Origin of the sequence: Halomonas sp. QHL1 (assembly GCF_001882345.1) — a bacterium.
Lineage (GTDB): Bacteria > Pseudomonadota > Gammaproteobacteria > Pseudomonadales > Halomonadaceae > Vreelandella.
Genome location: NZ_MINL01000001.1, coordinates 1,177,694 through 1,235,364 on the forward strand (window position 1 = coordinate 1,177,694; position 57,671 = coordinate 1,235,364).

47 protein-coding genes (2 of these 47 running past the window's edge) are annotated in these 57,671 nt (G+C 56.4%); 26 read left to right on the plus strand and 21 right to left on the minus strand.

Annotated features, from left to right (window positions below; genetic code table 11):
• Both pgl and zwf read right to left on the minus strand, forming a co-directional pair.
• Positions 1-582, minus strand: partial view of a 6-phosphogluconolactonase gene (gene pgl, locus QHL1GM_RS05390; protein ID WP_071693556.1) — the 5' portion only. Its footprint begins 84 nt before the window's first position; only the first 582 of its 666 coding nucleotides appear in the window; the start codon lies at positions 580-582; the stop codon falls past the left edge of the window.
• A 1-nt stretch (position 583) separates the two neighbouring features.
• Positions 584-2,089: a glucose-6-phosphate dehydrogenase gene (gene zwf, locus QHL1GM_RS05395; protein WP_071693557.1), complete on the minus strand. Its 1,506-nt coding sequence runs from the start codon at positions 2,087-2,089 to the stop codon at positions 584-586.
• A 288-nt stretch (positions 2,090-2,377) separates the two neighbouring features.
• Here zwf and QHL1GM_RS05400 point away from each other — a divergent pair, with 288 nt between their 5' ends.
• The 4 genes from QHL1GM_RS05400 to trkA are packed head-to-tail and all read left to right on the plus strand — an operon-like array spanning position 2,378 to position 7,149.
• A complete protein-coding gene (locus QHL1GM_RS05400; RefSeq protein ID WP_071693558.1) occupies positions 2,378-3,868 on the plus strand; it encodes a TrkH family potassium uptake protein in 1,491 nt (496 codons plus the stop codon).
• 53 nt (positions 3,869-3,921) lie between these two features.
• The gene (locus QHL1GM_RS05405; protein ID WP_071693559.1) at positions 3,922-5,067 is read left to right on the plus strand and encodes an ATP-binding protein; all 1,146 of its coding nucleotides are present in this window, start codon (positions 3,922-3,924) and stop codon (positions 5,065-5,067) included.
• Positions 5,057-5,779, plus strand: coding sequence for a response regulator (locus tag QHL1GM_RS05410; RefSeq protein WP_071693560.1), 723 nt, complete (start codon positions 5,057-5,059; stop codon positions 5,777-5,779). Before QHL1GM_RS05405 ends, QHL1GM_RS05410 begins: the two co-directional genes overlap by 11 nt.
• A complete protein-coding gene (gene trkA, locus QHL1GM_RS05415; RefSeq protein ID WP_071693561.1) occupies positions 5,776-7,149 on the plus strand; it encodes a Trk system potassium transporter TrkA in 1,374 nt (457 codons plus the stop codon). The genes QHL1GM_RS05410 and trkA overlap by 4 nt, the downstream gene beginning before the upstream one ends.
• Before the next feature lie 17 nt (positions 7,150-7,166).
• On the opposite strand, the gene QHL1GM_RS05420 is transcribed toward trkA, so the two are convergent.
• The 4 genes from QHL1GM_RS05420 to QHL1GM_RS05435 all read right to left on the minus strand — a co-directional run bounded on the left by QHL1GM_RS05420 (position 7,167) and on the right by QHL1GM_RS05435 (position 10,795).
• The gene (locus tag QHL1GM_RS05420) at positions 7,167-7,913 is read right to left on the minus strand and encodes an anti-sigma factor (RefSeq protein ID WP_071693562.1); all 747 of its coding nucleotides are present in this window, start codon (positions 7,911-7,913) and stop codon (positions 7,167-7,169) included.
• On the minus strand, positions 7,910-8,464 hold the full coding sequence (locus tag QHL1GM_RS05425) for a sigma-70 family RNA polymerase sigma factor (RefSeq protein WP_254795345.1): 555 nt from the start codon (positions 8,462-8,464) through the stop codon (positions 7,910-7,912). Before QHL1GM_RS05425 ends, QHL1GM_RS05420 begins: the two co-directional genes overlap by 4 nt.
• A gap of 108 nt (positions 8,465-8,572) precedes the next feature.
• The gene (locus QHL1GM_RS05430; RefSeq protein ID WP_071693564.1) at positions 8,573-9,094 is read right to left on the minus strand and encodes a DUF3455 domain-containing protein; all 522 of its coding nucleotides are present in this window, start codon (positions 9,092-9,094) and stop codon (positions 8,573-8,575) included.
• Positions 9,095-9,286: 192 nt separating this feature from the next.
• Entirely contained in the window at positions 9,287-10,795 is a 1,509-nt protein-coding gene (locus QHL1GM_RS05435; RefSeq protein ID WP_071693565.1) for a carbohydrate porin, read from the minus strand.
• A 426-nt stretch (positions 10,796-11,221) separates the two neighbouring features.
• Between QHL1GM_RS05435 and QHL1GM_RS05440 the strand changes: the two genes are divergently transcribed.
• The 6 genes from QHL1GM_RS05440 to QHL1GM_RS05465 all read left to right on the plus strand — a co-directional run bounded on the left by QHL1GM_RS05440 (position 11,222) and on the right by QHL1GM_RS05465 (position 18,420).
• Positions 11,222-12,493 (plus strand): ABC transporter substrate-binding protein, encoded by a 1,272-nt coding sequence (locus QHL1GM_RS05440; RefSeq protein ID WP_071693566.1) that lies wholly within the window; start codon positions 11,222-11,224, stop codon positions 12,491-12,493.
• A 15-nt stretch (positions 12,494-12,508) separates the two neighbouring features.
• On the plus strand, positions 12,509-13,492 hold the full coding sequence (locus QHL1GM_RS05445) for a carbohydrate ABC transporter permease (RefSeq protein ID WP_071693567.1): 984 nt from the start codon (positions 12,509-12,511) through the stop codon (positions 13,490-13,492).
• A complete protein-coding gene (locus tag QHL1GM_RS05450) occupies positions 13,492-14,334 on the plus strand; it encodes a carbohydrate ABC transporter permease (RefSeq protein WP_035580176.1) in 843 nt (280 codons plus the stop codon). Before QHL1GM_RS05445 ends, QHL1GM_RS05450 begins: the two co-directional genes overlap by 1 nt.
• 31 nt (positions 14,335-14,365) lie before the next feature.
• A complete protein-coding gene (locus QHL1GM_RS05455) occupies positions 14,366-16,027 on the plus strand; it encodes an alpha-glucosidase family protein (RefSeq protein WP_071695922.1) in 1,662 nt (553 codons plus the stop codon).
• A 72-nt stretch (positions 16,028-16,099) separates the two neighbouring features.
• Positions 16,100-17,206: an ABC transporter ATP-binding protein gene (locus QHL1GM_RS05460; RefSeq protein WP_071693568.1), complete on the plus strand. Its 1,107-nt coding sequence runs from the start codon at positions 16,100-16,102 to the stop codon at positions 17,204-17,206.
• Positions 17,207-17,370: 164 nt separating this feature from the next.
• The gene (locus QHL1GM_RS05465) at positions 17,371-18,420 is read left to right on the plus strand and encodes a LacI family DNA-binding transcriptional regulator (protein WP_254795262.1); all 1,050 of its coding nucleotides are present in this window, start codon (positions 17,371-17,373) and stop codon (positions 18,418-18,420) included.
• Between the two features lie 21 nt (positions 18,421-18,441).
• Here the strand turns inward: QHL1GM_RS05465 and gap are convergent, their stop codons facing one another.
• Positions 18,442-19,446 carry a type I glyceraldehyde-3-phosphate dehydrogenase gene (gap, locus tag QHL1GM_RS05470; RefSeq protein WP_071693569.1) on the minus strand — a complete coding sequence of 335 codons (1,005 nt, stop codon included), beginning with the start codon at positions 19,444-19,446 and terminating at the stop codon, positions 18,442-18,444.
• 213 nt (positions 19,447-19,659) lie between these two features.
• Here gap and pyk point away from each other — a divergent pair, with 213 nt between their 5' ends.
• Together pyk and QHL1GM_RS05480 are read left to right on the plus strand one after the other, a co-directional pair.
• Positions 19,660-21,180, plus strand: a complete 1,521-nt coding sequence (gene pyk / locus QHL1GM_RS05475) for a pyruvate kinase (protein ID WP_071693570.1) — start codon at positions 19,660-19,662, stop codon at positions 21,178-21,180.
• A gap of 87 nt (positions 21,181-21,267) precedes the next feature.
• Positions 21,268-21,744 carry a methylglyoxal synthase gene (locus QHL1GM_RS05480; RefSeq protein WP_071693571.1) on the plus strand — a complete coding sequence of 159 codons (477 nt, stop codon included), beginning with the start codon at positions 21,268-21,270 and terminating at the stop codon, positions 21,742-21,744.
• Here QHL1GM_RS05480 and cra read toward each other — a convergent pair.
• Positions 21,741-22,718 (minus strand): catabolite repressor/activator, encoded by a 978-nt coding sequence (gene cra / locus QHL1GM_RS05485; RefSeq protein WP_071693572.1) that lies wholly within the window; start codon positions 22,716-22,718, stop codon positions 21,741-21,743. The two genes, QHL1GM_RS05480 and cra, sit on opposite strands and share 4 nt — an antisense overlap.
• A 277-nt stretch (positions 22,719-22,995) precedes the next feature.
• Between cra and ptsP the strand changes: the two genes are divergently transcribed.
• From ptsP to pgi, 4 genes are all read left to right on the plus strand, one after another.
• Complete coding sequence (ptsP, locus tag QHL1GM_RS05490; RefSeq protein WP_071693573.1) at positions 22,996-25,866, plus strand: phosphoenolpyruvate--protein phosphotransferase; 2,871 nt, start codon at positions 22,996-22,998, stop codon at positions 25,864-25,866.
• Positions 25,866-26,849 (plus strand): 1-phosphofructokinase, encoded by a 984-nt coding sequence (pfkB, locus tag QHL1GM_RS05495; RefSeq protein ID WP_071693574.1) that lies wholly within the window; start codon positions 25,866-25,868, stop codon positions 26,847-26,849. The genes ptsP and pfkB overlap by 1 nt, the downstream gene beginning before the upstream one ends.
• Positions 26,846-28,579 carry a PTS fructose-like transporter subunit IIB gene (locus tag QHL1GM_RS05500; protein WP_071693575.1) on the plus strand — a complete coding sequence of 578 codons (1,734 nt, stop codon included), beginning with the start codon at positions 26,846-26,848 and terminating at the stop codon, positions 28,577-28,579. The genes pfkB and QHL1GM_RS05500 overlap by 4 nt, the downstream gene beginning before the upstream one ends.
• 323 nt (positions 28,580-28,902) lie before the next feature.
• Entirely contained in the window at positions 28,903-30,570 is a 1,668-nt protein-coding gene (gene pgi / locus QHL1GM_RS05505; RefSeq protein ID WP_071693576.1) for a glucose-6-phosphate isomerase, read from the plus strand.
• Between the two features lie 230 nt (positions 30,571-30,800).
• Here the strand turns inward: pgi and QHL1GM_RS05510 are convergent, their stop codons facing one another.
• Complete coding sequence (locus tag QHL1GM_RS05510) at positions 30,801-31,340, minus strand: DinB family protein (protein ID WP_071693577.1); 540 nt, start codon at positions 31,338-31,340, stop codon at positions 30,801-30,803.
• Positions 31,341-31,520: 180 nt separating this feature from the next.
• On the opposite strand from QHL1GM_RS05510, the gene QHL1GM_RS05515 reads away from it, so the two are divergent.
• Both QHL1GM_RS05515 and QHL1GM_RS05520 read left to right on the plus strand, forming a co-directional pair.
• On the plus strand, positions 31,521-32,606 hold the full coding sequence (locus QHL1GM_RS05515) for a PA0069 family radical SAM protein (RefSeq protein ID WP_071693578.1): 1,086 nt from the start codon (positions 31,521-31,523) through the stop codon (positions 32,604-32,606).
• Positions 32,607-32,647: 41 nt separating this feature from the next.
• Entirely contained in the window at positions 32,648-32,947 is a 300-nt protein-coding gene (locus tag QHL1GM_RS05520) for a helix-turn-helix domain-containing protein (RefSeq protein WP_071693579.1), read from the plus strand.
• On the opposite strand, the gene QHL1GM_RS05525 is transcribed toward QHL1GM_RS05520, so the two are convergent.
• From QHL1GM_RS05525 to coxB, 4 genes are read right to left on the minus strand one after another with little or no spacing between them, the layout of a single operon-like run.
• Positions 32,944-35,088: a cation-translocating P-type ATPase gene (locus QHL1GM_RS05525; protein WP_071693580.1), complete on the minus strand. Its 2,145-nt coding sequence runs from the start codon at positions 35,086-35,088 to the stop codon at positions 32,944-32,946. The two genes, QHL1GM_RS05520 and QHL1GM_RS05525, sit on opposite strands and share 4 nt — an antisense overlap.
• A gap of 47 nt (positions 35,089-35,135) precedes the next feature.
• Positions 35,136-35,492, minus strand: coding sequence for a hypothetical protein (locus tag QHL1GM_RS05530; protein ID WP_083570976.1), 357 nt, complete (start codon positions 35,490-35,492; stop codon positions 35,136-35,138).
• A 4-nt stretch (positions 35,493-35,496) separates the two neighbouring features.
• Positions 35,497-38,037, minus strand: coding sequence for a cytochrome c oxidase subunit I (gene ctaD, locus QHL1GM_RS05535; RefSeq protein ID WP_071693581.1), 2,541 nt, complete (start codon positions 38,035-38,037; stop codon positions 35,497-35,499).
• Entirely contained in the window at positions 38,034-39,077 is a 1,044-nt protein-coding gene (coxB, locus tag QHL1GM_RS05540) for a cytochrome c oxidase subunit II (protein ID WP_071693582.1), read from the minus strand. Before coxB ends, ctaD begins: the two co-directional genes overlap by 4 nt.
• Positions 39,078-39,113: 36 nt before the next feature.
• Here coxB and QHL1GM_RS05545 point away from each other — a divergent pair, with 36 nt between their 5' ends.
• On the plus strand, positions 39,114-39,575 hold the full coding sequence (locus QHL1GM_RS05545; protein ID WP_071693583.1) for a DUF2231 domain-containing protein: 462 nt from the start codon (positions 39,114-39,116) through the stop codon (positions 39,573-39,575).
• A 10-nt stretch (positions 39,576-39,585) separates the two neighbouring features.
• Here QHL1GM_RS05545 and QHL1GM_RS05550 read toward each other — a convergent pair whose 3' ends face one another.
• The 8 genes from QHL1GM_RS05550 to QHL1GM_RS05585 form a co-directional block, all read right to left on the minus strand.
• Positions 39,586-40,011, minus strand: coding sequence for a CopD family protein (locus QHL1GM_RS05550; RefSeq protein WP_071693584.1), 426 nt, complete (start codon positions 40,009-40,011; stop codon positions 39,586-39,588).
• Positions 40,012-40,089: 78 nt separating this feature from the next.
• A complete protein-coding gene (locus QHL1GM_RS05555; protein ID WP_071693585.1) occupies positions 40,090-40,950 on the minus strand; it encodes a DUF2797 domain-containing protein in 861 nt (286 codons plus the stop codon).
• Entirely contained in the window at positions 40,934-41,218 is a 285-nt protein-coding gene (locus tag QHL1GM_RS05560; protein WP_071693586.1) for a YeaC family protein, read from the minus strand. The genes QHL1GM_RS05555 and QHL1GM_RS05560 overlap by 17 nt, the downstream gene beginning before the upstream one ends.
• A gap of 10 nt (positions 41,219-41,228) precedes the next feature.
• The gene (locus QHL1GM_RS05565) at positions 41,229-42,080 is read right to left on the minus strand and encodes a rhomboid family intramembrane serine protease (RefSeq protein ID WP_071693587.1); all 852 of its coding nucleotides are present in this window, start codon (positions 42,078-42,080) and stop codon (positions 41,229-41,231) included.
• Positions 42,081-42,318: 238 nt separating this feature from the next.
• The gene (locus QHL1GM_RS05570; protein WP_071693588.1) at positions 42,319-43,305 is read right to left on the minus strand and encodes a metallophosphoesterase; all 987 of its coding nucleotides are present in this window, start codon (positions 43,303-43,305) and stop codon (positions 42,319-42,321) included.
• A 2-nt stretch (positions 43,306-43,307) separates the two neighbouring features.
• Complete coding sequence (locus tag QHL1GM_RS05575) at positions 43,308-44,252, minus strand: NAD(+) kinase (protein ID WP_071693589.1); 945 nt, start codon at positions 44,250-44,252, stop codon at positions 43,308-43,310.
• Between the two features lie 63 nt (positions 44,253-44,315).
• Positions 44,316-45,185 (minus strand): carboxylate/amino acid/amine transporter, encoded by an 870-nt coding sequence (locus tag QHL1GM_RS05580; protein WP_071693590.1) that lies wholly within the window; start codon positions 45,183-45,185, stop codon positions 44,316-44,318.
• Between the two features lie 88 nt (positions 45,186-45,273).
• Positions 45,274-45,816 carry a YqaE/Pmp3 family membrane protein gene (locus tag QHL1GM_RS05585; RefSeq protein WP_071693591.1) on the minus strand — a complete coding sequence of 181 codons (543 nt, stop codon included), beginning with the start codon at positions 45,814-45,816 and terminating at the stop codon, positions 45,274-45,276.
• Between the two features lie 241 nt (positions 45,817-46,057).
• On the opposite strand from QHL1GM_RS05585, the gene QHL1GM_RS05590 reads away from it, so the two are divergent.
• The 7 genes from QHL1GM_RS05590 to QHL1GM_RS05620 form a co-directional block, all read left to right on the plus strand.
• Entirely contained in the window at positions 46,058-46,465 is a 408-nt protein-coding gene (locus QHL1GM_RS05590; protein ID WP_071695925.1) for a CBS domain-containing protein, read from the plus strand.
• 266 nt (positions 46,466-46,731) lie between these two features.
• Positions 46,732-47,091, plus strand: coding sequence for a hypothetical protein (locus QHL1GM_RS05595; protein WP_071693592.1), 360 nt, complete (start codon positions 46,732-46,734; stop codon positions 47,089-47,091).
• 41 nt (positions 47,092-47,132) lie between these two features.
• Positions 47,133-47,966: a helix-turn-helix domain-containing protein gene (locus QHL1GM_RS05600; protein ID WP_071693593.1), complete on the plus strand. Its 834-nt coding sequence runs from the start codon at positions 47,133-47,135 to the stop codon at positions 47,964-47,966.
• A gap of 151 nt (positions 47,967-48,117) precedes the next feature.
• Positions 48,118-51,309, plus strand: coding sequence for a bifunctional proline dehydrogenase/L-glutamate gamma-semialdehyde dehydrogenase PutA (gene putA / locus QHL1GM_RS05605; RefSeq protein WP_071693594.1), 3,192 nt, complete (start codon positions 48,118-48,120; stop codon positions 51,307-51,309).
• A 245-nt stretch (positions 51,310-51,554) separates the two neighbouring features.
• Entirely contained in the window at positions 51,555-53,045 is a 1,491-nt protein-coding gene (putP, locus tag QHL1GM_RS05610; RefSeq protein WP_071693595.1) for a sodium/proline symporter PutP, read from the plus strand.
• A gap of 76 nt (positions 53,046-53,121) precedes the next feature.
• Complete coding sequence (putA, locus tag QHL1GM_RS05615; protein WP_071693596.1) at positions 53,122-56,787, plus strand: bifunctional proline dehydrogenase/L-glutamate gamma-semialdehyde dehydrogenase PutA; 3,666 nt, start codon at positions 53,122-53,124, stop codon at positions 56,785-56,787.
• 322 nt (positions 56,788-57,109) lie between these two features.
• On the plus strand, positions 57,110-57,671 hold the 5' portion of the coding sequence (locus QHL1GM_RS05620) for an OmpW family protein (RefSeq protein ID WP_071693597.1). It continues 65 nt past the right edge of the window; 562 of the gene's 627 nt are visible here — the first part of the coding sequence; its start codon is at positions 57,110-57,112; its stop codon lies off the right edge, out of view.

The window sequence follows — 57,671 nt, forward strand, 5'->3', positions numbered from 1 at the left end:
GGCCAATACGGCGCGTTTATCATCGCCGGTAATATGCAGAATATGCCGCCGCGCCTGATGCAGTCGGTCGGCGGAAAAGGTAATCCGGGGTTGCGGCTGGCTAGGCGTTCTGACTGCTACCAACAGCTCCTCCGTGGCAAGTGCCAAGGTCAACTCAGGGCTGTCGGGAAACAGTGACGCCGTATGACCATCACCGCCCATACCCAGAATCACCACGCTAGCAGGCCACGCTAGCGTTTCGGCTCGTTTGGCGACTTCATCAACGCCCTCTTCAGGTGTAGCCGTGGTGCAAGTTAACGGTATAAAAGTGGCTGCCGATGCTTTGCCCTGTAGCAGATGCTCACGCACCAACTTGGCATTGCTGTCACTGCTCTGCTCGTCTACCCAGCGCTCATCAGCCAGCGTTACATCTACCCGATCCCAGGGCAGCGATTTGGCCGCCAGCGCCTTAAAAAAAGGCACCGGCGTAGAGCCACCGGAAACCACGAGCAGGACGCGATCCTGGTGGCTTAAGTCTTCTTGCAGCCCCTGAAACACGGTTTCGGCAAGCTGCTCGGCCAACTGTTGTCGTGCTTGGCTCATATTAATAATCCTCATACCAGCTGCGGCCATCCTGGGTAATCATGGCAATTGAAGCGACCGGCCCCCAAGAACCTGCGGGATAACGACGCGGCGGCGTGTCGCGCTTTTTCCAGCCATCGATGAGTTGGTCGCACCAGCGCCAGGCGTGTTCAATTTCATCGCGACGCACGAACAGGTACTGCTGGCCTTTCATGACTTCGAGCAGCAGGCGTTCGTAAGCATCGGGTATCCGCGATTTGGGAAATGCGCTGTTGAAGTCCAAATGCAGCGGACCGGGGCGCAGGCGCATGCCTTTATCCAAACCGCTATCTTTGGTCAATACTTGCAGGGCAATACCCTCTTCCGGCTGCAGGCGAATAATTAGCTTATTCGAGGCAATGCCGCGCTGATCCGGGTCGAAGATATAGTGGGGCTGCTGGCGGAAGTGAATGACGATCTGCGAAAGCTTCTCCGGCATCCGTTTACCGGTGCGCAGGTAGAACGGCACACCAGCCCAGCGCCAGTTAGCCACTTCGGTTTTCATGGCCACGAAGGTTTCGGTCTGGCTCTGGGTGTTGGCGCCCTCTTCTTCCAGGTAACCCGGCACCGACTGGCCATCGCTGGTGCCCGCGATATATTGACCGCGTACTACATCGCGACCAAGCGCCTCGCCCACAAACGGTTTAAGTGCTTTAAGCACCTTGACCTTCTCATCGCGGATGGCGTCGGCATCCAGGTTAGAGGGCGGATCCATGGCGATTAAGCACAGCAGCTGCAGCAGGTGGTTTTGCACCATATCGCGTAGCTGGCCCGCCTCATCGAAATAGCCCCAGCGCCCTTCGATACCTACCTTCTCGGCAACGGTAATTTCCACATGGGAGATGTTGTTCTGGTTCCACTGGGTGCCAAACAGCGGGTTGGCAAAACGCAGTGCAATCAGGTTCTGTACGGTCTCTTTACCCAAATAGTGGTCGATGCGATAAATCCGCGACTCGGGGAACACTTCACCGATAGCGTCGTTAATTTCGACCGAGGAGTGCAGGTCATAGCCGATGGGTTTCTCAACCACCACGCGGGACTCATCGTCCAGGCTTTTACTGGCCTGCAGGTGACGGCAGATATCGCCATAAATAGGTGCCCCAACGGAAAGATAGACCACCATTGGGCGTGGTGAGCCCTTTCGCCACTGGCGAATGGCGTCGTAACCTTCAACGCTGGAAAAATCGAGCTTTAAGTAATCTAAGCGGGCGAGAAAACGCTCGAGGCTCTGCTTATCCTGCTCGCTGCTTTTCAGCCGCTTTTGCAGCGCGTCGTTAACCATTTTCCGAAACGATGCAACGTCGTGCTCATGCCGAGCCAGCCCCATAATGCGCGTGCTTTCAGGCATCAAGCCTTCACGATCAAGATGGTACAAGGCAGGAAATAGCTTGCGCATAGCAAGATCACCCAGCGCCCCAAACAACGCTAAATCAATAGCGTGGTTCGGATCGCCCAGCGGTGCACCTTGGGAAGCAGTGGACTGGCTCATCGTCGCTCCTATTTATAATTAGGCATCTAATGTAGTTAGATTACCTAAAATCTACCGTAAAGGGGGCAGTATACGCAATAATTCGTGTAATTTTACTACAAAAATAACCTGCATTGAGAACTAGCTGCTTTTAAAACCTACCCTGGCGACTTTAGTAATAAAAATCGCTAGCGAGCATCGTGGCGCTACGTAAAAAAACATCAATCACGTCTGCATTTTTACGGACTTTTTATGCATGTGCATGATGTTATAGCGCATATTAAGAATACTAAATGGCGAGCTGGGCTTATGACACCATCCACACCATGGTTTTATCGTAGCAGGAATGTGTATCGCCACTGGGCACCTGTTTTTAAAATCATCTCGATTCTCTGGGTAGTGCTAGCGCTGTTTATGCTAGTGCCTTTCGTCGTACTACTGATTGAGAGCGATCCTGACGCACCCGCCTTCGGCGTTTCCATTCTGATTGTACTTGGCGCCGCAGCGCTCACTTGGTTACTCACCTATCGCGCAGCCTTAGAGTTGAAGCCATGGCAGATGTTTATTCTTACCGCCGCCAGTTGGGTCACCATTAGCGGTTTTGCCAGTCTGCCGCTAGTGCTTGGCGCGCCTCAGTTAACCTTTACCAACGCGGTGTTTGAATCGGTATCGGCGATAACCACGACGGGTTCTACCATTCTGGTCGGCATTGAGCACTTTTCCGATGGCTTGAAGCTATGGCGAGGGCTCATGCAGTGGATGGGTGGCATCGGCATTATCGTCATGGGCATTGCCATTTTGCCGTTTCTAAAAGTTGGCGGTATGCGGCTGTTTCACACCGAGTCGTCTGATTGGTCCGATAAAGTGATGCCACGCACTGGCGGTATTGCTAAAGCGACGCTAACGATCTATGTCAGCCTAACCCTGGTCGCGATTGCTAGTTATTGGTTCGGCGGAATGACGCTGCTAGACGCCACCGTACATGGTATGACGTCGCTAGCCACCGGCGGCTTTGCCAACTCCGACGCCTCGTTTGGGGCTTACGCCGACCAGCCTTGGCTGCTGTGGATGAGCAGTTTTTTTATGCTCTGCGGCGCGCTACCGTTTGTTTTGTATATCCGCTTTATTCGCACCTCACGCAGTGCCTTATGGAAAGACCAGCAGGTACGCGGCCTCTTAAAGCTTCTTCTGGCCGCCATCTTGATGCTTAGCGCCTGGCGGGTCATTCAGGGAGATAACTGGTTTGAATCACTTACCCACGTCACCTTCAACGTGATCTCAGTAGTCACGACCACCGGTTACGCATCTGATGATTACACCCAGTGGGGGGCGCTGCCCGTGGTCGCTTTTTTCTACCTGACCTTTGTGGGCGGCTGCAGCGGCTCTACTAGCGGCGGGATGAAAATCTTCCGGTTTCAGATTGCCTCTTTAATGCTGCTTAACCAGCTTCGATATCTCATCCATGCCAATGGTGTGTTTACCACTCGCTATAACCAGCAGCCGGTCACCAGCGATATCTCGCGCAGCGTAGTGGCCTTCTCGTTCTTCTTCTTTATCACTATTGCCGCACTTGCACTGGGCTTATCCGCCCTAGGGTTGGATTTAGTCACCGCTCTTTCCGGTGCCGCAACCGCAGTCTCCAATGTGGGACCAGGCCTTGGCGATATTATCGGCCCCGCGGGTAATTTTGCCCCCCTACCCGACGCGGCGAAATGGCTGCTATGTATTGGCATGCTGATGGGGCGATTAGAAATACTCACCGTCGTGGTGTTACTGACTCCCATGTTCTGGCGGCGCTAGCCGAACATCTTGAAGGACGTTCGTGAAGGGCAAATGTGAAGGACAATCGTGTCATGACGCTTAGAAAACCGATATGGAAACCCTTTGGGCAGATTGCGAACCAACTGCGCTTGCCAATGCCGTCAGAAATCCTGATTGCGCTGGCGAGTACGTTGGTTGCTCTGCTTGTCGCCTGGGGGCTCTATGCCTGGCTAGCCTTGGCTAATCTTTCGTTGATTTTTCTTACTGCGGTTCTCGTCAGTGCTGTGTTGTCAGGAAGCTACGCAGCTCTGTTATGTGCCGTGCTGGGCTTTCTGACGTTTAATTTTTGCTTCACCGTTCCGCACTTTTCGTTAGCGGTTGAAGAGCAAGAGCAACTGCTAACACTGCTGTTCTTTCTATTAGTCGCATTGGTAGTCGGCAAGCTCGCTGGAGATAGCCGCCAACGCCTGCTGGAGCTTAGCGCCGCTCGCTTGGCTGAAGAGCAGGAGAGATTGCGTTCAGCGCTGCTATCGTCGGTTTCCCACGACCTGCGGACTCCGCTAGCATCGATTATTGGCGCGGCCAGCTCGCTTCGCACTCTGGATGCACAGCTCAGCCAACAGGATCGCTTTGCACTATTAGATGGCGTACTAAGCGAAAGCGAACGCCTTAACCGCTATATACAAAATCTGTTGGATATGACCCGCCTAGGGCATGGCAACATGAAAATTGAGCGAGACTGGGTGGCATTTGATGATTTAGTCGCGTCAGCACGAAAACGCTTAGGCACCGCCCTTGAAGGCTTCCAAGTAGAGCAGCACTGGCCAAAAGAGCTACCACTACTTTACGTTCACCCCGCCCTGATTGAGCAAGCGCTGGTCAACGTGCTTGAAAATGCGGCGCGCTTCTCACCCCCTAATGGCCATATCACTATCGAAGCCCAGTGTCGTGATGAGAAAAGTGATGGAAATCAGCCTATCTTACTGTTTTCGGTTACCGACCAAGGCCCAGGCATACCCGAAGCATTACGCGAGCGCGTATTCGATATGTTTGTCACCGGTAACGAGGGTGATCGCAGCCTGCATGGCAGTGGACTGGGGCTGGCGATTTGCCGGGGAATGCTTGGCGCCCACGCGGGTCAAATCCACGCAAGCCCTGGGCCGGACGGTGTTGGCACCAAAATTACCATGACGCTGCCTCTATCGGCACCCAGCAAGGACGCCGAGAATGACCACTGATCAAGCGCGCGTATTAGTCATTGATGACGAGCCACACATTCGCCATTTTTTGCGTATCAGCCTCACCTCTCAGGGATTTCAGGTGATTGAGGCGGCCAGTGGTCGCGAAGGGTTGGAAAAACTCAATGCTGATGCCCTCACCGCTAATGCCGACATCGTTTTGCTGGATCTTGGTCTGCCAGACATGGATGGACAGCAAGTGCTCGATTCGATCCGCAAGTATAGCGAGGTGCCCGTAATCATTGTTTCGGTGCGCGGCCATGAGGCTGAAAAAGTGCGCGCCCTGGATAACGGGGCGAGCGACTACGTTACCAAACCATTCGGCATTCAAGAGCTGCTGGCACGTATTCGAGCCCTATTAAGGCGGCGCGCCAGCTCAAACGCCCAGCGTTTCCAGCATGGTGGTTTGTTAGTCGACCTAGCCGCTTACCAGGTGAGCTTGCACGACGAGGCCATTCATCTAACGCCTAAAGAGTTCGCCGTACTAGCCCAGCTAATTACCTCCGCTGGGCGAGTGGTCACGCAGACCCAGCTATTGCGGCAGATATGGGGCCCAACCCACCAGGAGGATACGCACTACTTGCGCATTGTGGTGAGCAAGCTGCGTCAAAAGCTAGGTGACGACCCCCAATCCCCCACCCTACTGCAAACTGAACCCGGCATTGGTTACCGACTCTCCCTTGAGCCTGACCGTGAGGACAAGACCGTATGAAAATCATCATTCTCGGCGCCGGCCAGGTCGGCGGCACACTGGCAGAACACCTCGCCCGCGAGGAAAACGACATCACTGTCGTTGACACTGACGCCAAAAAGTTGCGCGACCTGCACACCAAACTCGATATCCGCACCGTCACCGGGGCGGGCTCCTACCCGATTGTGCTGCGCCAGGCAGGCTGTGAAGACGCCGATATGTTGATCGCCGTGACCAGCAGCGACGAGATCAACATGATCGCCTGTCAGGTTGCTCACACGCTGTTTCGCACCCCGACAAAAATTGCCCGGGTACGCGCCACGGCGTACCTGACTCGCAAAGGCCTGTTCGCCCACGAAGCGATCCCCATTGATGTACTGATCAGCCCCGAGCAGGTGGTCACCGACCACGTGCGCCGTTTGATTGAGCACCCCGGTGCCCTGCAGGTACTGGAGTTTGCCGGTGGCCTGGTACAGCTGGTAGCGGTGAAAGCGTTTTACGGCGGCCCGCTGGTGGGTCAGGATTTGGCTTTTCTGCGCCGCCATATGCCCAACGTGGATACCCGCGTGGCGGCGATTTACCGCCGTAACCGGCCGATTATTCCCCGCGGCGATACGGTCATCGAGGCTGACGACGAAGTGTTCTTCCTCGCCGCCCGCCGCGATATTCGCGCGGTGATGAGCGAGTTGCGCCGAGTCGAGAAAGATTTCCGCCGCGTCGTGATCGCCGGGGGTGGCAATATCGGCGAGAGGCTGGCGGAGCATTTGGAGCATAGCCACCAGGTAAAGATCATCGAGCACAGCCTGGAGCGCTGCACCACCCTCTCTGAGCGGCTGGATCGCACTGTGGTGCTCCACGGTAGTGCCACCAGCAAGCGCTTGCTGGAAGAGGAGAATATCGAAGAGTGCGATATCTTCTGCGCGCTGACCAATGACGACGAGGTCAATATCATGTCGTCGCTGCTCGCTAAGCGCTTAGGGGCGAAGAAGGTGCTGACGCTGATTAACAACGCCGCTTACGTGGATTTAGTGCAGGGGGGCGAGATCGATATCGCTATTTCACCCCAACAGGCCACCATCGGCAGCCTGCTAACCCACGTGCGCCGGGGCGATATCGTCAACGTTCACTCGCTGCGTCGGGGTGCTGCCGAAGCCATTGAAGCCATCGCCCACGGCGATAAGCAGTCGTCTAAGGTGGTGGGCCGCACGGTCCGCGAGATCGACTTACCCGATGGCACGACGATTGGGGCGATTGTGCGCGGCAAGGAAGTCATCATCGCCCACGGCGATGTGATGGTGGAGAGCGGCGACCACGTGATTCTGTTTGTGGTCGACAAACGCCGCATTCGCGATGTGGAGCGCATGTTCCAAGTTGGCTTATCGTTCTTTTAACTGGCGCTTTTGAAAGGCTAAATCTCGACCGCGCGACCAATAAACTCAATGGGGCCGGTGGGCAGACCGGTGGCCGAACCGGTTTCGTCTTCCAGCGTTAGCTCAAATAGCTGGTTATCCTCAAGCGGCGGCAACTGGTCTAAGCGCATCCGAATCGGCTGGCCTGGCTCCACCAAGCCCAGCGATACCGGTGCCTGCCACTCATCTGCTTTGGTCCAGAACTCTAGTGCTTTACCTTCAGGTACTTCGAAGGTGCCCAGCGGGATGAGCTCGATTTCCTGCCGCGATGATGCCTGTACGACCCAGCCCGCTGATTGGGTTTGCGGGGCAAGCAGAACCACCATGTACTCGGGCGTAGTTGAAATAGTCGGTTCAGTTACTTCATTGGCCAGCATTACGCCCAATACTAACGCCGCCGCTAAGCCAAACCCGGCGGCGCCGCGCCAAAGCGGCAGACTGTGCAGCATACGGCGGGGTCTTGGCGGCGCGGCAGTGGCAGCTCGAGCACGCTTAGCAAGCGCTTCCCGTGACGCCAAACTGCGCTCAATACGCGGCCACAAATAATCAGAGGGCGTTACTGGATCGGTGATATCGGTATAGGGCAAGAAGCGCTCTTCCCAAGCCATCACGGCTTTTTGCAGTTCAGGCTCATTGGGTAACCGAGCTTCCAGCGCTTTGCGCTGCTCTAACGACAATGTACCCAGCACGTATTCACCCGCCAAGGCATGGTCATCTTCATTTTTGTGATCATTTGGGCGGGTCATGCCATACACTCCCGTAGGCGCAGCAAGCTGCGTTTGATCCAGGCTTTAACGGTTCCCAGCGGCGCGCCGGTATGCGCAGCGATTTCCGCGTGACTGAGGCCATCAACGTAGGCGTGGAGTACGCAGTTACGCCGCTCGGGCTCAAGCGCTTCTAAGCAGCTATCCATCCGCTGGCCTGTCTGCCAATCGAAGGCTTCGTCGACAACGGAGGCGTGCTGAAAATGTTCGTCATGCTCTAATTCGGTGGGGGCACTACTGTCAAACGTGATCTCACGATCACGGTAACGAATGGCGTTTAAAGCCAAATGGCGCGCGATACTGAATATCCACGCTCGGGCAGAGCCTTTATCGGGGTCGAAACTATCGGCACGCTGCCAAATATTGAGGCACGCATCGTGGACAATATCTTCAGCCATACCACGATCTTTAACGATTCTTATGACCACGCCTAGTAGTCGGTCACTCTCATGGACATAGAGTTGGTGCAAGGCGTCATGCTCGCCACGGGCACAGTTGGCTATTGCCGCAGCATGATCAAATTCTGAAGACACGTCAGTCAAACTTCAGCTCCCTGTTGACGGCACCGACGCCAGTCGTCGTTCTCGCAGACAGCATAGCCGCTGGGAACTCGCCAAACGAGTCCCCAGCCCTAATTTAAATTATTCAGCAGTCCAGAAGATATAGTCCGCCTGGTAGGTAACTACAGCGGTAGCACCGTCGTGATCCATATCGCAAGCTACGTCAGGCGCAACACCGCCTTGAGTGTTCAAGCGCTGAATATAGCTAACGCCCGTCATGGCGCCCTCGCCTTCAGCGGGGTTGGCTTCAACTAGCTGGAGCGGAATATTGCCATCACCATTGGCGGCGGTGGCTAGCTGAGTACCGGTGATTTTTGAACCGTCCAACGCTTCCCAGGTGGCTGGCGGGCCGTAGTAGCTACCAACCTGGCTGCCATCGCTACCATTGAGCGCAGCGTGGGGGCCTTTAAATACCCAACCCATGTTGCCGTCGTCTTTGGTTTCGCACATGTAAGTAATAGCGCCAACGCCAACCGTTTCGAGGGCGATGGTGTTGCCGTCCGGTACTTGGACATCCGCAGGCGTTTCGGCCAGAGCGGCATGACTGAAGGATGCAATCAGTGTGGCGGCCAAGGTAGCGCGCGTTAGATGATGAAGTGTCATTTTCAGTCTCCTAAAAGGGTTTTTATCAGCCGCTTTAAATAGCGCCTGTATAGGGATTACCCGCGAGGAGACGTATTGGATGCAGCACATTAAAAATATTTTTAAAAATGCCGCAATAAAAAAACCCGCGACAGGTCGCGGGCAAAGTGCATTGGATAAGAAACAGTTAAACGCTAACCCACTTACATCGATTTAGAACCACACCTCGGTCTGAACACCGAAGGTCCACTGACCACCGGTAAAGCCTTCATTACCCAGTGAGCTGGCACCGTAGTTGTTGAGGTCGTCATCCCAATCGCTAAAGGTGGTGAACAGACGAATCTCAGGACGCTGCCAGAAGCCGCCGACTTCAGGCTTAAAGGTGGGCGCAATGGTGAACTTGCTGAAGCCACCATCGACCGCGTTGCGACCGCTGTACCCCTGGGGATCTAGATCCATCCACTGATAGCCAGCTTCGTACTGCATCTCAAAGTTTTGCGTTAACTCGTTGGCTAGGCGCACGTTAAGCCCTGCCCAGTTGTACTTATCTCCCTGTGCATAACGATCTTCGCTGGTTTCAGCCAAAATAGAGGGTGCGATGCGCCACTGCGGGGCGATATACGTGGTGCCATAAAGCGCTAGACGCGTAGCGGTGGCATCGTCGGTGAGATCACCTCGCGAACCTAGGCTTTTGGTTTCGGCACCCAGCCCTTGACCATGCAGCACGGCCGCCTTGAAGTTACCCTCGCCCATGCCGAAGAAGCTATCGCCGTGATAGGCAATCATGGTGTGGAAACCGGTATCGGCTGCGGTTTGGCCGACTTCGATATCGCGCTCGTCGTTGTCAGCAGCGGACATACCGTTGACCATCCACTGCCAGTTACCAAAGTAGTTGTTAGAGGTCAGGATAAGGTTATCGGTATCGCCTTCAAGGCCCGGATTTTCACGGTCAATGATCGGGTAGTCGGCAAAGCTACGGCCATAAATCGAGAGGTTGGATTTCCAGTTATCTGCCAATTGCATGTCATAAATACCACCACCGGTACCGGCCAGGAAAATCACGTCACTATCAAGCCAATGAATATCGAAGTTATCGCGATCAAAACGCTTACCGGCCCAGATAGAGGCGTTTTCAAATGCGCCGGTGAAGCTGGGAAGATCGCTGAATTCGGCAAACACTTGGCGCACGTTGAGATCGGACTCGCCACCTGTCCAGTCATTGCTGGAGGTCGTGCCGTCAGCAATCATGGTGCGGTAAAGTGCTTTGGCGCCGTTATCGAACTGCATGCGGTAGTTGAAAATCGCTTCGGCGTAGGTATCAGGCTCATTGCCTAAACGACCAACGGCGCCGCCCTCTCCGCCCGCGGGAGTCAGGTAAGGGCCAGCATTTTCGCTTTTACCGTCTTCGCCAATCAGCAGACCTGAACGCGCATAAACGTTAAACGAGAACCCCTCTTCACCATCGGCATAACGCTCCACCCGCGCCAAACGCTCTTCGATCTCCGCGTCGCTTTCTGTAGCCACGGCAGTAGACTGTGATTGCTCGGCAATCTCGGCACGGCGCTCGGCGGCATCGGCGCGCTGTTCCGCCGCTTCAATGCGGGCTTCCAGCTCGGCAAAGCGTTGCTCCATGGTCATCTGTGCCGAGGCAACACCACTCATCCCTAAGCTGGCGGCGGCAATAGCAATTGCTAACGGCGTTTTAAATGTCATTTTATGCATTGTTTTGAGTACCCTATTGTTATTGGTAAGCCGCTATTTATAAGCGCTTTTGTCTAAATCGATTAAGATAGAATCGATAACACTTCCCTTGCACGGTTCGCCCAGGGGGGAGCGGCTCTGATGAAACGCCACGGTGCTTAAGGAAAGATAGCCAGAACTTAATCGATTAAGTCTCTTTTTACCAACGGCTAGTTGCTAATTAACGACTAATGTCTAAGGAACGATTTTATTTAGTGAAAACTGAATAATGTTGTTAGACAAAAGTCGCTATTGAACTTACTCAGTCAAAGCGGCTAACTGAGCAGCATGAACTTAATCGATTAAGATAAAAGTTAAGAGAGCGATTGAGAAAACGCTTAGCTAGCGACTTAACGCTGATCTAGATGCAACACCCATCCACAACAATAAACGTAGAGGTCCGCCGTTATGAAAAAGACTTTAATCACTACCGCTATCGCAATGGCCAGCACGCTGAGCTCGACAAGCCAGGCCCAGGCTGAAGAACTCACCATCTCTTGCGGCGCGGTAGGTGCGGAGCTGACGCTGTGCCAGGAAGGCGTCGCCGCCTGGGAGGAGAAAACCGGCCATAGCGTCGATGTGGTCTCAACGCCCAACTCCTCCACCGAGCGCCTTTCGCTCTACCAGCAGATCCTTTCGGCTAACTCCAGCGATATCGATGTGATGCAAATCGATGTGGTGTGGCCAGGCTTGCTCGCCAACCACCTGCTTGACCTGCGAGAAGTGCTGGGTGATGACGCCGCTGCCGGGCACTTTGAAACCATTGTTACCAACAACACCATCGATGATCGCTTAGTCGCCATGCCGTGGTTCACCGATGCGGGCGTGCTCTACTACCGCGAAGATCTGTTAGAAAAATATGGCCATGAGGCGCCGACCACTTGGCAGGAACTCACCGAGATTGCCCGCGAGATTAAAGACGCCGAACGCGCCGAGGGCAATGATCGCATGCAGGGGTATGTGTTTCAGGGCCGTGCTTATGAAGGCTTGACCGTTAACGCACTTGAGTGGGTCGCCAGCTTTGGCGGCGGAACCGTCGTAGAAACCGATGGCGAGATAAGCATTAACAACGAACATGCCGCCGAAGCGCTCGACTTAGCCGCTACTTGGATTGGCGATATCTCGCCCAACGGCGTACTCAATTACACCGAAGAGGAAGCACGCGGTGTCTTCCAGGGCGGCAATGCGGTGTTTATGCGCAACTGGCCCTACGCCTGGACGCTGACACAGAGTGACGACAGCGACGTACGCGGCAATGTAGGCGTTACCCAACTGCCCGCGGGTGGCGAAAACGGTCAAAGTGCCGCTGGCCTGGGCGGCTGGAACTTGGCCGTATCGCGCTACAGCGAACACCCTGAACTAGCCGCGGAGCTGGTCGCTTTCCTGACTGGTAAAGAGGAGCAGAAGCGGCGCGCCATAGAGGCCTCCTACAACCCCACGATCGACGCCCTCTACCAGGATGACGAAGTGCTTGAAGCAGTGCCCTTCTTTGGCACCCTTTACGACACCTTCGTCAATGCGGTCGCTCGCCCCTCTGCCCCCACCGGCGATGCCTATGGCCGAGTCAGCAACGCCTTCTTCAGCACCACCCATGATGTGCTTTCCGGCACTAAAGATGGCACTCAAGCGGTCGCTGACCTTGAAGACGAATTGGCTCGCCTGAAGCGTCGCAACTGGTAACCCTGGAGCCCTTCCATGTCGACCTCCATCAAGCATGATGACGCGCCCGCCGGGGCGCGTTCTTTCACTACCAAGCCGCGCCGGGGCACTAAGGTTCGCCGTCAGCGGGTTAAAGCCGCCTGGCTCTTTTTAGCCCCAATGCTGATTGCGTTAACCCTGGTGGCTGGCTGGCCACTGGTGCGCACCTTTTTTCTTAGCTTTACCGATGCGTCGCTATCGGATTTAGGCGCCGCCAATCTGATTGGTTTTGAGAATTACCTTGTCTATGACGATGGCCGCTGGTATGGGGTACTGGCTGACTCGGTGTGGTGGCAGTCAGTATGGAATACCGTCTACTTCTCGGTGGTGTCGGTATCGCTGGAAGTGGTTTTCGGGGTGGTTGTGGCGCTGATTTTGAACGCTGAGTTTAAGGGCCGCGTGATTGTGCGCGCTGCGGTGCTGATTCCCTGGGCAATCCCAACCATTGTTTCCGCGCAAATGTGGGCATGGATGCTCAACGACCAGTTCGGCATCATCAACCACCTACTGATGAACGTGGGCATTATCGATGCCCCCATCGCTTGGACGGCTAACGCCGCCTACTCCATGTGGGCGGTGATTATGGTCGATGTGTGGAAAACCATTCCCTTCGTGGCGCTGTTGGTGCTCGCTGCTCTGCAGATGCTGCCCAAGGATTGCTACGAGGCCGCCGAGGTAGACGGCATTCACCCGCTGCGGGTGTTCTTCAAAGTTACCCTACCGCTGATTACCCCGGCGTTAATGGTCGCAGTGATTTTCCGCCTGCTGGATGCGCTGCGCGTCTTCGATGTCATTTACGTACTCACCTCCAACTCCACCAGCACCATGTCGATGTCGGTTTACGCCCGCCAACAGCTGGTTGAGTTTCAGGATGTCGGTTACGGCAGCGCCGCCTCTACCCTGCTGTTCCTAATCATTGCCCTGGCTACCGTGGCTTACCTCTACGCTGGGCGTAAACAAATCCAATTGGGAGGTGATTAATGAACACGCGTCAGTTGGCGAAAATAGCCAAGCGCATCGGGTTTTGGGCGCTGATTGTGCTGATCATGGTGTACGCCGTTTTCCCGTTCTACTACGCGGTAGTCACCTCGTTAAAACCATCGAGCGACCTGTTCAGGGTTGAGCTATGGCCTTCGAACTGGAACTTCGATAACTACATCAGCATCTTCACCCAGACCAGCTTTCTGCGCGCCATTTTCAACTCAATCATCGTCGCGTTTAGCGTGGTGTTCATCGCCCTGCTACTCGGCATTACCGCTTCCTACGCCCTGGGCCGCGTGCGCTTTCGCGGGCGCTCCACGGTGCTGCTGGTGATCCTGGGCGTTTCAATGTTCCCCCAGGTGGCGGTACTTTCCGGCCTGTTTGAGGTGATCCGTGCGCTCAATCTCTACAACAACCCCGCTGGGCTGATTTTAAGTTATACCATCTTCACCCTGCCCTTCACCGTATGGGTATTGACCACCTTTATGAAGCAGCTGCCTATGGAGCTGGAAGAGGCCGCCATTATGGACGGCGCCACGCCCTGGGTGACGATAACTAAAGTGTTTCTGCCGCTCATGTGGCCCGCCATGGCGACCACTGGCTTGCTGGCGTTTATCGCCGCTTGGAACGAATTTCTGTTCGCCCTCACCTTCACGCTGACCGACACCCAACGCACGGTGCCCGTGGCCATCGCGCTGCTCTCTGGCGGTAGCGCCTACGAACTACCTTGGGGGCCGATTATGGCCGCTTCTGTGGTGGTCACGGTGCCACTGGTCGTATTAGTGATTATCTTCCAGCGCCGCATTGTGTCGGGCCTTACCGCAGGCGCCGTTAAAGGATAAGGAATTTTTTATGTCAACGATGGACTCTACTATGCAAGTCGCTACAACGGGGCAAGACGCCGCAACTGGGCAAGACAACACACTCTGGTGGCGCGGCGGCGTTATCTACCAGATCTACCCGCGTAGCTTTATGGATAGCCGCGGCGACGGCATTGGCGATCTTAACGGTATTACCGAAAAACTCGATTACGTTGCCTCCCTCAATGTGGACGGCATTTGGCTATCACCGTTTTTCACCTCGCCGATGCTCGATTTTGGCTACGACATTAGCGATTACTGCGACGTCGACCCCATGTTCGGCACCCTGGAAGATTTTAAAGCGCTACTGACAAAAGCCCACTCGCTGGGCTTAAAGGTAGTGATCGACCAGGTTATAAGCCACACCTCGGATCAACACGCCTGGTTTCAGGAGAGTCGCCAAAACCGCAGCAACCCTAAAGCCGACTGGTTTGTCTGGGCCGACCCCAAGCCTGACGGCACGCCGCCTAATAACTGGCTGTCGATTTTCGGCGGCCCGGCGTGGACCTTTGATTCCCGCCGCCAGCAGTACTATATGCATAACTTCCTGACCAGCCAGCCGGACGTTAACTTCCATAATCCGGAGGCTCGTCAAGCGCAGTTGGATAATATGCGCTTCTGGCTGGAGCTGGGCGTGGACGGTTTCCGCTTGGATACAGTTAACTTCTACTTCCACGATGCTAAGCTACGCGACAACCCGCCGGTGCCCAAAGGCGAAGCTAAAACCCTGGGCGCACCGGATAGCAACCCCTATACCTGGCAGCGCCATGTCTACGACCTGAGCCGCCCCGAAAACCTCGACTTCTTGAAAGACCTACGGGCGCTGATGGACGAGTATCCCGGCACCACGACCGTAGGTGAAATTGGCGACGATAACCCGCTAGAGCGCATGGCCGAGTACACCGCCGGTGGCGACAAGCTGCATATGGCTTACACCTTCGACCTGCTCAACACGCCCCACTCGGCACGCTATATTCATGAAGTGCTGGAGCGCTTTCAGCGCCTGGCTGGCGACGCCTGGCCCTGCTGGGCGACCTCCAACCATGACGTCGTGCGTAGTGCCACCCGCTGGGGCGCTGGCGAAGACCCCACCGCCTACCCTAAAGTGGCGCTGGCCATGCTCTGCTCGCTGCGCGGTAGCGTCTGCCTTTACCAAGGTGAAGAGCTGGGCCTCCCGGAAGCCGATGTGCCGTTTGAACGCATTCAAGACCCTTACGGCAAAGTACTCTGGCCGGAATTTAAAGGTCGCGACGGCTGCCGCACGCCAATGCCCTGGAACGATAGCGAACATGGTGGTTTTTCCAGCGTTGAGCCTTGGTTACCCATGGAGGCCCGTCATCAAGATATGGCGGTCAGCCGCCAGCAGGATGATGCCAACTCCACACTGAATGCACTGCGCAACATGCTGACCTTCCGTCGCCAACACCCCGCGCTGTTCGACGGTGACTTAACGCTTGTCGATGTAGGCGAAACGCTGCTGGGTTTTACCCGACAAAAAGGGTATGAAACGCTGCTATGCGTTTTCAACCTAACCGCCGAGGCCCTTACGGTTAGCCTGCCACTAGCGATTGAGAGCGATTTGCAGGGCCACGGTTTTAACACCCAGCGTGACGGCGACGCTTTAACGCTACCAGGGTATCAAGCAGCCTTTATGCGTGTTGCTCATAACCGTTAATTGCACACAACCGTACACAAGAACAGGCCGACCCAATGCGCGTAAAGCAATGAGGTCGGCAAGGAGTCACCCATGGCAAGTGTTACGCTTAACAAGATCAATAAAGTGTTTGGTAGCGATCACATTATTAACGATGTGGATCTGCACATTGGCGACGGTGAGTTTGTGGTTTTCGTTGGCCCTTCCGGCTGTGGCAAGTCGACGCTTTTAAGGCTGATCGCCGGCTTGGAGTCGATTAGCGATGGCGATCTTTATATGGGCGAAACGGTGGTCAACGACTTGCCACCCCGTGAGCGAGGGGTGGGCATGGTGTTTCAGTCCTACGCGCTCTATCCGCACATGACTGTTTACGACAATATGGCGTTTGGCCTAAAGCTGGCTATAACCGACAAAGAGACAGTGCACGAGCGGGTGATGACCACCGCCAAGATTCTGCAGTTGGAAGAGCTGCTGCATCGTAAACCCAAGGCGCTCTCAGGCGGTCAACGCCAGCGGGTGGCAATGGGCCGAGCCATGGCGCGTGAACCCCGCATTCTGCTATTTGACGAGCCACTCTCCAACCTGGATGCCTCGCTGCGGGTGCAGATGCGTAACGAGATCGCCCGGCTGCATAACCGCCTGGGCTCCACCATGATTTACGTGACCCACGACCAGGTGGAAGCCATGACCCTGGCCGACAAAATCGTGGTGCTCAATGGTGGTCACGTCGAGCAGGTAGGCAGCCCACACGAGCTTTACCAGCGCCCAGCGACGAAATTTGTTGCCGGGTTTATCGGCTCACCCACCATGAACTTTATGCCCACAGAGCTGATCGCTGGCGACGCCAACGGCTGCCGCGTTCGGGCTGCAGGGATTGGCGAACTCACCCTGCCCCAGAATGCCCAGCAGTTGCGTAGCGGCGAAGCGTTGACCCTCGGCATTCGCCCAGAGCACCTATGCTTAGCGGCGCCCACCGATGACAACTGCTTTGATATCGTCAACGTGGAGTATTTAGGCAACGAGGTTTACGTCTACCTTGAGCCCAAACAGGGCGACACACTGCTGATCCATCGCAGCGAAGCACCCAGCCAGTGGCAGGAGGGCCAGCAGGTGTCACTGGCAGCGGATTGGGAAAAAGTACACTTGTTTGATGAGCGTGGTACGGCACTGACACTACCCACTCAACAAGCGGCGGCTTAAGCACAAGAGACAACCCAAATATCCACATTGACGACCCACTGTGTGTGCCTGACCTCCCCTTCGCTTATCATGGGGGTGGTAGCACCCAGCGGGTCGATTTTATTATGCACGCGCTTTGAATAGCCAAGTCTTCAATTATTAAAAAAGCCTGTAAAGGAAGTACCGTGACTGATCAGCGCCGAATGACACTCAAGGATCTTGCGCAGGAACTCAATGTCTCCACTGCAACGATTTCCAATGCCTTTAACCGGCCGGATCAGCTCTCTCCAGCCCTGCGCGTACGTATACTTAAAGAGGCCAAACGGCTGGGGTACAGCGGCCCTGATGCTAAAGCGCGCAGCCTGCGCACCGGCCGCTCGCGGATTATTGCGGTGATTCTTGCGGAAAGCCTTACTTACAGTTTGAACGACGCCGTGGCTAGCGAGTTTTTATCCGGGGTTGCCGAAGTCCTCGACGCCCACGGCCACACGCTGCTGCTACTGCCGGGTCGCGGCCACGCCTCGCAGCCGCCGGGCTCCGCGAACATTGCCGATGGCTTTATCGTCTATGGACTAATGCCCAACAACAAACTGCTCGACGAACTGCCCGCCCAGCGCACCCTGGTGGCCGTCGATTTTGATATTGAAGGCTGCCCGACGGTGCATATCGACGATACCGCCGCTAGCTATAAAATCGCCCAGCATGCGCTTAGTCAGTTGCCCAAACGCCCGGCGATTATCAATCTGCGTTTAACCAAAGAGGTCTGCAATGGCCGGGTGACGGCCGAGCACACCCTGCTGCCCAACACCAGCACGATCAGCCGCGCCCGCCTTGAAGGCTTTCATGGCGCGCTGAGCGAGCAAGGCGTAGATGTGGAGCAAGTGCCGCTCTGGAATATCGAGGAAAATACCTTCGAGGTGTGCTCGCCGGTGATTGCCGAGATTCTCGACCAGCCCATAGAGAAACGGCCAGACCTGCTGTTGTGCATGTCTGACCGCATTGCGCTCACGGCGCTAACGCTGGCCGAGCAGCGAGGTATTCGGGTGCCGGAAGAGTTACGCATTACCGGGTTCGATGGCATTGCCGAGGGGCAGTACCGGGCACCGCGTTTAACCACGGTACGCCAGGATAGCGTGGGTAAAGGGCGGGTCGCGGCGCAGATGATTCTTGGCCGCGTCCCCCTCGCCCAACAGCTACTGCAAACTGAACTGCTGCTGGGCGATACCTGCCCTTAGTAGTGGATACCTGGCAGCGTGTTACTTGGCAGTTGCCTGCATGGCCAGCGCGGTATCCAGCATACGGTTGGAGAAGCCCCACTCGTTGTCGTACCACGCCATGATTTTAACCAGACGACCATTCACGCGAGTGTGATTAGCATCGAAAGTCGATGAGTTGGCATCGTGGTTGAAATCAATAGAGACCAGCGGCTCAGCGTTAACGGCCAGTACCGGTGAGTTAGCCGCGGCCTTCTCAACGATGGCATTAATCTCTTCTTTAGTGGTATCGCGACTGGCAGTAAAGGTCAGATCCACCAGCGAAACGTTGATCACCGGTACGCGAACGGCCAAGCCGTCAAATTTGCCCGCCAGCTCTGGTAGCACCAAGCCCACCGCTGCGGCAGCGCCGGTTTTGGTCGGGATCATTGAGTGGGTGGCACTGCGCGCCCGGTAGGGGTCAGAGTGGTAAACATCCGACAGGTTCTGATCGTTGGTGTAGGCGTGCACCGTGGTCATCAAGCCGTTTTCGATACCTACCGCATCGTTCAACGCTTTCGCAACCGGCGCTAGGCAGTTGGTGGTACAAGAGGCGTTAGAGACAACCGTGTGCTCTGCGGTCAACACCTGATCATTCACGCCATACACAATCGTCGCATCAGCGTCAGGGCTGGGTGCAGAAATCAACACGCGCTTGGCACCCGCTTCGATATGCTTTGCCGCTGCATCTCGTTTGGTAAACAACCCGGTGCACTCCATCACCAGATCGATATTCATCGATGCCCACGGCAGCTGCGAAGGATCGCGCTCTGAGGAGATAGCGATGCGATCGCCATCCACCGTGATGCTCTCGGCGTCGTGTTCTACCTTAAAGGGGAAGTGACCATGCACGGTATCGTGACGCAGCAGGTGGGAATTTAACGAAGGGTCGCCAAGATCGTTAATGGCGACGACCTGTACGCGGTCACGGTAGCTGTTTTCGTAAAGGGCGCGCAGTACATTGCGGCCAATACGGCCAAATCCGTTAATCGCAACTCTTATTGTCATGATAGCTCCTCAATTAACCAATAATAATGAGTGGTATTTTTAGTAAAAAAATTACTAAAAATACGTATTTAAGCGTCATGAGGCCGATAAATAGCGACTTAACCGCCCCAAAAGGCTAGTAAATATCCAATATGTAGTAAAATTACTATATAAACGCTATCGTAGTCCAATACTAAATTGCCAACAATGCCCTTGCATAAGGAGAGCGCCCTCGTGACAAAAGCTACCTCGAACACAGCAGCTCAGGCGTCTACTAACCCTCTTTCCTATCACTCTTCAGGTTCTCATACACCTTTAAGACGCACCAAAATCGTCGCCACTCTCGGGCCCGCCAGTGATCGCCCGGGCGTGCTGGAAGCGATGCTAAAAGCTGGCGTGGATGTGGTGCGGCTGAACTTCTCTCACGGCTCGGCAGACGATCACCGCCGTCGCTTAAGCGAAGTACGTGAGATCGCCGAGCGCCTTGGCCGCAGCGTTGCAGCGCTGGGCGACCTGCAGGGGCCAAAAATTCGTATTGCGCGCTTTGTCGAAGGCGCCGTCAAACTCGATGTCGGCCAAACATTTGTCTTGGACATGGCGCTGGACGCCAATAGCGGCACTGCAGAACGCGTGGGTTGCGACTATCAGACCCTGGCCGATGACGTCATTGAGGGCGATCGCCTACTGCTCGACGACGGCCGTTTAGTACTCGATGTCACACGGGTAATTGGACAAGAAGTGCATACCCGCGTTCACGTGGGTGGCAAGCTCTCCAACAATAAAGGTATTAATAAACAGGGAGGCGGACTCTCAGCGCCCGCCCTCACTGAGAAAGATAAGGCCGATCTAAAAACCGCTATTGAGATCGGCGTTGATTACTTAGCGGTCTCCTTTCCACGCAGCGCCGCGGATATGCAAGAAGCCCGCGAACTGCTTGGCGAAGCCGGTAAAGAGATCGGCCTAGTGGCTAAGCTTGAACGCGCCGAAGCGGTTGCCGACGACGCCACGTTGGATGGCATCATTGAAGCCTCCGAGGCGGTCATGGTGGCCAGGGGCGACCTGGGCGTTGAGATTGGTGACGCTGCGCTGATTGGTACTCAGAAGCGCATCATTAAACACGCACGAACACTCAACCGCGCAGTGATTACTGCCACCCAAATGATGGAGTCGATGATTGAGTCGCCGCTGCCCACCCGCGCCGAAGTCTTCGACGTGGCCAACGCGGTGCTCGACGCCACCGACGCGGTGATGCTCTCTGCGGAAACCGCGGCGGGTGATTACCCGGTGGAAACCATCGACGCGATGAACCGCGTTTGTCTGGGTGCCGAACGTGAGCGTCTCGCTCAGGAGTCAGGCCACCGTATTCATGAAGGCTTTGAGCGTATCGATGAAACCATCGCGCTATCGGCCATGTATGCAGCGAATCACTTATCCGGCGTCAGCGCCATCGCCTGCATGACCTCCACCGGCTATACACCGCTGATTGCGTCGCGCATTCGCTCCGGCCTGCCGATTGTGGGGTTGGCCCACAGCCCTATCGCCCAGCGGCGCATGGCACTCTATCGGGGCGTTGTTTCCATTCCTTTCGACACCACCGATATGGATCCGGCCAACCTTAACCAGGAAGCCTTGAAATGCTTGCAGGCGCAGGGATTTGTCCACCCTGGCGAGCATATCATTCTCACTCGCGGCGACCATATGAATGCCCACGGCGGCACCAATACGATGAAAATCCTTGCCCTGGAAAGCGAGTAATCGGCTAACCTCGGTAACGACGTTAAAACAAAAACGCCATTCGGCCATACGACCGTAAGGCAATTGAACCATGAGGGAAGTGACCAAATGAGTGACGCGCAACCGCCCCGCCAAGCCATCCGCACCCTGCAAGCGCGCAAGCGCATTGCACTGATTGCCCACGATGGTAAGAAGAGTGAAATGCTTGAGTGGGCAACCCGCTGGCAGGATACGTTAAGCCAGCACGAGCTGATTGGCACGGGCACAACGTCAAAGCGGCTTAAAACCGTTTTAGGATTAGAAGTCGAGGGTCTAATGAGCGGGCCCCTGGGCGGTGACCAGCAGATTGGCGCACGGATTGCGGAGCAGCGTCTGGATGTACTGATCTTCTTTTGGGATCCCTTCTCGCCCCAGCCCCACGACCCGGATGTCAAAGCGCTGCTGCGTTTAGCCGCGCTGTGGAATGTACCGGTCGCCTGTAATGCGGCGAGTGCAGACTTCGTCCTCTCCTCGCCCTACTTGAGCGAGAGCTACGACATGTCGATACCGGATGCAGCAGCTTGGGCCCAGGCGCGCACTGTTTAACGCCGGTGCAGATGGCGCGCCACTACCTGCAGCCCGCTCTCATACTGGCCATTCATGGCGGCTAGGGCACAGCTCAACGTTAACTCGGCGATACGGTCGTAATCCTGGAGCGCCGAGTTAACGGGCCGAGGAAGAAAATCCAGCAGCCGGTGGTCGCCAAAGGTGGCTAGGCGAATATTTTCCGGCAGGCCACCGCGCTCTAAGAACACATCAAACACCCCTTCCAGCAGCGTATAGGAAGCCGTCACCAACGCGTCTGCACCGCCCTGCTCATCCAGCAGCTGAATCGCTAAACGCGCCCCTTCGCTGCGCTCATAGTGTGAACCGGTTAGATAAAGCGGCTCTATCTCGCTGCCTTTAAGGGCTGCCTGAAACCCCGCCCGCCGTTCGCAGCTAACCGACAGATCCGGCATCGCTTCCAGCCAGGCAACACGTTTGGTTGCCGCGTCGATCACCGAGCGGGTCAACGTCTTAGCCGCCTCCTGATCGTTACTCACGACACTGGCAAAGCGCGCTGGGTTGAGGCCACGGTCCATTCCCACCACGCACCAGCCCTCGTCTACCAGGCTGGCATAAAAAGTGTCGTCGCTGGGCAAACAGCTAGCAGTGATCAACACCTCACAGCGCTGGGCACGCAGCGCCAACGCCAGTGTTCGTTCACTCTCTGCGCAGTCATCCGAGCTTACGATCAACAGCTGATAACCCTGCTCCCGTGCACCCCGCTCCAGGCGTTTAGCTAGGCGGGCATAACTGATGTTCTCCAGGTCCGGCACGATAAGCCCCAGCAACCGGCTTGCGCCCCGGCGCAGCGCAGCCGCCTGGGGGTCAATGTGATAGCGGTGTTGGCGAACCACCGCCATCACTTTTTCAATCGTCGCTGCGCTTATGCGCCGCTGCTCGGCCTGACCATTAATCACGTAGCTAGCGGTCGTGCGCGAGACGCCGGCTAGCCGGGCAATATCGGCAAGAGTCATTCGGGTCTCCCTTAGTGTAACCAAGCAGTTTATCAGCAAGTTAGCGCCTACCAGACCAAAGTCTAAACGCCCAAGCCTTGTGTCATTCAGTGAATCGATTCAGCATAGCACCATACCCAGATTTAATGGCAAGGATAAACCGACTGAAACGGCACGGTTCATCCCATAGGCGTCCATGCCATTACCATGATCATTTAGCGACGATCACTTTATGTACTCGGCTCTGCTTCGACTTTGGCCTACTAAAATCGGCAGTGCGCGTTTACAGGAGAATACTATGTTGACACTCGGCCCCGATGACATCTTGCTAGACCGCCACGCCGACATCTGGCAAACCGCTCTGGACAGCGCCGCTGAGGCGCTGGTTGACGCCGGATTAGTTGAGGCCGAGTACCGCGACGGCCTACACGCCCGCGAGGCACAATCATCAACGTTTCTAGGCAATGCCATCGCGATCCCCCACGGTACGCCAGAAAGCCGCCAGTATGTGAAGAAAACGGGCGTGCGCGTGTTGCAGTTTCCCCAAGGGATCAAGTGGCACGACGGCCAGCAGGTGCACGTACTGGTAACCATCGCTGCGCAGAACGATGAGCACCTGGATATTCTGCGCCAGCTCACCCACGTGCTGGATCGCGAAGGCGTTTCAGAGCAGTTGGCAAACGCCACCTCCGCGGCAGATGTCGCGCGCCTGCTTTCCAAACCCGCATTAGAACCGCGCCTGGATGCCGACACTCTATGCGTCAACTTTCCTGCTCGCGACCCACAGGAACTCGCCCTGGCTGCAGCCGCCCGCTTACGCCAAAGCGGCTGTGTCGATAACAGTTTTATTACCGCCGTCGCCGCGGCGCAGCCGACCTGGTTAGGCAAAGGGCTGTGGCTAGCAAGCAGCGCCCAGGGCGTTAATCAGCCCGCGCTTGGGGTGGCCACACCTGCTGAACAAAGCCTGGAAAGCGCTGGCCATCCAGTGCATGCACTGTTCTGCCTCGCCGCCCGCGGCGATGCCCACCGCCCGCTGTTAGAGCAACTGATGGCGGTGTTGGAAAACAGCGAAAGCCAAAGCATGATTGGCAAAACCAGCGCTCAGCTGCTGGCCACCCTGGCGGGCGAAACCGCAAATACCCAAACCCGCCGGGTACGGGTGCTTAACCCCCATGGCCTCCACGCCCGCCCCGCCAAACAGCTGGTGCAAATCGCCCGCGCCCAGGCCATGCCGATTCAGGCACGTTTGGAAGAAGGCAGCGCCACCCCGGTTTCTGCCGCCAGCCTGACCAAAGTGATTGGCCTGGGCGCACGCCGCGGCCAGTGGCTGGTGCTTTCAGCCGAGGGTGAGCAGGCAAGCGCAGCGCTAGAGGCCGTCGCCGAAGCTGTTGAATCGGGCCTGGGAGAGAAAGTCACACCCTTTGACGGCGGCTTTGATAGCGCGCCGGAAGCGAGCACCGCCCAACCGGCCGTCGAGCCCCTCGCTGCCGATACGCCCCACGCCGGTGTGGCCGCCTCGCCGGGCTTGGCCATTGCGCCCGTGTTTGTCATTCGCCCGATGCAATTCGAGTACGCCGAGCACGCCAGCGACGCTGAACACGAAATCATCCGTTTAAATAGCGCGTTGAAAGAGGGCGCCGCCCAGCTGCACACATTGGTGCATAACGCTCCGGGTGGCGAAGTCGCCGACATTCTTTCGATGCACGAAGAGATGCTCGACGACCCGGAACTCCATCACGCGGCGACGGATGCCATTCGTGAAGGACGCTCGGCGGAAGCGGGCTGGTGGGAGGCTATTGAAACCGCGGCCCACGCCCAGGAGATGCTCGCCGACCGCCTGCTGGCCGAACGCGCTGCCGACCTGCGCGACGTAGGCCGCCGGGTGCTGGGCGTCCTCTGCGATGTGACGCTTCCCGAACCGCCGGATCATCCCTACATTCTGGTGATGGACGATATCGGCCCTTCCGATGTGGCCCGCCTGGATACCTCTCGCGTGCGCGGCCTGCTAACCGTACGCGGTGGCGCCACGGCGCACAGCGCTATTCTGGCCCGCGCACTAGGTATTCCCGCCGTCGTTGGCGCCGGGCAAGCGGTAATGGCGCTTAACAACGCCAGCATGATGATTCTGGATGGCGAACGTGGCCGAGTAACGTCGCAGCCTTCCGAAGAGCGCCTACAGCGTGCCGAGCAACAGTTGCTCGATCTCCAGCAGCGCGAAGCCGATGCCTGGGAAACACGTTTTGAGGTCGCCCAAACACGCGATGGGCACCGTGTGGAAGTCGCCGCCAACCTGGGTAACACCGCCCACGCTGCCGATGCGGTGGAGCGCGGCGCTGAGGCTGTTGGCCTGCTGCGTACCGAATTTCTGTTTATGGCTCACGCCAGCGCCCCAGACTTAGCCACTCAGATTAGCGAGTACCGTCAGGCAATTGACGCGCTAGATGGCCGACCGCTAGTAGCACGCACTCTGGATGTCGGTGGCGATAAACCGCTGCCCTACTGGCCAGTGCCCCAAGAAGACAACCCCTTCTTAGGCCTACGCGGTATTCGTTTAGCGTTGACCCAACCCGAGGTACTCGAGACGCAGCTTCGCGCGCTATTGATGGCAAGTAAGGATAGTCCCCTGCGGATTATGCTGCCGATGGTCAAAGATATCGCCGAGTTCCGCGCGGTTAAAGTCATCTACGACCGCCTACTCCAAGAGATCCCTACTTCCCAGCGGGCCACCGATGTGCAGTTGGGAGTGATGATTGAAATACCCTCTAGCGCGCTGCTGGCGCCCAGTCTCGCCGCCGAAGTCGATTTCTTCTCAGTCGGCACCAACGACTTGACCCAGTACACCCTGGCGATAGACCGCGGCCACCCGGAACTCTCCGCCCAAGCCGATGGCTTGCACCCGGCGGTGCTGCGCTTGATTCAAATGACCGTGGCGGCAGCCCACACTCAAGGCAAATGGGTCGGCGTGTGCGGCGAATTAGCCTCAGACGCCGTAGCCATTCCCGTATTGGTAGGCCTTGGCGTGGACGAGCTCTCCGTCAGCGCACGGCAGATCCCGCTGGTCAAAGCCCGCCTGCGCGAGTTTGACCTCGCTGACGCCCAGGCCAGCGCTCAGTTGGCTCTTTCTCAAGCCACCAGCGATGAAGTGCGCGATGCACTGGAGGCCCGCTAATGGCCCGCGTGCTGTGCATTACCTTGAACCCGGCGCTGGATTTGGCGTTTAACCTAGAGTCGCTGGTGTTGGGTAGCGTCAACCGCCCGACTAGCGCCCAGTTAGAAGCAGCGGGCAAAGGCGTTAACGTTGCCCGCGTATTGGCAGGTCTTGGCCACGACGTCACCGTCAGCGGCTTTTTAGGTGCCGATAACGACGCTCCCTTCCAATTGGCATTTGCCAAGTACTCCCTGACCGACGCCTTTGTGCGCGTGCCGGGGGAAACCCGCATTAATGCCAAAATTGCTGAACAGAGCGGCCGCGTTACCGATATTAACGGCCCCGGCATGCCGATTGACGTCGCGCATTTGCAGACACTGATCGACAAACTGAATACCGAGCTTTCCAGCGCGACGCCACCCCAGGCGGTCGTCGTGGCGGGCAGCCTGCCCCCCGGGCTATCACTGGACGATTTCAGCGCGCTGTTAAACCACTTAAACGCCAGCGGCGTACCGCTCTGGGTAGATACCAGTGGCCCGGCACTCAATGCGGCCATAGCGACTCACCCCGCCGGTGTTAAGCCTAATGAAAACGAACTTGCAGAGTGGGCGGGCGAAGATATGACCTCATCCGATGCGCGCTTGAATGCGGCCAAGCGACTGCATAAAAGCGGCATCGCCCATGCGCTGATTTCAGCAGGAGCCGAAGGAGTGCTGTGGGTTAACGCCCAGGGTGCCTGGCACGCCACACCCCCCAAGGTTACCGCGACGAATACCGTTTGCGCTGGCGATACCTTTGTTGCGGGCATGCTCCACGGCCTGCTGACTCATCAGAACGGCCAGCAAGACGCTGAACAGACGCTGCGCTTTGCCACCGCGCTCTCGGCCGAGGCCGTGCGCCACGTTGGCGTGGGCAACCCCCACGCTGCCGATTTCGATTCACTCCAACAACACACCCGGATACGGCGTCTTGATGACACCATCACCGAGGGAGCCACGCTATGAATATTATTCTGATTACCGCCTGCCCCAGCGGCATGGCGACCACCTTCCTCGCGGCTAAGCGCCTGGAACAAGCCGCCCAGCGTCAAGGCTGGTCGGCACACGTGGAAATGCACGGTGAAGTCGCGCCACTCCAGGCCGCCACTGCCGAGCAGATCGCCAATGCTGATTTGATCGTGGTCGCCGCTGATCACGTGCCTGTCCCGGAGCGCTTTGAAGGCAAGCGGCTATTCCAAGCGCCGATTGCCAGTGCACTCCCCGACCCCAGCGCTTTTCTGGCCCAGGCTAAGCGTGAAGCGCCGATTTATAGCGCACCTGCCGCTTCTATCGCACCTACCGCTGCAAGCAGCACAGGTGGCAAGAAAATCGTTGCCGTCACCGCCTGCCCCACCGGCGTGGCGCATACCTTTATGGCCGCCGAAGCACTCTCAGAGGCGGGCAAAGCCATGGGCCACGCCATTCGCGTCGAAACCCAAGGCTCGGTGGGCGCACAAGATAAATTGACCGAAGAAGAGATCGCCGACGCCGACATAGTCGTACTAGCCTGCGATATCGACGTTGATCCGTCGCGGTTTGCTGGTAAGCGCATCTACCGCACTTCTACCGGCAACGCGCTGAAAAAGCCACGCCCTACCCTTGAAGCCGCGCTTAGCGAGGCCGCTATAGAGAGCGGCAGCAGCAGTGCGGGCACAGCCAATAAGAGCGTCAAAGAGAAAGGCGTTTATAAGCACCTGCTCACCGGCGTTTCCTTTATGCTGCCGATGGTAGTGGCCGGCGGCCTGCTAATTGCGCTCTCCTTTGTGTTTGGCATTGAGGCCTTTGAGCAGGAAGGCACCCTGGCCGCCGCACTGATGCAGATCGGTGGCGGCACCGCCTTTGCACTTATGATTCCAGTGCTGGCAGGCTATATTGCCTACTCCATCGCCGACCGCCCCGGCATCGCACCGGGTATGATTGGTGGCATGCTAGCGGCTAATATCGGCTCCGGCTTTATCGGCGGTATTTTGGCAGGTTTCCTGGCAGGCTACGTGGCGCTGGCGGTTACGCGCTATGTCAAACTGCCCTCCAGTGTTGAATCCCTCAAGCCAATTCTGATCATTCCTCTGGTGGCCAGTTTGGTCACCGGCCTGACCATGATTTACGTAATTGGCGAACCGGTCGCGGCGCTGCTTAATGCCCTGACCAGCTTCCTGGAATCCATGGGCTCCACCAACGCAGTACTGCTGGGTATTCTGCTGGGCGCGATGATGTGCTTCGATCTGGGTGGCCCGGTCAACAAAGCGGCTTACACCTTTGGCGTAGGCCTGCTCGCTTCTGAAACTTACGGTCCCATGGCGGCTATTATGGCGGCGGGGATGGTACCTGCCATAGGCATGGGTATTGCCAGCTTCGTAGCGCGCAACAAGTTCTCGGCACCGGAGCGCGAAGCGGGTAAAGCCTCTTTCGTACTGGGCTTGTGTTTTATCAGTGAAGGCGCGATCCCCTTTGCGGCAAAAGACCCGCTACGCGTTATCCCCGCCTGTATCGCAGGGGGTGCACTCACCGGCGCCCTCTCGATGCTGGTAGGTGCAAAACTGATGGCACCTCACGGCGGTATCTTTGTACTGCTGATCCCCAACGCCATTACCCCGGCACTGCTCTACCTTGGCGCTATTGTGGCTGGCTCGCTGGTGACGGGTTTAGGCTATGCATTTATCAAACGTGATGCGGCACAGGTAGCACTCGCCACCTAACCGCTGTTACCAAAAAGTGAGGGCAGGCGAACATGCCTGCCCTTTTAAATACGTCGCTTTACGCATTTAATACCTTTTCACGCCATTTATACCCTCTACTCTTTGTCATTTTTTATGTAGTATTTTTACATAGCCTACTTTTTGATCACCAATTCACTTATAAGAAACCTCTGATTAACGTAATGAGCGCAGGCCAGACAAGGCAAAAATCAACGATAAAGCGGAGTTTACGTGGGTGTAAATGAGCATTTTGAGGCGATTTTTAACGCCGTATGGGCAAGCGCAGTAGTTAATCAAAGGTTTCATAACAAACGGATCGCCCTATGTTTCAGCTAACTCGTAGTGTCACCTGGCAGGCCCTTGACCGCCTACGCGACAAAACCGCTAACGACCGCATTCGTGATTACTTCACCAATGACCCGCAGCGCTTTGAGAAAATGAGTTTACGGGTGGGCGGTCTGTTTCTGGACTACTCGAAACACCACGTCTCCGATGAAGTGCTCACCAAGCTGATTGAGCTAGCCGACCACTCCGCCCTGGTACAGCGCCGGGCACAGATGTTCTCCGGCGATATTATCAACGTTACGGAAAACCGCCCGGTACTACATACGGCTCTGCGCCACTTAGGCGATGAGCCGGTCTATGTAGACGGCGAAGACGTTATGCCGGAGATCACCCGCACTCGAGAGCAGATCAAGCTGTTCTCGGAAGCGGTGCGCAGCGGTGAATGGAAAGGCTACATCGGCAAACGCATTAAAGACGTGGTCAATATCGGCATTGGCGGCTCGGATCTTGGCCCCAACATGGCGGTACGCGCGCTGCTCAAATACCGCCACCCGGAGCTGCATTTCCACTTCGTCTCCAACGTGGACGGCACCCATATTCAGAAGGTGCTTTCTCGGCTTGATCCAGCCACCACGCTATTTATCGTCTCTACCAAGACCTTCTCTACTCAGGAGACCCTGCTGAACGCCAAAACCGCACGGCGCTGGTTCCTGGAGAACGCTGGTGAAGATGCCGACGTGGGCGCGCACTTTATTGCCGCCTCCACCAACCGCAAAGCGGCGATGGAGTTCGGCATTCGCGAAGAGAACGTGTTCGAATTCTGGGCCTGGGTGGGCGGCCGTTATTCCATGTGGTCTTCCATCGGGCTGCCGATTGCGCTGTCGATCGGTTTCGAAGGCTTCATCGAGCTATTGGAAGGCGCTCATGAGATGGATAACCATTTCATCAACGCGCCCTTCTCGCAAAACATGCCGGTGCTGATGGCGCTGATTGGTATTTGGTACATCAACTTTATTGGTGCCGAAACTCAAGCCATCGTGCCCTACGACCAGGCGCTGAACCAACTGCCCTCCTTCCTGCAACAGCTGGATATGGAGTCTAACGGTAAGTCGGTGGATATTTTCGGCCACCCGGTGAATTACAAAACCGGTCCGATTGTATGGGGCCAAACCGGCTCCAACGGCCAGCACGCCTTCTTCCAGCTACTGCACCAGGGCACCCGCTACGTGCCGATTGATTTTATTGCCTCGCTCAAGCCCGAACCCGGCGTGGAAGACCATCACTTCGCCCTACTGACCAATATGCTCGCCCAGGCCAACGCCTTTATGGAAGGCAGCCAAGGCGATAGCAAAGAGCTTAGCCAGCACGACCCCTACAGCTGCCCCGGCAACCGCCCGTCCAGCACCCTACTGCTGGACGAGCTAACGCCGAAAAACCTGGGCGCGCTGATTGCGCTCTACGAGCACAAAGTGTTTGTTCAGGGCGTGATCTGGAACATCAACTCCTTTGACCAGTGGGGTGTGCAACTCGGCAAGCGCATCGCCGGTGAAATCAGCGAACGCATCGATACCAACGCCGCCGACTTCGACACCTCCACTCAAGGCCTGCTTGAACTGGTTCGCGCTCACTTCCCCAATGGCGGCAGCGACGAAGAGGAGAGCGCACCGGCCAGTGCCGATAAAAAGCCATCACGGAAGAAGCGTTGAACGGTTAGGTTGGTAAAGCGATAGAAAAGCAACGCCTTAGCTTGAGAAAGCTAAGGCGTTTTTTTAGGGAAGTTGGGCGACTAAGCTTTTAACAGTAGCAAGGCGGCCATCAAGTTCTCTGTAACGATTGGATGCAATGGATGGCAAGACACATTGCAAATATGTGTATCGACAGGGTTGAGAACGGATAATAACTACCCACACGCTTAATCTCTTACTTCTAATTAACCTTATCCCTCATCCGGAATCAGCGCCAGCATATCGGTGATGCCAATATCCACACCGGCTTGGGAGAATAAAGTAGATACCTGCCCGCGGTGGTGGGTTTGGTGATTAAAGAAGTGAACGATCAGGCTTGAGTAGTGCCGTTTTGAAGCCACTCCTTTTGTGTTGTGGTAACTCAGCATGGTACTCAAATCGTCATCTGTCAGCGCTGCTACCCAGTTAATAATCACGGTATCGAGCCATTGGCGATGCGCTTTCAAGCCTACTAAATCATCAAACATCACATGATCAAGCCGCTCTGGCGTAGGAAGGTCAATCATTACCGCAAGCGTTCTTGCGGTAGAAGAGGGGTGCGTGGCAAACCGCTTGAGCCAAATAGTGTCGGCGACCGCGATGTGGTTTAGCGTGCCAAAAATCGAGCCGAAGAAAGCGCCACGCTCTTGGGTAAGTTCAGCAGCCGACAGTTTGCTGGCGGCATCGTATACCTTTGCGTTCATCCAATGATTATAGGATGCCATTAATGCAAAATGTGGTTGCAGTTCCATGGGTCATATTGCCTCTCTCATTACTGGCGCCAGCGGGCTTTTTAAGAGTATGAAATAACGATGCGCCTTTTCATCCCCCGAATTTGGCATTTAAGCCACTAAGCCTCTCCTTGCGCCTTTGCCCAAACGCCATATACTGTATATATAACCATATATAGTTATACAGGTCAGAGGTGGCAAATGACGACGCCCGATCAAACATCTAGTGTTTCAGCTGTGCGTAAAGGTCGTGGGGCAACGTACGACCCACACAACCGTTTTTCGCCCACCCGTAGCGTGGCGGAAGATGACGGCTGGTGGCGGGAAGAGGCCTCTACGACTATCGCCACCGAAGTGCGCGAGGAGGTGAGCAAAAGCGCACTGTCTTGGAATAAGTCGCCGGACTTGCCATTTGATCGCTCGCTGAACCCTTATCGCGGCTGTGAGCATGGCTGCGTTTACTGCTATGCCCGCCCTTCTCACGCCTACTGGGACTTATCACCAGGGCTGGATTTTGAAACCAAACTGATTGCCCGCAGCGGTTTAGTGGAGCGGTTAACCGAAGAGCTGTGCCACCCTAACTACGTGTGCCGCCCGATCAACCTTTCCGGCAACACCGATTGCTACCAGCCGTTAGAGGCTACCTACCAAACCACACGCCGTTTGCTGGAGCTGTTACTGGAGTGTCGCCATCCGGTAACGCTGGTGACCAAAAGCACCTTGGTGCTGCGCGATTTAGAGCTCCTGGCGGAAATGGCCGAACACCGGCTGGTGCGCGTATTTGTCAGTTTGACCAGCCTGGATGCCGACTTAAAACGCACATTAGAACCTCGGGCAGCATCCCCTCAGGCGCGCTTGCGGGCGATTCGTGAACTGAATACTGCAGGTGTTCCAGTGGGTGCACTGATTTCGCCGGTTATTCCAGGGCTAACCGATCATGAAATCGAAAAACTCTTGGAAGCCGCCAGCCGTGCAGGGGCGCGAACCGCTGCCTGGATGCTGCTGCGCTTACCCCATGAAGTGGCGCCGCTATTTGAAGCGTGGTTAGAAGCTCACTACCCGGAGCGCGCTGCGAAAGTGATGAGCCTAATGCGTCAGTGCCGTGGCGGTAAGGCGTACGACGCCAAGTTTGGTACGCGCTTTCGCGGTGAAGGGGTATTTGCCGATTTAATTGCGCAACGCTTTGCCCGCGCCAGCCGCCAGTGGAACATGCAGGATCGCACCGAGCAGGGCTTGAACACCCGGGATTTTCGCCCACCACGAGCGCAGCAGGATTTATTCATTTAAGCTAAGCATCACGCGCATAAATTAGCTGCAAAGGAAGCCGAATGCCTGCTCTAAGCAAAACCAAATCGAGTTTTTACCGCCGTTTATACGTCGCCCATTTGATCGAACAAGGCGCTGCCAGCGTGCCTGCACTAATCGAGGCCACCGGCATGCCGCGGCGCACCGCCCAGGATACGATCGCCTCCCTTGCCGAGCTGGATATCGAGTGCGTATTTACTAAGGATGACGGCGAGCGCCACAACATCGGTCGGTACCAGATACGTGATTGGGGAGCGATCGATCCACGCTGGGTGGCTACCAATGCCGAACGGCTTAAACAGGCGCTTGGCTATGCTATTTAGCCATTATCATCCGACTCTGCCCAGGCCAGCCGTGCAGCGTTGAGGGTAACCGTCAGCGAGCTTGCCGCCATGGCGATTACCGCTACTAGCGGGGGGATCGCCATCAGCACCACCAGCCCGAGTGCCAAGGTATTGTAGAGCGCTGAAAAGAACAGATTCTGAACCATGATGCGTCGCGTACGTTTAGCAATACCAAGCAGTTTGACTACACCCCCCATCCCCGGCGTCATTAGCTGTGCGGAAGCCCCTTCGCGGGCGGCTTCGCTGGCATTTAACGGAGCAATGCCAACATCTGCCGCGGCTAGGCTCAAGGTATCGTTTAAGCCATCACCCACGTAGAGCGTTGGCGATGGCAGCGCCTGCAATAGGCGCGCTTTGGCTTCAGGCGAGCGCTGGGCATAGCAAGCTTCACGGGCAAGCCCTATTCGCTCACCTAACCAACTCACCACCCCCTGCCTATCGCCGCTGATCATAGCAACGACATAACCTGATGCTAGCAGACGCTTTACGCTCGGCTCGGCGTCATCCACTGGTTGATCGGTGAGATAGAGCGTGGCTAGCCAACCCGTCTCGTCGGCCACCAACACTTGAGAGGTAAAGGCCAGCGCAGCATCTTCCGCTTGGGCAGGAAGCGCTATTTGCTGGCGAGCAAGCCAACTTGCACTGCCCACTGTGAGCCACTCACCGCTGTTGAGTTGCACGCGGCGCCCTTCCCCTGGAGTGTCATTCACCTGCTGGCATTGCTTTGGATGTTGACCATGCTGGCTACCTGACCAGCGCGCTAGCGCTTGTGCCAAGGGATGTTCACTGCCAGTAACGGCGCCACTGAGCTTTCGCTGCAAAGTGTGCTCATCAACGCCTTCCCGTGCTTGCCAGTGCAGCACCGAGTGGTTACCAGTAGTTAAAGTACCGGTTTTATCCAGCGCTACCGAGCGAATGCGTGCCAAGGTTTCGAGCGCTGCCGGGTCGCGTAGCGCAATACCCTGCTGCATGGCCTGGCCGCTACCGGCAAGGCTTGCCAGCGGCACCGCCAGCCCAACGGCGCAGGGGCAAGCGACCACTAACACCGAAAGTGCGCGCACAAAAGCTTCCTCCCAGCCCAGACCCAGTAGCAGCGCAGCGGGCAGGGTTAGCATCGCTAGCACTAGGGCTAGCGGGCTTAGCCAAGCGGCAAAACGATCAGCCAGCTTCTGCAATTCGCCTTTTTTGGCTTGATAGCGGCGCATTTCGTCACGCAGCCGGTCCAGCCGCCGCCTGCCTACCTCAGCACTCACCTGCATGACCAGCGGCGTTGTACCCAAGTAGCGGCAGCCCGCATAGACCTTCTGTCCTGAATGAAAGTGGCGCGGCAGGCTTTCGCCGGTAAGCGAGGCAGTATCGATCCAACCGGGAACTTCAAGCGTGCCATCCAGCGCTACCAACTCTCCAGGCGCTAGCTCGACGCGCATTCCTTTAGTCACTGCTTCTAAGGGGAGCGATAGCCAGCTTTCAGCTTGCCAAACCTTTACGTTGCAGTCTGGTATCGCGAGCGCATCCAACGCTTTTAACCCACGGTGACGGCATAGCGTTTCCACCAGCCGGCCAACCAGTAAAAGCACAATCAACATCACCGCGGTGTCGAAATAGACCTCGTTTGAGCCGCGCCATAGTAGCCAAACTGAGACCATCACCGCGCCGATAACGCCCAGACTCACCAGCACATCCATACCGGGGCGCTTGGCAAGCAGCGTGCGCCACCCGGCCCGGTAAAACGGTACCCCTGCGAACAGCACGACAGGCAGGGAAAACGCCCCTGAAACCCACGCCACCACCAACTCAACCCGCTCAGAAGGCAATGCACCCGCGTATATCAATAGTGAAGCGAGCATCGTCCACATGCCGAACAGTGAACCGACCATCAACCTAAGCGTCAGGTAGCGGCTCTCCTCTTCTAAACGCCCATGGGCATCCGACACCGGCTCAAGTTCCGAAAGCCGATAGCCCAGGCGTTTAATTTTTGGGGCGAGCGTTGAGAGCTGGATAGCGGCAGGTGTACCGCTAATACAGAGCGTCGCGGTTGGGTAGTGGACACTGACCTCACGCACGCCTCTAAGCCGCTTTAGAGAGCCCTCCACGGCTAGGGCACAGCTGGTGCACCACATACCGTGGAGGGTATAGAGCTGCTCATCCTCTTTGCTAAGCGGATCGCTTACAGGCAAGGCGGAATGCCCATAATCGGCATTGCCGCAAACACAACGCCTAAGGTAGAGAAAAGATACAGCCCGGCAGAAACCGTGGCATTAAAGCGCAGCCGCCCTTCATGGCGTTTGGCCATGCGGCAACAGCCCACCGTTAACGCTGCCAGTAACGCAATCGCCGCGATACTGACCACAAGCAGCATAGCGTTCACCAGGGTGAATACGCCCTGCTCGGGAGCAGGTGGCGCCACTGCACAGGCCACTGCATGCCCGCCGTAAACGGCCACGAACCAGATACACCAAAGCGTTAAGCCAATGACGAAATGTAAAGGATGGGTAAGATGTAAACGCTGCATCGTCATGGACATTAGCTTAGCTCCCTATCACACGCGGCAGCACGGCAAGCGCGCCCACAAGTATCCAGAACGTCACAAGATTATAGCGCCACCACTGGGCAACCACGGCAGGCTCGAAAGGTGCATGGGCGCCCACAAAGCCATAACCCACTCGCAGGCCCTGAAGCAGGGTCAGCACAGCGCCTAAGCCACCGTGTAGCAGCGAGTAGGCCAACCCGACCATAATGATCGCATCATGGGAGGTCTCGGTCACCGCCAGGTCTGCACTCAGCAGCACCCACAGCGTTATCGCTACCTGCACAAAGCCTAGGGCACTGATGCAATACATGCCGATTGCCAAGCCCTCATCCTTACCCTGGCGCAAACCGCGCACCAGTTTTTCGAGAATTCCCGCGCCAGCGGTTAGCGCCACCCCAGCAAGGATCAGCCCCACCAAGGAGAGCGGTGAGGTGTCGGGCATCCGCCATTCGGGGGACACCGTCCACAAGTAGAACCAGCCAAACAGATAAGAAAGGAAGAACGAACCATTGGCGAGCAGCGTGATCGACATGGCCCATAGGCCGGGGCCATCCATGGTGCGCGAGTGCAGCGGTGGATCGCCGGGGGCTACTTCTGCATCCGGCGCCGCTTTTGGATGTGCACCATTCTCCCAAGACCAGCGCAGTAGAAATAGGCCAGCCACGACAACGGCGATACCAGCCAGCGGATATAGCCGCGTCAGCAGGCTTAAACACACCACGGCCAGCGCCATCGCGGCGAACAGCGGCCACCAGGAGTTACCCGGAAGGTGAATAATTTCGCGCACTTTGCCGGTCAAAGGGTCGGTGCCCCACATCTCCCGTCGGCCATGGGTAGCAACCGCCAGGCTATGCTGCCCTTCTGCCATGGTGCGCGGTAGATCTGGGTCATCCCATAGTGGGTGGCGCGTCTCGATCTTTGGAAGACTGACAAAGTTATAGGCGCTAGGCGGCATACTGTTGGCCCACTCCAGGGTATCCGCGTTCCAGGGATTATGCTTAGCGGGTTTGCCAAAACGGAAGTGCAGCGCAAAATCCAGCAGCACCATGGCAATCCCCGCCGACATAATAAAGCTACTCATGGATGACAGCAGGTTGAAAATATCCCAGCCCATGCCCGTTTCATAAGAGTAGACCCGTCGCGGCATACCCAATAGGCCAGTCCAGTGCATGATCAAAAAGGTGCCATTAAAGCCCAAAAAGGTGAGCCAAAAGCCCCATTTGCCCAGGGTTTCAGAAGGCATTCGCCCTGAAAACAGCGGCAACCAGTAGTAGAGCCCGGCAATCAGTGGGAAGAACATCCCGCCCACCAGCACATAGTGCATATGCGCCACTACAAAGTGGGTGTCGTGCACCTGCCAGTTAAAGGGCACCAGCGCCAGCATTACCCCGGTCAAGCCACCACATACGAAGATAATCAGGAAGCCCATGATCCATAACATAGGCAGTTTCATCTTGGGCTTGCCCAGCCATAGCGTGGCCAGCCACACAAACACCTGAATCGCTGTTGGTACCGCCACCAACATACTGGCAGCGGAGAAGAACGCCTGGGCCAGTTGCGGGATTCCCACGGTAAACATGTGGTGAACCCAGAGCCCGAAACTGATAAAGCCTGTCACGGTAATGGCGAAGACCACCCAGCCATAGCCAACGATCGGACGGCCAGCAAAGACAGGTATCAGAGTGGAGACAATGCCCGCTGCGGGCAGAAAAATGATGTAAACCTCAGGATGGCCGAACAGCCAAAAGAGGTGCTGCCAAAGAATCGGGTCACCGCCACCCGCCACTTCGAAAAAGGGCATCCCTACTGCGCGCTCAAGTTCCAGTAGAATACTGCCCAGAATCAGCGGCGGAAAACCAACCACGATCATCAGCGCCATGGCGAGGATATACCAGGCAAATAGCGGCATTTTGTGCAGCGCCATGCCCTGGGTGCGGGTACGCAGTATCGAAACAACCAGCTCGACCCCGGCAGACAGCGCGGAGATCTCAACGAAGGTAATCCCTAGTAGCCAAAAATCTGAGCCCAAACCCGGTGAGTACTCGCTGCTGCTGAGGGGGGTATACATAAACCACCCGCTGTCAGGCGCCATCTCTAACACCAAACTAAACGACAGGATGATGCCGCCAAACAGATAGCACCAGTAACCCAGCGATGTTAAACGTGGGCAAACCAGATCCCGGGCACCGATCATCTTTGGGATCATATAAATCGCCAAGCCTTCCAGCATTGGGATGGCGAACAGAAACATCATCACCGTGCCATGCATGGTGGTGACTTGGTTATAGATATCCGGCGACATAAAGTCTTGGTCGGGGAGCGCCAGCTGGGTGCGCACCAGCATGGCTAACAGCCCGCCGAGCAAGAAGAACGCCATCCCGGTTACCATAAAGCGTAAGCCGAGAGTGGTATGATTCACAATGGTGAAGGCTTTTAAGCCCCGCGGATTGCCCCATATCTCGTGCAAGTCACTGTGCAACTGGTCGGGGCCTGCGATGTTATCGCCTTCTGGGGTAGCTTCTCGGTTAATAGTGGTCATGGGGTTAGCGTCTCCAGCCAAGCCCCCAGGCTCTCCAAGGTAGCCGTCTCAATATCACCGTGGGGCGGCATTTTATTGCCCGGTTTTAAGCGTTGGTGATGCTTTAGCCAGTGGGTGACTGCGCCCTCCTCCATGGCCATTATTCCCGCCCCGAGGCTCGTCCGGCTGCCAAGATCAGAAAGATCTGGCCCCTCTTCCCCAAAGGAGAGTCCTGCTACCCGGTGGCAGCTAGCACAATGGGTCATAAATGCCTCCCTGGCAGTTTCATGCTGCTGATCGTTTGCAGCTAGCGAAGATAATGCTTCCGTTTGGCGAGCGGCCAGCCAGGCGTCGTACTCGTCCCGCTCGACGGCTTCCACGTAGAGCTGCATTTGGGCATGCTGGGCACCGCAGAACTCGGCGCACTGGGCGCCAAATACCGCCGGTTCGTCTGCTTCTAAGCGTATTTTATTCACTCGTCCAGGAACCATATCGATCTTCCCGCCCAGTCGCGGCACCCAGAAAGCGTGAATAACGTCGGCACCGGTAACGTGAAAGTCGACCGGTTCCCCTGCCGGCATGATGAGCTGATTAGAAGTCACCACCTCGCCCCCTTCTGCGCCAGGGTAGCGCACTTCCCACCACCACTGATGGCCGATAACTTCAATCACCTCCGGCGGCTCTCCCAGGGGCAACGGTAAAAGCCGCTGTCCGGTGGGCACACCAAAGGCTAGTAGCGCGGTAATGCTGGCGACCGGCAGCACAATGCCACCGCCAATAATCCAGCGGCGCGCTATTTTTCGCTCCTCAGCAGGCGTTCGCGTTACTTCTTTGCGCTTGAAGGTATACAGCCAAAAAGCAGTCACCAGCACCAATACTACGGTGCCAAAACCCAGCATTACCCACCAGATCATCACCACGTCTCGCGCGGCCTGGCCTGCCGGGTTTAGAATAGACTTATCCCCGGCGCAACCGGTTAGCAACAGACCAGCTAACAACGCTAGCGGTATGCCAAGCGAGTTGACCCGCTGCTTGGTTAAGCGTTGAATAATCAACCTCATCCCTTGAATTCCCTTTTCTGCCCACAGGAAGTGACCATGGCAAAGCCTCGCCAGCGCTCGATTAAAAGCCGCGCATCCCTCGCCGGACATCCGCTTCATCCAGTGATGATTCACTTTCCCGTCGCGGCCCTGATGGCGCTGGTGGCAAGCGATATCGGTTTCCTGATGAGCGGCGACCCCTTTTGGTTGCGCGCCAGCTTGTGGCTGGCCGGTGTCGGCGCGTTTGGCGGTTGGATTGCCAGTACGGCAGGCATTATCGATCTGGTCACCGTGCCGCGCATACGCCGCCTGATTACCGGCTGGAGCCACGCCATCGTCGCGGTGGTAATGCTCTCGTTGGCGTCGCTGAACTGGCTGCTGCGTATTAACGACCCGAGTGCGATTTTGCCCTGGGGATTGGCCGTATCGCTGCTCACCGCCGCGTTGATCGCTTTGGCGGGCTGGCTGGGTGGACAGTTGGTGTATGAGCACGCCGTGGGGGTCGACGTTGAGGATTAGCGCCATAGCGTTAGCTCCAATCCAGCGGCTTAGCTAACACAAGCCCCAGCACGCCTATAATGCCCGCCAACGCAACGCATAGCGCCGTCCAGTTGGCCGGTTTTACCCAGCGGTAGTGGCCCATCTCAAGGCGCAATATTAACCAGCCAAAGCAGCCGTGGGCGGCGACCATGGCCACCACGGCACCCAGCTTCAAGATCAACCAGCCACCCAGCACACCATGGATGAGAAATAGCAGCGTGCCCGAGGCAATAGCAACTAAAGCGGCCGGGGTAGCGACTGAGTTGTAAAAAAACCGCGGCATGGGTGGCGTGCCCTGGGCGAAGCCCGCGTCTTTGCGAAGCTGCAGTGCCTGGCTAAGCAGAGCGGGCAGATAAAGCAGTGAGCCGCACCAGATTACTAGCGCGGCAATGTGAAGCAGTTTAAGCCAAGGCATCGGGGCTTCCTTGCGTTGCATAAGGCGGGGTCGGAACACCCCTAACCTTAGTCAAAACACTCCCTTATGGCTAGCTGCTTAACTCACTTGGATCTCATAACCGGTGAATTTGCGTAGATTAATGACCCCGCTATCAAGGATTAAATACTGCCCTTTGACGCCTTGCAGCACGCCTTCTACCAGCGGTAGTTTATCAAAATTGTGCGATACCACTTTTTTGGGAAAAGCGCTGACAGGATAGTGAAAGTGTTGCGCTGGCTGTTCCACCAAGCGAATGGCGTCCGCGCCATGGGTTTCGCGCAGTTGGTTCAACCCACCGGCTAGCAGGGTCAACAATCGGTCACGCTCGGCGCTTAAGTCCATGGTTTCAACATCGCCCTTGAGCATCGCACGCCAGTTGGTGCGGTCTGCTACCTGCTCTTTAAACAGCATTTCGACGAAACCGGACTGTTGACGAGTATCCACTTCAAGAATCGGCAGCGCCTGAATCGCACCTTGATCCAACCAGCGGGTAGGCATTTGGGTTTTACGGGTAATGCCAACTTTAAGCCCCGACGAATTAGCCAAATAAACGATATGGGGCTGGAAGCAGTGCCGCTCGCCCCACTCCGGCTCACGACAGGTGCCTTGAAAAAAGTGACAGGTTTCCGGCTTCATAATGCAGGTGTCGCACTGGGCTAGCCGCTTGAAGCAGGGGTAACAGTGGCCCTGGGCAAAGCTCTTCTTCGTCGCCCGCCCGCAGTGGGTACAGGCAATTGCTCCCGTCCAACGCAAACTAAGCGGCTCACCAATACGCTCGTTAAGCGCAACACGGTGCTCACCCGCGCGCAAATGGTAAACCACCGGCTGATCTTGGCGGCCAGGTAGCGCTGCCGCCATTTTGCTTAAACAGCCCTGTACTGAAAAGCCCGGTACTGCCGCTTCAATCACGCGTGGCATCCCGTGCCAAGCCTGCCATTTCTGGCGATACACCAGCACCGGTAGCCGCCGCCCCGCAGGTACGCTGTTCTAAATACCCTACGCGGTTCTCTTCCGGCACGTTGTTCTCCGCTTCGAAACGCATGACGGCTTCCAGGCAGAGCTCGGTCTGCTCCGGCGTTAAGCGGCGACCGTCAGGCCATTTGCGCAGCGATACCGCCTGTTTAAGGCTTTCGTAAATCGCAGGGGTCATCTGGTTGATCATTTTTTCGAACGTCATTTCGCTCATTGCAGGCCTCTTAACGGTTTTTCAAACGGCGGGATGAATAATACCAGCCTGTGACAAGCCCCACGAGTAGACCGCCCAAATGTGCTTCATTAGCGACATTGCCAAAGCCAACGCTGCCCGCCATATCGGTCATGGTAAACACCATCCAGCCGAGCATAAATACCACCAGCATTTGCGGTACAAAGAAGCCACTTTGGGGAACCCGGCGTGACATCAACCAAACGTGGGCCAATAAGGCATAAACCACCCCCGACATACCGCCGAATAGCACGGTGCCGGTTGCATACTGCGCCACATTAGCGCCAATGCCCGCCACAATAAGCAGCAGTAGCATGGTGCGGCTGCCCTGCAGTGCTTCAATCTGGCGCCCGAAATACCACACCCACATCAGGTTGAATATTAAATGCATCCAGCCGAAGTGCAGAAAAGCGGGCGATAGCAAGCGCCATACTTGCCCAGAGGTAAGTGTTTGCGACAGATTGCCAAAGACCAACTCACCACCTGAAATACCTATAGGCACGATGGTTAGAGTGACAATCAACTGGTCACCAAAAATACCAATCAGGGCAAATATCACTAAACTAATCACGATCATCAACGCCGTAACCGGCACTTGCTTTAGCGATGCCAAGGAGTTGGTCATGGTACGCGGTCGCTGAGCAGTCTGTTGAAGCACCAGGGGTTCACCCTGCTGCCAGCGCTCTAGCAGTGCTTTAAGTTCGTTAAGCTGGCGTGGGTCGGCGATCCAGAGCAGTTGACCGTCCACTTCATCGGTAATGCGGTGACCAATGCGATGGCGCCAGAGTGCCTGGCGCAGTTCGCTCGTATCCGCGTGATCGGGCAGAAGCATCACTGGATGCATAACATCCCTCTAATTAAAGCGCGTACGGCACGCTGTCCGCAGCGGGTAGCTATTGAAAACAACTACTGAATGAACCACACGGCTGCCAAAAGACAGGCAAAAAAAACCGGCGGTGGGGACCGCCGGGGAATAAAAGCAAGGGATCATTCAAGGGAACACTTACTCTGATAGCCGACAGCAGGGTTAGTTCAGCCGTTTTGAAAAAAATATGTAATTTTATGTAAAAAATTAATTTTTATTAATCGAAATCGATTTCCCACGGTTTCGGCAATGCCCGTTCCTCTTTCGGTACTTTAATCCACACAAAATGATCGGCATTTAACACCGTCTCACCACTCCATCGATAGGCCACTAAACGCCCATATTTGACGGCACTATAGTCCAGGCAGGCAATATTATGGGTCGGTAGCGCCGGTATGCCTTCACACCAGTAGTGACCGATAAACAGCGGTGGTTGCTCTGGCCCGTAGTAGCTAAGTTTCTGGCGCTCTTCATTGGTCAATTCGCGCGTTTCAAGATCCCCGGGCAAGTTATCCGGCTGGAAGACCACATCACCCCATTGCTGGGGTTCCTGGGCCCAGAAGTGGGCGCGAAAACTTTGTCTTGTAAAGCCATCACCGGAGTGTATCGCAATACCCTTGGGTAGTGAGACATGCGGGCCTCGGGTGAGGCGGTCTAAAATTCGAAACGCCTGGGTTTTGGGGTCGGTGGACTCAATCAAAAACTGCGTGTCCATGCAGCAATCAGGGCGGCGCTGTTTCAGCTCTTCAATCAGCGCCTCATCCCAGCAGGCATGCACCACGCGAATACCGTTGATTTCCAAACACAGCGGGATGGTTTTAAACCACGCCAGGGTGTCGTCCCACTCGTTGGTATAGTCGCGATACTGCTCTAGGGTATCCTGAATAATACGATTATGCCGCGGCGTATGCTCGCGCAACCAGCGTACGTGGCTACCTGCGGGCCCAGGATGGGTATACGCCAGGGCGTTATATTCATGATTACCCATGACGATATACGCCTCACCCTGCTCGACCATTCGCCGGGCAATGGTTACTGCCAGGCGAATCCGCGGGCCGCGATCAATCAGATCACCGAGAAAAATCACTTTGCGACGAGGGTGGCGATAGACGCCGTTGCGCTGATGGTAACCCAGCTTTTCCAGCAGTGAGGCCAGCGTAGCGCCGCAGCCGTGGACATCTCCAATGAGGTCGTATCCCTCCATGCTCAATCCCCCAACCGATGGCTCCAGCCTAACTTGCTGCGCAGCACTTCGTAGAAATTATGGCCGATGGGATGCACCAGCTGGACACGTTCAGGCTTACGGGTAATCACCAGCACATCGTTGGGTTTGGCCACCGCTCGGGTTTGCCCATCGCAACTGATATGCGGGTAGGACTGGTTGGTTTCACCAATGTGAATACGTATTTCGCTGGCGGCATCGATCACAATGGGGCGACTCGACAGCGTATGGGGGAACATCGGCACCAGCGTCACGACATCAAGTTTGGGGTGCATAATCGGCCCGCCGCCAGAGAGCGCGTAGGCCGTAGAGCCGGTGGGAGTGGCCACAATCAAGCCATCGCTGCGCTGGCTATACACAAACTGGCCATCAATAAACAGCTCAAACTCTATCATGCGAACCGCTTTACCGGGGTGCAGCACGACTTCGTTCAAGGCGTCGCCATTACCCACGGCAACGCCATTACGGTAGAGCACGGTATCGAGTAAAAAACGCTCTTCAACCTCAAACTCCCCCGCCAGCACTTCACTGACGCGGGTTTCCAACTCATCTGGAGAGATATCGGTCAAAAACCCCAGGCGGCCCCGATTAACGCCTAAAATCAGTGTACCGCTCCGGCATAGCGCCCGCGCAGCGCCCAATAGACTGCCATCGCCCCCTACCACAATCACCAGATCACACAGCTCACCCAGCATGCGGCGGCTGGCTTCCGGTTGGCCGTGGTGCGGTAAAACGGTAGCGGTGCGGTCTTCCATCAATACCGAGTAGTCATGGGCTGTAAGGTAGGTCACGAGGCGCTGAAGAGAGTCGACCACTTTGTCACTCCCCAGGCGACCAATCAGCCCAATGGTTTTAAAGGGTCTGCTTGGTCGATCACTGGGGGGGGAAACAGTCCCTGACTTAGCGTCTGCTGATAAGGTGTTGCTCATGGGCCGACTCTCGCTAACATAAGTCGCCATTATGGGGACACCTCAGCTATCGGGCAAATAGGCTTAGCCAACGGCTACCTGACGACGCTGGCACCACCAGTGGTTGAGCCATAGGGAGGCTGCCATGATAAGTGCACCCAACAGAAGGCGAGGAATATCCGCATCGCGGTTCCAAATCACTAGATTGACGATTAGCCCGGCCGGTACCAGCGCATTATTCATAATCGCCAAGGTGCCTGCATCCACTTTGGTGGCGCCCTGGTTCCATGCAAAATAGCCTACGCCAGACGCCACTAGCCCCAACCATGCAAGTACGCCCCATTGTAGTGACGTGGTCGGCAGTGCCGCGCTGTTACCAAAGAGTAAATAGGTGGGCAGGGCCACGGCCATCGCGCCAATAAAAAACCAGCCAAACACGTTGTGCCAAGCCAGGGTGGGAGGTAAGTCAGCGGCTAAACGACGATAGCCTACTTGGCCAAGCGCGAAACAGAGGTTGGCCCCCTGCACGACTAAAAAGCCTGCCCAGAAACCGCTATCAACACCGTCATAGCGAATAACCCCTGCCCCGACTACAGCGAGCAGCGCGGTCACAATATAGATCGGCGTGAAGCGCCCAAACAGCAGATCATCCAGTAGCGCGATATAAATAGGCGTAAAAATAGTGAACAGCAGTACTTCTGGTACCGACAGCAGCAAAAAGGATTGATAGAAGAAGGTGTACATTACCCCCAACTGTATGGCGCCTAAACCCATTAACGCGAGCCGCTGCTTGCCACGCAGCAGGCTGGGGCGTAAAAAAGGCAAAAACACGAGCGTAGCAAGCGTTACCCGCAGCAGCACCGCAAAGTAGCTATCCACCTGCCCCGCCAAATACACCCCTATCAGCGAAAAGGAGAAGGCCCATAGGGCAGTGACGCCGATCAGATAACCCATCGTAAACCTCGCTTAATAAATTAGTTTACGCGGATTATACGCACCTGGAGAAGGTTGCCAAGCAGTAAACGTCGTCTAACGTACTTAGTTAACGCTGCTGCAACCACCAACAAGCATACACAGCGCCGGGCAGCCAGCCCGCTAGTGTTAGTAGTACGGCTAATCCCACACGCTTACTTCCCCCTTGGGTTAAGCCCACTGCCAGCGGCGGCAGTAGTAAAGCCAGTGCATAGTAGGCGATTTTTAACGCCCCAGACTCCGGTACAGTTTGCTCCGCTCGCTGCGCAGGGGACGCTTTAGGTGAAGTGACCTGGGCAGTTGGTTCAACTTTTGGAGGCGGAGTGAAGTGCTCCACTGAACTGGAGGCTGGCTCAGCCGCGGCCTTAGCTGCCCGCTCTTGGGCAAGCCGATGGGCCTCTTTATGAATTTTTTGCTCTAAGGTTTCAGCCCCTTCAGCAAGATCATCGTGGTGGCGTTCCCAATCCTCCCAATCGTGAGGCGTCCCCGATTTCGGTCGTTGATGCCCGGAACCACGCGCACGCTCCCAGGCTTTCTCTTCCAAGGTGTTGGGCCGGTCAGGGTCTCGGTCAACCCCCACCCCTTTGCGGTTTAAATACTCACGTGCATCCATAGGAGGCTCCTCAATGCGATAATTTTCGGTTCATTTGAATGATTAGAAAATTAACGGCTTAGAAAATTCAGTACTTACAGCGTTGAATAAAGATGCTCTGCAGGCAGAGCACGGCCTTTTAAATCGCCTACAGTGAAAGAGTCGATGCTACTTTAGCACCTAGAGACAACTGATCAGATCGCTTTGCTTGCGATGCCCTGCTTGCCATAGCGATGAATAAGATGAGCAAGGAGTGTCCATGATGAATAGAGCAACCCCCAACGTCGTTCGCGATATCATGTCCCGCGATTGCTACCGTGTCTCGCCCAATGCCTCAGTCACAACTTTGGCTAAAGGCCTGGCACTGCACCGTCTACCTGGCGCACCGGTAGTTGATGATGCTGATCGTTTAATTGGCTTTATTTCAGAGCAGGATGTCATGGGCCGTGTGCTGGACAGTATTTACCATGATGACGAAGCCCCCTTGGTGAAAGAAATGATGCGCCACGAAGTGCTCAGCGTCTCTCCCAATAAAAGCATTACCGACTTGGCCCAGGAGATGCTTGGCTCTAAACCCAAAGTTTACCCGGTGGTTGAGCAGCAGCGTCTAATAGGAATCGTGACACGACGTGATATCCTGGTGGCGCTACTGGCTATGCGGCGCCATTAGCAGAGCAGATGGACGTTTTGCTTAGATTCTCATTAGCTGAGCTTTAGACAAAAAAAACCGCTACTCATGGAGTAGCGGAAGCAAGGGATCAAAACAATAGAGCCAGAACAACAACTTTAGCGACTGCTATCGCGATGTTGCCTGTACATACTCAGACACGCAGTGAAGAAAAAGTTCGCAAAAAAAGTAAAATTTTCGATCCTAGCGGCGTCAAGCGTATAATTTGTTGGCTATTTATTAACGGATGATGCCCAGGAGCAGAGCGAATGGCGCTGTATTTATTGGTGTTTGGAGTCTGCTTACTCGTGATCGGTGCAGTGATGCTGGTGCTGATGACTTCAAGCACCCCACGCTACCGCACCGAGCCCAAAGACTTACTGGCGCTGTTTGATAAAGCGCTTAACAGCCAGGTGAGCGAAAGCGAGTGGAACGCGATGATCGGTTACCCCATTCGGCACAACGAATACCTGGAAGGCATTAGACGCCGTGCGGCGCATTTAATGGAGCAGCATGGCCGACGCTGGATGGTGGCACAGGGCAAGCCGCTGCTCAATCAAGAGGGTCAGGCAGAACTTCAAGCTCTTCGCGACCACTTGCACGCTCACACTGCTCTCCGCCAGCAGTAGCTGTTGCGATTTAAACGCGTATTGCGATTCAGGAGACCTGCATGCCCAGCACCATTCGACAAATACCGCTAGCCAGCGCTACACATCATCACACCCATGATTTTCATCAGATTGTGATTACGCTGTGCGGCTCCTCAGAATTTGAAATTGAAGGCTTGGGTGGGCGCGTCAATGCATTTTCCGGCTGTATCGTGCCCGCAAACCATGAGCACTACTACTCAGGTTACGGCCATAACCGGCAGTTAATTTTCGACCTTCCAGAAGACGCCCCCGCACTTACCGGTGAGAACCGCGAACTGGTAGCCCTGTTTGACGCTCCGCGTTTTTTTGGTCTAGATAACGCACTGCGTCACTACCTAGCGTTTATGCAGAGCGAACTTGCTCAAGGGTTTGATACGTCGACGAACTCCTTTCAGCAAGACCGCTTAGCCGCCACGCTGCTGGGCTCACTTAAGGCGCGGCTAGGCACAGCTACCAACAGCACTCAGCAGCGCCTGGATTTGACGCGGATTAACCGCTTTATTCGCCAGCATCTTGCTGAAGATCTACGCGTCGCCGATTTAGCGCGGCTAGCCTGTCTAAGCGAAGCGCATTTTTCCGACTGCTTCCGCGCTCAAACGGGGCTCTCGCCCTGGCAGTACGTCAAGCGCCAACGTCTACATGCGGCCCGTCAACTGGTCCTGCAAAGCCGCCTGCCCCTCACCGATATTGCACTTCAAACCGGCTTTGCCAATCAAAGCGCGCTCTCCCATGCATTTCGCCGCAGTTATGGATTGTCGCCGCGAAAATTACGCCAAGCGGATGTACCGCCGATCGCGATTAACCCATCAAAGGCTGCTTTAGGGTCGGTAGCAGGCCAGCAAAAACTCTACTAAAGTCGCATAAACGCTGCTCTTGCCGCGGAATTGACATGTTTTGCCTTCAAATCAACAAACACCAAAGGTGGCCGCATTCTACATTCGCTTATTTGCTTGGGCGTAATGCCCTGTTACCCATTCGTTCTGTTCAGACTTTCGGGGGGCTTCAATGCTCAATGCCAACGACATGCGCGACCCTGCCATCTGGCAAACTGATCTCGACACTCTCATGACGCGCGTTAGCGACCACTACTTAGTGGAAGAAAACAGCTACGTCAGTGAACTGATCGAGGTGCTGAATGCCGACCGCGAAGACTTTACCCGCATTGAAGCCAATACCGCCGCGCTGGTTGAGGACGTCCGTAAAATGGACACGGCTGTCGATACTATCGACGAGCTGTTACAGCAGTACAGCCTGGACACCCACGAAGGCCTGATGCTGATGTGCCTGGCGGAAGCCATGCTGCGCATCCCCGACAAAGCCACCGCTGACGCCTTGATTGAAGACAAACTCGGCCCCGCCGATTGGCAGTCTCATATAGGCAAGAGCGAATCGTGGATGGTCAATGCCTCTACCTGGGGCTTGCTGATGACTGGCCGCGTGTTGAAGATGGATCACCCCAGAGAGGGGCAACCCGCCAACTTTATCAATCGCATGGTCAATCGCATGGGCGAGCCGGTTATTCGCCGCGCCATGTACGAAGCGATGAAGATCATGGGTAAACAGTTTGTGCTGGGCCGCGATATCAATGAAGCCCTTAAGCGCTCCAAGCCACTGTTCAATAAAGGCTACACCTACTCTTACGATATGCTGGGTGAAGCGGCACGCACCCGGGACGACGCACAGCGCTATTTTGACGACTACGCCCGCGCGATCGAACAAGTCGGCAAAACATGTAAAACCTTAAGCGATAAGACCCCGGCGCCGTCGGTCTCTATCAAGCTCTCTGCGCTTCACCCCCGCTATGAATTTGGCCGCCGCGAGCAGGTGCTAGCCGAGTTGGTCGACACTGTTATCAAGCTAGTGAGCAAGGCCCGCGAACTGGATGTGGCCGTTACGATTGACGCTGAAGAGATTGATCGGCTGGAGATTTCCCTGGAAGTCTTCCGCGCGGTTTACGAAAGCGCAGCCGCCAAAGGCTGGGGACACTTCGGCTTGGTCGTTCAGGCTTACTCCAAACGCGCCCTGCCGGTGCTGCACTATATTAACCGGTTGGCCGACCAGCAGGGGAATGAGATTCCGCTACGCTTGGTCAAAGGCGCTTATTGGGATACTGAAATCAAAGAGTCCCAGCAGCTCGGGGTCGACGGCTACCCGGTGTTTACCCGCAAAGCGGGTACCGATGTTGCCTACCTCGCCTGCGCACAGTTCCTGCTCTCTAACGACACCCGTGGGCGGATCTTCCCGCAGTTCGCGACCCATAACGCCCATACCGTGACGACGATCCTAGAGTTCGCCAACCGCGACAGCCGTCCGTTCGAATTTCAACGCCTGCACGGCATGGGTGAAGCCCTTTATGACGCCGCGCTTGAGCGTGCACCGAAAGGCACCTACTGCCGCATTTATGCCCCAGTGGGTGCGCATAAAGACCTACTGCCCTACCTGGTTCGCCGTCTGCTTGAGAACGGTGCCAACTCATCGTTTGTCCACCAGTTAGTAGATCCGGATGTACCGGTCAAGTCATTGTGCCAGCACCCTATTGAGACCCTGCGCCAGCAGAAAAACCTAGCCAATGCGAACATCCCACTGCCCAAGGATATTTACGGCCCTAAACGTCGCAACTCCCGCGGGGTCAACCTGAACATTCGCAGCCACTACTATCCGCTGATGGAGAAGATGGCCGCGTTTATGGATAAGCAGTACCCGGCCAAGCCGCTGCTGGCCTTTGAAGTCGCCGACGACGCCGCTAATACCCATAGCGTCACCAGCCCTTATGACCGCCGCAATACAGTGGGCAGCGTGCAGTGGACTAGCAAAGAGCAGGCAACTAAGGCGCTGGATGCTGCATGGGCCGCCTTCCCCCGCTGGGATGCCACGCCCGTGGCCGAACGCGCCGCTATCGTGCGCCGCCTAGGCGATTTGATGGAAGAGCATATGGCGGAGCTGATGGCGCTCTGCTCGCGGGAAGGCGGCAAACTGCTTACCGATGGCGTCGATGAAATCAGAGAAGCCGTCGACTTCTGCCGCTTCTATGCCATGCGCGCAGAAGAGGACTTTGGCGAGGCGATTGTGCTGCCCGGCCCCACCGGCGAATCCAACCGCCTGATGATGGGTGGCAAAGGCGTATTCGCGGCAATTAGCCCCTGGAACTTCCCGGTGGCAATTTTCTGTGGACAGGTCGTCGCGGCGGCAGTCGCCGGTAACACCGTACTGGCCAAGCCAGCGGAACAGACTTCCATTGTCGCCCACCGGGTCATTGAGCTGCTATACGAAGCCGGTATGCCTAGAGATGTGGTTCAGTTACTGCCCGGCGATGGCCCGACGGTAGGCAGCGTGTTGACCTCCGACCCACGTATTACCGGCGTGGTCTTTACCGGTGGCACTGACACCGCGCAAATTATCAACCGCGCCCTGGCGGCACGGGAAAACGCCCCACTGCCCACGTTAATCGCCGAAACCGGCGGCATGAATGCCATGATTGTCGACTCCACCGCCCTGCCCGAGCAGGTCGTGGTGGATGTGATTCAGTCAGCTTTCCAGAGCGCCGGGCAGCGCTGTTCAGCACTGCGCGTACTATATCTGCAAGACGACGTTGCCGATCGGGTGATCGAGATTCTCAAAGGTGCCATGAACGAGCTGAGCATTGGCGACCCCCGCGACCTGGGAACCGATGTTGGTCCTGTCATCGACGAAGACGCCCGCACAGGCCTGTTGGAACACATCGAAAAACTTAAGGCTGAGAATCGCCTTGTCGCTGAAACGCCAATGGCCGCTGAACACACTCAAGATGGCACTTTCGTGTCGCCCGTCGCTTTTACGATTGATAGCATTGATGCACTTACCCGGGAACAATTCGGACCAGTGCTACATATCGTGCGTTACAAATCTAACCAGCTGGATAAGGTTATCAACGACATCAACGGTCGCAACTACGGCCTGACGTTTGGCGTGCATAGCCGCAACGAATCGTTTGCCGCTGAAGTCGCCCAGAAAATGCGCGTGGGCAACGTGTACATCAACCGTAATATCATCGGTGCCGTGGTTGGCGTGCAACCCTTTGGCGGTCAAGGGCTCTCCGGTACCGGCCCAAAAGCCGGAGGCCCTCACTACCTGCAGCGCTTTGTCACCGAGAAAACGATTACTAATAACACCGCCGCCTTAGGCGGGAATGCGTCGCTGTTGGCGCTAGGCGATGAGTGAGCTGCTCATCAACATCAATAACCTGAACTCATAAACAGGAAACCATCTCATGGTCGACAATAATATAGGGATCAATGCGTACAAACGTACAAATAACCTTTCTGACTACCTCCTTGGCGGGCTCGCTGGGGCCAGTAACGTGAATATGAGTTAACAAAAACAAGGCTGTGCCACTACCGGATTCTTCTCGGTAAGCGCACTAACCTGTCGGAGCTAGCTCCGTCCTGACGAATTGGAGATATTTCATGGCTACTGGTGTATGGATTAGTTTATTTGGCTACTTTGCGCTCATGATCGCCATCGGCGTTTATGCCATGCGCAAGTCTACGTCTTCTTCCGAAGATTACATGCTGGGTGGCCGGACCCTCAGTCCGCAAGTAGCGGCCCTTTCGGCCGGCGCTTCGGATATGAGCGGCTGGTTGCTACTGGGTCTGCCTGGGGCAATGTTCGTATCGGGTCTGGGTTCGGCCTGGATTGGTATCGGCCTGCTCGTGGGTGCACTCTTCAACTGGATTTTGGTCGCCCCACGTCTGCGTGAACAGACGATTCACTACGGCAATGCGATTACCATTCCGGCCTTCCTAGCGAACCGCTTCCCAACGCGCGCGATGTCCCTGCGCACGGTGTCTGCCATCGTTATCGTTATCTTTTTTGCGGTCTATACCGCATCCGGCCTAGTGGCAGGTGGCAAGCTGTTTGAAAGCGCGTTCACAGGCGTCTACAACTTTGGTGATATGAGCAACTACGCCATGGGTGTGGTTATCACGCTAGGCGTGGTACTGATTTACACCGTGGTCGGCGGCTTCCTGGCCGTGAGCATGACGGATTTCGTCCAAGGCTGCATCATGATGCTAGCGTTGGTGATCATGCCAGCGGTGGTCCTCTTTGGTGAGGGTGGCGGCGGTTTCTCGCAGGCGTCACAGACCCTGAATGAAGTCGATCCCACCCTGCTATCCTGGACGTCGGGTCTCACCTTTATTGGCTGGCTGTCGGCGGTTACCTGGGGTCTGGGTTATTTCGGACAGCCGCACATCATTGTGCGCTTTATGGCTATCCGGTCACAGAAAGACGTTCCTGTTGCCCGTAACATTGGCATGGGCTGGATGCTTATTTCCCTGATTGGTGCTGTTTCTCTGGGTATATTTGGCCGGGCCTATGCCATCCGTAATGGTTTGGATGTCCAGGATCCGGAAACGATCTTTATTATCCTAGCGAACTTGCTGTTCCATCCGCTGATCACCGGCTTCCTCTATGCGGCACTGCTTGCGGCCATCATGAGCACAATCTCTAGTCAGCTGCTAGTGTCGTCATCATCACTGACGGAAGACTTCTATCGCCTGTTCCTGCACAAGAACGCGACCGAACAACAGTGTGTGGCCGTAGGCCGTGTCTGTGTGGTGCTGGTAGGCGTTGTGGCCGCTTTTATTGCGTCTGACGAAAACTCTCAGGTATTGGGTCTGGTCAGTAACGCTTGGGCAGGCTTCGGCGCGGCATTTGGCCCGTTGATTATTCTCTCGCTGATGTGGCCACGTACGAACGGTAATGGTGCCATCGCGGGCATGGTGGTCGGTGCTGCCACCGTCATGATCTGGATCTCAATGGGCTGGAACGGTGAGTTCATGGGTGGTCCCGGTGTGTACGAGATTATTCCTGGCTTCATCGCGTCCTTCATTGCCATCATGGTAGTGAGCAGTGCGACTACCGATTCGGGTGAATATCAGCATATCACTCGCTAGTAACAGCACGCAGGACGCACTCAAAGTAACGAAGGGCTCCCACGGGAGCCCTTTCGTGTAGCAAGGAGAGACCAGTATGAACGAAGGCAAACTTCATCTGCATAGTGACGTAAGTGAACTACGCTCACGCATTCGCACCAACTACGACGCCAACGAGGCAGATGTGCTGCACGGGCTTATCGAGCGCATCAAGCTTTCGGAAGATGACCGCAAGAAGGTCGCCGCCGTCGGCGCCAACTACGTGGAGCGAGTGCGTAAGGAAAGGTCTCCCTCGATGATGGAGGCGTTCCTGGCCGAGTACGGGCTCTCGACTACCGAGGGCGTCGGCTTGATGTGCCTGGCAGAAGCGCTACTGCGCGTACCCGATGCGGAAACCATCGACGACCTGATCCATGACAAGATCGAGCCGTCCGACTGGGGCGCACACCTGGGCAAGTCATCCTCATCGATGGTCAATGCCTCTACCTGGGCTCTGTTGCTGACCGGCAAGGTGTTGGAAGAAGACCCCAAGGGCCCGACGCGGGCACTTCGCGGCCTGGTACGCCGGATGGGCGAGCCGGTGGTGCGCAAGGCGGTTGGCCAGTCGATGAAGATTCTCGGCCGCCAGTTCGTGCTTGGCCAGACCATCGAAGAAGGCATGAAGAATGCCCGCGACCTTGAGAAACAGGGCTACACCTACTCCTACGACATGCTGGGCGAAGCGGCACGTACCGACGAAGATGCCGTCCGCTACCATGAGGCTTATGCCAAGGCGATCACTGCCATTGCCGAGCAGGCCAAGGGCGACGTGCGCGGTAGCCCCGGTATTTCGGTGAAGCTCTCTGCGCTGCATCCACGTTATGAATACACTCACCGTGACACGGTGATGGCAGAGCTATTGCCGCGCGCCAAGGAGCTGGTACAGCAGGCAGCCAAGGCCAATATCGGTTTCAACATTGATGCCGAAGAGCAGGATCGGTTGGATCTCTCTCTCGACGTCATCGAAGCGCTAATGGCCGACCCCAGCCTGGACGGATGGGATGGCTTCGGGGTTGTCGTGCAAGCCTACGGGCGCCGCGCCGCGCCAATGATCGAGACACTCTACGAGCTCGCCGCGCGGTTTGACCGCAAGATCATGGTGCGGCTGGTTAAGGGCGCCTACTGGGATACCGAGATCAAGCTCTCCCAGGAGATGGGGGTCAAAACCTTCCCGGTCTTCACTCGCAAGGTCAACACCGATGTCAGCTATATGGCCTGTGCGCAAATGCTGCTCGACCGGCGTGACCGCATCTACCCGCAGTTCGCGACCCACAACGCTCATACCTGCGCCGCCGTCGTAGAGATGGCGGGCAGCGATAAGGACAGCTACGAGTTCCAGCGTCTGCATGGCATGGGCGAATCGCTGCACCACATCGTTAAGGAGTCGGAAGGTACGCACTGTCGCATCTACGCCCCTGTCGGTGCGCACCGCGACCTGCTGGCCTACCTGGTACGCCGTCTGCTGGAGAACGGCGCAAACTCCTCCTTCGTCAACCAGGTGGTGGATAGCTCAATTCCAGCGAGCGAGGTCTCAAAAGATCCTATTGAAGGCTTCAAGCAGCTCGGCAGCGACGTCTCAAGCCCGTTGATCCGCCAGCCTGGCGAGCTGTTCGAGCCCGAGCGCAAGAACTCCAAGGGTTACCGCATCAACGAACCCGCCTCGATCCTGCCGCTGCTCAACGCCCGCGAAGCGTTTGCCGACGCCACCTGGACGGCAGGCCCGATGCTGGTGGGCAACCCCGCACCCCAAGGGCCAGCTCGCGATGCAGTCTCCCCCGCTGACGGCTCGCGGGTTATCGGAAAGGTACACGAATCTACACCTACTGAGGTAACGGCCGCTCTCGACGCCGCCGAGGAAGGCTTCCGCGAATGGTCGGCTCGCCCGGCAGCCGAACGCGCCGCAGTGCTACGTCGCACCGCCGATCTCTACGAAGAACACATCGCCGAGCTGACCGTGATCACCACTCGCGAAGCGGGCAAGATGATGTTCGATGGCATCGCCGAAGTACGTGAGGCGGTGGATTTCCTACGTTTTTATGCCAACGAAGGCGAGCGACTGGAAGCAGAAGAGCCCGGCAACGCCCGCGGCATTTTCGTCTGCATTAGCCCGTGGAACTTCCCTCTGGCCATCACCACCGGTCAGATCGCTGCAGCGTTAGTCGCTGGCAACGCAGTCATCGCCAAGCCCGCCGAGCAGACGCCGCTGATCGCCGCCCGCGCCGTCGAGCTTATGCGCGAAGCTGGCTTGCCAGAAGCGGCACTGCAGTTACTGCCTGGCGACGGCCCAACGGTGGGTGGCCCGCTGACCAGCGATCCACGTATCGCGGGTGTCTGCTTCACTGGCTCGACCCCAGTAGCGCAGATCATCCACAAAGCTCTGGCAGATAACGCGGGACCCGACGCCGTACTGATCGCCGAGACTGGCGGCCTGAACTCCATGATCGTGGACTCCACCGCGCTGACCGAGCAGGCGGTGCGCGATATCCTGATCTCTTCCTTCCAGTCGGCTGGCCAGCGCTGTTCGGCGCTGCGCATGCTGTATGTCCAGGAAGAGGCCCGCGACCGGTTGCTCAACATGCTCTATGGCGCCATGGACGCGCTCACCATTGGCGACCCCTGGAACACCGACACCGATGTCTCGCCAGTCATCGACGTCGATGCTCAACAGGAAATCAGCGACTACGTGGCGTCGAATGAGAAAGCTGGCAAGGTGCTGAAGAAGCTAACCGCGCCGGACACCGGTACCTTTGTCACCCCGGCGGTGATCGAGGTTGGGGGCATTGAAGATCTCGAACGTGAAATCTTTGGTCCGGTTCTACACGTGGCCACCTTCAAGGCGCGGGATATCGACAAGGTCGTCGACGACATTAATGGCAAGGGCTACGGGCTGACCTTCGGCTTGCATACCCGCATCGACGACCGCGTGCAGCAGATCGTCGAGCGCATCCATGTCGGCAACGTCTACGTCAACCGCAACCAGATCGGCGCCATCGTTGGCTCTCAGCCGTTTGGCGGTGAGGGCCTCTCAGGCACCGGACCCAAGGCCGGCGGCCCGCTCTATGTCTCGCGTTTCCGTCGCATCGCCGCCGCCGAGCGCCACGAAGCGCCAGAGGGAAAAGCCGTATCAATTGGCAATCTCCAATCGGCCTTCAACGGGCTGGATGCGCGTAACTGGGCGGCACGCACCAATCGGGTCGAAGTGCTGCGCAAGGCGCTCTCAGGCAAAGGCGGCGTAATCCGCAAGGCGCTCAATGAGACGGCAGCCCTCGACATGACGCCGCAGACGCTGCCGGGGCCGACGGGAGAAAGCAACCGTTTGGCGATGTATCCGAAGGGAGCGGTGCTGTGCCTTGGGCCAACCCTGGATATCGCCATTGCTCAAGCAGCGCAGGCGCTTGGCGCGGGCTGTGCGGCCGTCGTGGTTGCACCCGGCGCCGAGCAGGCCGTGAAGCCGCTGGTCGATGCCGGTGCGCCAGTGGTCGGGCTTGATGGAGGCGTCTCGACCGAGACAGTGAGCGAGGTCAAAAGCATTGCGGCGGTCGCCGCCGCTGGCAGCAGCGACTGGACACGTGAACTGCGGATTGCACTAGCCAAGCGCGACGGCGCCATCGTACCGCTAGAGACCCAGACCATCTCGCCGGATCGCTACGTGGTGGAACGCCATCTGTGCATCGACACGACCGCGGCGGGTGGCAACGCCAGCCTGCTGGCAACTGCTGAATAGGTTAGCCAGCAGACAGGTGTTCTATGTCGCGACCTCATCAATAAGTTGATATTAGGCCTTCCCGTGTCAGGTGCCATGTCAGGCAGCTTTTCACGGGAGGGCCTTTTCCGTTTTAGGACTTGTACACTTTAGCCCTGGAACGCTCTGCTCTGAGCGCGCTGCCTACCTCCAATACCCCTTGTCTAATAACTCTTGCCCTGGATCAATAACCCACTCCTTGGGCCTCGTTACACTGGTTTCATCGTTAAGCGGCTATGGAATGGCCGCCCAGCTTTGCAACTAGTCATTCGAAACTATCTGTTTTAACACCAGGAGTGAACCCATGCGTAAAGCCGCCCTGCCTACCCTACTCGTAACCACTGTTGCCGCTGCGGCAATGATGACCAGCAGCCAAGCATTCGCCTATGGCGCTGGGGACTTTTTCACCCGCGTGGGCGTTGCCAAAGTTGCCCCCACCAGCGACAACGGCTCACTGGCCAACGGCACGCTATCAGTGGATGTACAGGATGAAACCAATTTCGCGTTCACCTTGGGCTACCGCTTCCACGATAAAGTCGGCGTAGAACTGCTGGCGGCACTACCGTTTGAGCACGATATTCATTTGAACGGCGCTAATATTGCTTCGACCAAGCACTTACCGCCTACCCTGACGCTGCAGTACTACCCGCTAGGCGGCACTCAGTCGCGCGTACAGCCTTATATCGGCGCCGGCATTAACTACACCTTCTTCTCCGATGAAGAGCTGACGATTGGCGATTTAGAGCTGGATGACTCCTGGGGCGCCGCAGGCCAGGTAGGTGTAGATCTACTGATTGATGACCACTGGGCGCTAAACGCCGCGGCTTGGTACATCGATATCGATACCGATGCGAGCGTTAACGGTG

Excerpts from the sequence above, each read along its gene's own strand:
- coxB (WP_071693582.1), bottom strand. The coding sequence starts at position 39,077 with ATGAGGTTGATTATTCAACGCTTAACCAAGCAGCGGGTCAACTCGCTT.
- cra (WP_071693572.1), bottom strand. The coding sequence starts at position 22,718 with ATGACTCTTGCCGATATTGCCCGGCTAGCCGGCGTCTCGCGCACGACC.
- putA (WP_071693596.1), top strand. The coding sequence starts at position 53,122 with ATGAACGAAGGCAAACTTCATCTGCATAGTGACGTAAGTGAACTACGC.
- QHL1GM_RS05550 (WP_071693584.1), bottom strand. The coding sequence starts at position 40,011 with ATGCCTTGGCTTAAACTGCTTCACATTGCCGCGCTAGTAATCTGGTGC.
- QHL1GM_RS05545 (WP_071693583.1), top strand. The coding sequence starts at position 39,114 with ATGGCAAAGCCTCGCCAGCGCTCGATTAAAAGCCGCGCATCCCTCGCC.
- QHL1GM_RS05430 (WP_071693564.1), bottom strand. The coding sequence starts at position 9,094 with ATGACACTTCATCATCTAACGCGCGCTACCTTGGCCGCCACACTGATT.
- QHL1GM_RS05560 (WP_071693586.1), bottom strand. The coding sequence starts at position 41,218 with ATGAGCGAAATGACGTTCGAAAAAATGATCAACCAGATGACCCCTGCG.
- QHL1GM_RS05435 (WP_071693565.1), bottom strand. The coding sequence starts at position 10,795 with ATGCATAAAATGACATTTAAAACGCCGTTAGCAATTGCTATTGCCGCC.
- QHL1GM_RS05565 (WP_071693587.1), bottom strand. The coding sequence starts at position 42,080 with ATGCATCCAGTGATGCTTCTGCCCGATCACGCGGATACGAGCGAACTG.
- QHL1GM_RS05400 (WP_071693558.1), top strand. The coding sequence starts at position 2,378 with ATGACACCATCCACACCATGGTTTTATCGTAGCAGGAATGTGTATCGC.
- QHL1GM_RS05500 (WP_071693575.1), top strand. The coding sequence starts at position 26,846 with ATGAATATTATTCTGATTACCGCCTGCCCCAGCGGCATGGCGACCACC.
- pfkB (WP_071693574.1), top strand. The coding sequence starts at position 25,866 with ATGGCCCGCGTGCTGTGCATTACCTTGAACCCGGCGCTGGATTTGGCG.
- trkA (WP_071693561.1), top strand. The coding sequence starts at position 5,776 with ATGAAAATCATCATTCTCGGCGCCGGCCAGGTCGGCGGCACACTGGCA.
- QHL1GM_RS05570 (WP_071693588.1), bottom strand. The coding sequence starts at position 43,305 with ATGGAGGGATACGACCTCATTGGAGATGTCCACGGCTGCGGCGCTACG.
- QHL1GM_RS05455 (WP_071695922.1), top strand. The coding sequence starts at position 14,366 with ATGCAAGTCGCTACAACGGGGCAAGACGCCGCAACTGGGCAAGACAAC.
- QHL1GM_RS05595 (WP_071693592.1), top strand. The coding sequence starts at position 46,732 with ATGGCGCTGTATTTATTGGTGTTTGGAGTCTGCTTACTCGTGATCGGT.
- QHL1GM_RS05420 (WP_071693562.1), bottom strand. The coding sequence starts at position 7,913 with ATGACCCGCCCAAATGATCACAAAAATGAAGATGACCATGCCTTGGCG.
- pgi (WP_071693576.1), top strand. The coding sequence starts at position 28,903 with ATGTTTCAGCTAACTCGTAGTGTCACCTGGCAGGCCCTTGACCGCCTA.
- QHL1GM_RS05515 (WP_071693578.1), top strand. The coding sequence starts at position 31,521 with ATGACGACGCCCGATCAAACATCTAGTGTTTCAGCTGTGCGTAAAGGT.
- QHL1GM_RS05555 (WP_071693585.1), bottom strand. The coding sequence starts at position 40,950 with ATGCCACGCGTGATTGAAGCGGCAGTACCGGGCTTTTCAGTACAGGGC.
- ptsP (WP_071693573.1), top strand. The coding sequence starts at position 22,996 with ATGTTGACACTCGGCCCCGATGACATCTTGCTAGACCGCCACGCCGAC.
- QHL1GM_RS05440 (WP_071693566.1), top strand. The coding sequence starts at position 11,222 with ATGAAAAAGACTTTAATCACTACCGCTATCGCAATGGCCAGCACGCTG.
- QHL1GM_RS05585 (WP_071693591.1), bottom strand. The coding sequence starts at position 45,816 with ATGGATGCACGTGAGTATTTAAACCGCAAAGGGGTGGGGGTTGACCGA.
- QHL1GM_RS05580 (WP_071693590.1), bottom strand. The coding sequence starts at position 45,185 with ATGGGTTATCTGATCGGCGTCACTGCCCTATGGGCCTTCTCCTTTTCG.
- zwf (WP_071693557.1), bottom strand. The coding sequence starts at position 2,089 with ATGAGCCAGTCCACTGCTTCCCAAGGTGCACCGCTGGGCGATCCGAAC.
- QHL1GM_RS05480 (WP_071693571.1), top strand. The coding sequence starts at position 21,268 with ATGAGTGACGCGCAACCGCCCCGCCAAGCCATCCGCACCCTGCAAGCG.
- QHL1GM_RS05575 (WP_071693589.1), bottom strand. The coding sequence starts at position 44,252 with ATGAGCAACACCTTATCAGCAGACGCTAAGTCAGGGACTGTTTCCCCC.
- QHL1GM_RS05405 (WP_071693559.1), top strand. The coding sequence starts at position 3,922 with ATGACGCTTAGAAAACCGATATGGAAACCCTTTGGGCAGATTGCGAAC.
- QHL1GM_RS05510 (WP_071693577.1), bottom strand. The coding sequence starts at position 31,340 with ATGGAACTGCAACCACATTTTGCATTAATGGCATCCTATAATCATTGG.
- QHL1GM_RS05530 (WP_083570976.1), bottom strand. The coding sequence starts at position 35,492 with ATGTCCATGACGATGCAGCGTTTACATCTTACCCATCCTTTACATTTC.
- gap (WP_071693569.1), bottom strand. The coding sequence starts at position 19,446 with ATGACAATAAGAGTTGCGATTAACGGATTTGGCCGTATTGGCCGCAAT.
- QHL1GM_RS05520 (WP_071693579.1), top strand. The coding sequence starts at position 32,648 with ATGCCTGCTCTAAGCAAAACCAAATCGAGTTTTTACCGCCGTTTATAC.
- QHL1GM_RS05410 (WP_071693560.1), top strand. The coding sequence starts at position 5,057 with ATGACCACTGATCAAGCGCGCGTATTAGTCATTGATGACGAGCCACAC.
- QHL1GM_RS05445 (WP_071693567.1), top strand. The coding sequence starts at position 12,509 with ATGTCGACCTCCATCAAGCATGATGACGCGCCCGCCGGGGCGCGTTCT.
- QHL1GM_RS05460 (WP_071693568.1), top strand. The coding sequence starts at position 16,100 with ATGGCAAGTGTTACGCTTAACAAGATCAATAAAGTGTTTGGTAGCGAT.
- QHL1GM_RS05600 (WP_071693593.1), top strand. The coding sequence starts at position 47,133 with ATGCCCAGCACCATTCGACAAATACCGCTAGCCAGCGCTACACATCAT.
- QHL1GM_RS05450 (WP_035580176.1), top strand. The coding sequence starts at position 13,492 with ATGAACACGCGTCAGTTGGCGAAAATAGCCAAGCGCATCGGGTTTTGG.
- putA (WP_071693594.1), top strand. The coding sequence starts at position 48,118 with ATGCTCAATGCCAACGACATGCGCGACCCTGCCATCTGGCAAACTGAT.
- ctaD (WP_071693581.1), bottom strand. The coding sequence starts at position 38,037 with ATGACCACTATTAACCGAGAAGCTACCCCAGAAGGCGATAACATCGCA.
- QHL1GM_RS05590 (WP_071695925.1), top strand. The coding sequence starts at position 46,058 with ATGAATAGAGCAACCCCCAACGTCGTTCGCGATATCATGTCCCGCGAT.
- QHL1GM_RS05525 (WP_071693580.1), bottom strand. The coding sequence starts at position 35,088 with ATGTGGTGCACCAGCTGTGCCCTAGCCGTGGAGGGCTCTCTAAAGCGG.
- putP (WP_071693595.1), top strand. The coding sequence starts at position 51,555 with ATGGCTACTGGTGTATGGATTAGTTTATTTGGCTACTTTGCGCTCATG.